Below are 57,671 nucleotides of genomic sequence, written 5' to 3'. Positions count from 1 at the left end.
TCAGCGCTTGATATCTCGATTGTACAACACGATCAGGTCTTTAACCTGGGTATACATAAATACCGGGGTAGTCATTATGATCCCAAAGGACATAGGTATCTTACCCGCCTTGAGGTGGACGATATCCCCAAAAGGTACTACAGGGTTGGCGGAGTTGTTCTTTCGACAGAGATGCTGCTTGCACAGGAGGAAGAGCAGCTTTTGTATAAAGTTACTCTGGAAGAAGCGCATTCTGAAACAATGATCAGATTCAAGCCGTTTCTTGCTTTCAGAAATGTTCATGAACTGACATACCGGAATATGATGGCGAATACCCGTTACAGGCAGGTTGAGAAAGGGATTGCCCTTCAGTTGTATGAAGGGTTTCCCGCCCTTTATCTTCAATCCAGTAAAGATATTGAGTTTATACCGGTTCCCGATTGGTACCTGGGCATTGAATATCTGAAGGAACAAAACAGGGGATTTCCTTATCAGGAAGATCTTTTTGTTCCCGGATATTTCGAAACCGGAATTAAGACCGGTGAAAGTATCGTGATGGCAGCAGGGACCTCTGAAGCCAAAACAGGCGGGCTCAAAGCGAAATTTACCCGTGAGAAGAAAAAACGCATACCCCGCGACAGCATGATCAATAACCTTCTTAATTCGGGACAGCAGTTTCTGATGAAAAGGGGTTCGGTAACCCGCCTGATAGCAGGTTATCATTGGTATGGAGAACGTCATCGCGACACTCTTCTGGCTTTACCCGGCCTGGCTGCCTATCAGGAAGACCGCTCTGCCTATAGAAGTATCCTTGACTATATTTCCGGCGAAATTGAAAAGAAATACCTGTCATCGAACAAGAGTCTTCTGAACCGTGATATTGATGTGCCGCTCTGGTTTTTCTGGACAGTGAAGGAGTTTGCTTCTATTTGCAACGATCTTGATGTATGGAAGAAATACGGCCAGGTGATGAAAGCAATCCTTGATCATTATCGTAGCCTTAATGAACCAACCATGCGAATGGATGATTCGGGCCTGTTGTATGCCAAAAAGGAAGGCGTGCCTTTGACATGGATGGAGGCCATGGCAGAGGGCAAACCTGTGACATGGCGTCCGGGATATACCGTGGAACTGAACGCTTTATGGTATAATGCCCTTATGTATTTTGCTACATTGGCAGCGGATTCAGGGCAGGAAAAAATTGCTGAACCTTATTTGCAGCTGGCCCAAAATGTTAAGGAAGCTTTCGGACATGTTTTCTGGAACGCCGGGGATGAGTGTCTTTATGATTATGTTGACGGGGATGAAAAAGATGCCTCTATCCGGCCTAATCAGATATTTGCCGCTGCTTTTCCTTTTTCTCCGCTCAGCATTGAAGAACGAAAAGCCATCGTTGATGTTGTAAAAAAAGAATTGTTGACACCCCGGGGTCTTCGAACACTGTCACCCCAGGATCCAAAATACAAAGGTGTTTTCGAAGGAGATCAGACCCAACGTGATAAAGCGCTACATCAGGGAACAGTATTTCCCTGGCTGGCTGCCTTTTTTGCCGATGCCTACCTCGACATCCATAAACAGGGTGGGCTGTCGTTCGTGAAAAGTATGCTGGATGGATTTGAAGAAGAGATGGGGAACCATTGTATCGGGACCATTTCCGAATGTTTCAACGGGAATCCGCCTCATGAGGGGAAAGGAGCTGTTTCAATGGCCTGGAACGTGGCTGGTGTGCTTCATATTATTAAACTAATCGAAAAATACAGTAACGTATGAGGGTATTAATGTTCGGGTGGGAATTTCCGCCACATATATCCGGAGGCCTTGGTACCGCCTGTTTTGGCCTTACCAAGGGGTTGTCATGTATTTCTGATCTTCAGGTATTGTTTGTCGTCCCCAAAGCTTTCGGAGATGAAGAGCAGCATGGTATAAGTCTGGTCGGTGCCAATAATATTCCGGTACGACATCGTAAGCTTAACCTGAAATATTTTAATGACAAACTCGATTATATCGAAGTAGGTGCCAAATTGATGCCCTATACCGATCCGGATGAATATTTTTACCATAAAAAAACGCGAACAGAGAAGCGTCCCTTTCAATACATCCAAACCGATGAGTATGGGCGAATTCCATTTTCCGGAGTTTACGGTGAAGACCTTCTTCGGGAGATTCACAATTATGCTCTGGTGGCCAATGTGATTGCCCAGGATTATTCGTTTGATCTGATTCATGCTCACGACTGGCTGACCTATCCTGCCGGTATTGCAGCAAAAGAAGCTACCGGAAAGCCATTGATAGTGCATGTGCATGCTACTGATTTCGACCGGAGCGGGGGAAGTGTCAATCCTGTGGTTTTTGATATTGAAAAACGGGGAATGGAAGCTGCCGATAAGGTGATTACGGTGAGTAACTTTACCCGGCATACCGTTATTGAAAAATATGGTATCCCTGAAGAAAAGGTAATTACAGTATACAATGCCGTAGAGCCCCTCGAAAACAGAGAGAAACCGGTTTTCAAAAAGGGTACCAATGAAAAGCTGGTGACTTTTCTCGGAAGGATTACCATGCAAAAGGGCCCTGAGTATTTTGTTGAAGCAGCACACCGGGTATTACAAAAAATCGATAACGTACGATTCGTCATGGCAGGCAGTGGCGATATGATGCATCGGATGATACGGCGTGCTGCCCAGCTGAAAATTATGGATAAATTTCATTTCACAGGTTTTCTCAGGGGGGAAGAGGTCTTTTCCATGCTGGCAATGAGTGATCTTTACGTGATGCCTTCGGTATCCGAACCTTTTGGCATTTCACCATTAGAAGCCATGCAGAGCAATGTCCCTGTGTTGATATCTCATCAGTCGGGTGTTGCCGAAATACTTACCTACGCCATTAAGACCAATTTCTGGGATGTGGATGCCATGGCCGATGCAATCTATGGCGTTCTGAAATATCCCGCTCTTTCTAAAATGTTTGTAAAATACGGGAAAAAGGAAGTTGATTCTCTTAAGTGGGAGAAATCAGCCCTTGACGTTAAAAAAGTATACGATAGCGTTTTGAAGGAGTTCTATCGCTAATAGGCTTAATCCTGATAAAAAAGCAAGATATGAAGACAATATGTTTCTACTTCCAGGTTCATCAACCTTTCCGATTTCGAAGATATCGGTTTTTCGATATTGGTAACGATCATTATTATTTCGATGATTATACCAATGAATCTGTTCTCAACAAAATAGCGGCTAACTGTTACCTGCCAACCAATAATTTGCTGCTAAAACTTATCAGCAAATATAAAGGAAAGTTCAAGGTTACCTTTAGCATAACAGGGGTGGCCATTGAACAGTTTAAACTATATGCTCCCGAAGTGCTGGAAAGTTTTCGCGCGTTAGCTTCCACGGGGCAGGTGGAGTTCCTGGCAGAAACTTATCCTCATTCACTTGTTTCGTTAAAGAATGAAGAAGCTTTTGTCAGCCAGGTGAAAGCGCATTCCGATCTGATGGAAGAACTGTTTGGACAGCGTCCTTCTGTTTTCAGGAACACCGAATTGGTCTATTCCGATCAAATTGGAGATATGGTTGGGCGTATGGGATTCAAAGCCATGTTAACCGAAGGGGCTAAACACGTGCTTGGATGGAAGAGTCCGAATTTTTTGTATTGTAATGCTTTAAATCCCAGGCTGAAAGTGCTTCTTAAAAATTTTAAATTAAGTGATGATATAGCTTTTAGGTTTGGCGACAAAGGGTGGAGCGAATGGCCGCTCACAAGTAATAAATTTGCCGGATGGCTAAACCAGCTCGATAAAAAGGAAGAAATTGTAAACCTGTTTATGGATTATGAGACCTTTGGTGAGCATCAACCTAAAGAAACAGGTATTTTCGAGTTTCTTGAACACCTGCCGGGTGATATTCTTAAACACAAGTCGCTCCGGTTTGGTACACCATCCGAAATAGTAGCCGAACATCAGGTGGTGGCACCCGTTCATGTACCCAATCCGATATCATGGGCCGATGAAGAGCGTGACCTGACGGCATGGCTTGGCAATGAAATGCAACAGGAAGCCTTTGATAAATTGTATTCATTGTTGCCCAAGATGAACAAATGCACCGATTCCAGGTTACAGAAAGACTGGAATTATTTGCAGTGTAGCGATCATCTGTATTATATGTGCACAAAATTCTTTTCCGACGGGGATGTGCATGCTTATTTCAATCCGTATGAAACCCCGTATGATGCTTTTATTAATTATATGAATATTCTGAGTGATTTTTCCATCCGGCTGAATGCCGCTGTACCATATAGTTCAGAGGAGAAAGAATTGGCAAATCTGACCAGTATCCTGGAAGACAAGGATACTAAGATCAAAAAGCTGGAAGAAGAATTACGTAAGCTCAGAAGCCGGCGACGAAACAGCAGCCTGAAAAAGGAACCGGCGAAAAAGACAGTTACTGCAGCTACTACAGACGGGTCTGAAATCAAATCAGGTACAAAAACCAAATCTGCAACAAAAACATCGACAGGGAAGAAAAAAGCTGCAGCCAAGAAAAGTTCAGTAAAGAAGAGCAAAGATTCAAAGTAGTTAAAGTTGAATAATAAAACCAAAACATAATAATGGATAGTTATCTAAAGCCGGACATTGTTTTTGAAACAAGTTGGGAAGTTTGCAATAAAACAGGCGGAATACATACAGTGCTGGCCTCTAAAGCCACTACACTAATTGAGCAATTCAAGGACAATTTAATCTTTATTGGTCCGGATGTTTGGAGAGGTCCCCGGGAAAACCCTGAGTTTATTCCTGATCCCAATCTTTTTGGCGAATGGCAGGAAATGTTGCATCGCGATGGACTGAGAGTAAAAATCGGACGCTGGAGCATTCCGGGGCAGCCCGTGGCTTTCCTGGTTGATTTCAGTCCCTTGGTGGTTAAGAAGAATGAAATCTTTGCCAAACTATGGGAGCGTTTTAAGCTCGACAGCCTTTCTGGTCAATGGGACTACGTGGAACCTGCCCTGTTTGGTTATGCCGCCGGGATGGTGATTGAAAGTTTTTATCAGTTTTACATTTCGGAAACGGAAAAGGTGGTGGCTCATTTTAATGAGTGGATGACTGGTAGTGGGGCCCTTTATTTAAGAGAGCATTTGCTTCAGGTAGGTACCATCTTTACTGCGCATGCTACTGTGGTTGGAAGAGCTTTGGGCTGGCATAACGAGCCTCTTTATCAGCGTCTTGATGAGTATGATGCCGATGCCAAAGCCGTCGATTTCAATGTGGTATCAAAGCATTCAATGGAAAAGACCACCGCATGTAATGTGGATTGTTTTACTACCGTTTCCGAACTTTCTGCCAGGGAGTGCGCCAGGTTCCTCTCTCGCGAAGTGGACGTTGTAACACCTAACGGCTTTGACAACAGTATAGTTCCAACCGGTCAGGATTACCTCAGCAAAAGAGAGCAGGCAAGGCAGAAACTTACTTCAGTGGCCTCCGCTTTGCTTGGTGGAAGTATTAGTGATGATGCGCTCTTTGTTGTTAACAGCGGCCGTTATGAATACAGAAACAAAGGCACGGATGTGTTTCTCGATGTTTTAAAACATCTCAACGAACATGGCAGCAATAAAAGAGAGATTCTTGCCTTTGTCCTGATCCCGGCTAATACTTACGGCCCGCGGAAAGACCTTGTTGCCCGGCTGAAAAAAGGGGAGAGCGACGGCCCACTTCCCAATCCCTTTCTTACTCACGGATTAAACGATATTGGATACGATCCCATTATCAATAAGATACAGGAAATCCATCTTAGCAATGAATTGTCCGAAAGAGTCAAACTGATATTTGTGCCTTGTTATCTGAATGGGGATGATGGCATTTTTAATATTCCATATCATGATCTGCTGATAGGAATGGATATCGGCGTGTTTCCTTCCTATTATGAACCTTGGGGATATACCCTTCATGAAAGTGTAGCTTATGGCATTCCTTCTGTTACGACTACTCTTTCCGGATTCGGACTTTGGGCTTCACGTCACTCAAAAGGTATCGACGAAGGCGTGGCTGTGATTCCGCGTGATGACGAAAACTATTTTCAGGTCGTAGAGACTATTGCAAAGCAGGTGGAGGATTTTGCAGAAAAGTCCCCCGGACAGGTCGATGCGATTCGGCAGAATGCCAGGGAGCTTGCTGGATTGCTCGAGTGGGATAATCTGATTAAAAATTACTACAAGGCTTATGATATTGCACTGAAAGAAGTCAACAATCGTCGGGATAAATTTACAGCAGTAAAAAGAGAAGCACGTATTAAACTGGTACCTCAAACCAGTCCGGTTCCGGGATGGAAAAAACTGGTGGTAAAATCAAGGTTACCCGGGCGGATTAAAGTACTTCATGAACTCACCCGAAATCTTTGGTGGACATGGAACTACAAACTGATGGATTTGTTTGAGACCGTGAGTCCGGAAATTTGGGAAAAGGTTGGAAAAAATCCGGTGCAGCTTCTCGATAAAGTATCTTATGAGCGCCTCAGCGAACTGGCTGCCGATGATGATTTTGTTGCCAGACTGGATGCTGTTTACGGGGAATTCAGAGCTTATATGGACAGAGATTTTTCTGACGATGTCCGCGTAGCATATTTCAGCATGGAATATGGGTTAAGTAACATACTTAAAATTTATTCGGGGGGTCTTGGAATCCTTGCTGGCGACTATCTGAAGGAAGCCAGCGACAGAGGCGTGAAAATGGTTGCTGTCGGGCTGCTTTACCGCTTCGGTTATTTTAGCCAGACGCTTTCGGTCAATGGCGAACAGACAGCTAATTATGAAGCTCAGGATTTTTCACTCCTTCCGCTAAAAGAGATTCGTGACCAGGATGGCCATCCGCTTTATATTTCCATTGAACTACCGGGGCGCAGTCTGTACGCGAAGGTTTGGAAGACTCAGGTGGGAAGAGTTTCTTTGTATCTGCTTGATGCCGATGTGGAACGTAATGTGCCGGCCGACCGTCAGATTACGCACCAGTTATATGGAGGTGACTGGGAAAACAGACTGAAGCAGGAGATATTACTCGGAATTGGAGGAATCAGACTTTTAGAGGAATTGAATGCCCAGGTGGACATATTTCATATCAATGAAGGACACGCGGCTCTGATTAATGTAGAACGTCTGGTGGACCTGGTTGAAAAAAAGTACAGCTATGCTGAGGCACTTGAAATTGTCAGGGCCTCTTCTCTGTTTACTACCCATACACCGGTTCCTGCAGGGCATGATAAATTCGATGAGGATATGTTCCGTATTTATCTGCGCCATATCCCCGAAAAACTTAAAATCTCATGGGATGAGTTTATGGACCTTGGTCGCGAACATGCGGGGGCCGATGAAATGTTCTCAATGAGTGTTCTGGCTGCTAAAACGTCGCAGGAAATGAATGGCGTGAGTGAACTTCACGGTAGTGTTACACGAAGAATGTTCCGTAACCTGTGGAGTGGCTATTTTCCCGACGAACTTCATATCGGGCATGTAACCAACGGTGTCCATTATGGGACATGGACAGTTTCGGAGTGGCAGGAATTTTATAAAGAGATGTTTGGTACTGAGTTTCTGTCAGATGTTTCCAATACCGAATACTGGAAACGAATTTATGATGTTCCTGACAGGAAAATATGGGAAGTAAGGCATGTGTTGAGGAAGAAGCTGATGGATTTTGTGCGTCAGCGCCTCGAAAGCAGCATGTCCAGGCGTCACGATTCACCTGGTCATATAGTGGAGGTGTTAGATATGCTTAATGAGGACGCACTGACCATTGGATTTGCCCGGCGATTTGCTACCTATAAGCGCGCTTACCTGCTTTTCAGGGACCTTGAACGGTTGTCCGAAATTGTGAACGATTCTGAGCGCCCCGTTCAGTTCATTTTTGCCGGCAAAGCACATCCGGCCGATGAGGAAGGGAAAGCCCTTATCAAACACATTATTGATATTTCCAAACAACCCGAATTTATAGGTAAAATCATTTTCCTGGAAAACTATGACATGGAACTGGCCAAGCGGCTGGTGAGTGGCGTTGATGTGTGGCTAAACACACCTACCCGGCCGCTCGAGGCGTCTGGAACGAGTGGTCAGAAGGCTGAACTTAACGGGGTTCTCAATTTTAGTGTTCTCGACGGATGGTGGTACGAGGGGTTTGAAGAGGAAGCCGGCTGGAGTCTTACCGAGAAAAAATCATTCGATAATCAGGATTTTCAGGACGATTTGGATGCTGCAACCATTTACAGTATTCTCGAGAATGAAATTGTACCTCTTTTCTATGATGTGAATGAAGATGAGGTTCCGGTTGGATGGGTCCGTTACATCAAAAACTCAATCGCACATATAGCACCTCGTTTTACAACCCGACGGATGATTGATGATTATCTGTCCCGGTTTTATCAGCCTATGCACAACCGGTTGAAGACATTGTGCGCCGACGATTGCCAACTGGTTCATAACATTGCTTCATGGAAACGAAGAGTGATGTCGGGATGGAATGATATCGAGCTTCTTGAGGTTAATATGCCCGATATAGCCCGACAGGAGTTAGGGATTGGTGATGATTATATTATCGGGGTTAAGCTTGATCTTAAACAACTGGAGGATATTGATGTTGGCCTCGAAATGCTTATTGTGGAATCAACAGAGGATGACTTTCCGCCAATTCTGCATAAAGAGCCGTTTAAAGTGATTAAGAAAGAAGGTTCGGTGGTTTATTACGAGATGAAGTACAAACTTAATCTGCCGGGTTCCTTCAAGTTTGGCATCAGGATGTTCCCAAAAAACGAATATCTGCCTCATCAGCAGGACTTCGCCCTGGTAAGATGGTTCTAAACTGATTTACTTAGTGTCTGTTCATAAAGTACCATTTGCTGCGTTACAGCTTGCCGCCAAAATACTTATCCCAGGGTAGCTTTTGTAAGGTTTTTTCAAAAAAACCAATGAAACGAGCATGACAAAGATTGTCACAAAAGAACATGTATATAATCAATCATGTGAGTTCCATCAGACCAGTAACTTAGACTAATTTTATACTGATGAATAAAAAGCATACTCGGGACTCGGTTTTGGCGGCTTTGCAAGCCTTGAGCCCAGTCTAAAAAGCATCTTTGTTGCCAAACTCGTTGTTGTTTTAAATTTTTGCATCCTCATTAACAGCAAGTTAACTCCGGTACAAAAATTTAAAGCGCCTTGATTTTGACAAAAATATGCTTTTTATACTGCTCTCAAGCCTTGTAAATGACACTTTCTGAACAGACACAATTTTTTCCGACTTTGTTGACGGGCACTATTTAGTGTACGCTGGGCGTTGGAATTTTTTTCAACACCAGTCCTGTCCGGTTGGGCAGATAAAGTTTAAGCTGATAGCCGTTGCGCGGATTCTCTCCAACCGGTTGGGCAAAATAGAGTTGCTGCTGGTCAATCCGGTCGAAGCCCCCGAATTCAGGCCTGTCGGAGTTAAGAATGATCTTGTATTTTCCGGGTGCAACCGGTATTCCATAATCGGGGAACGACCGTGTGGGATGGAAATTGAAGACCATCAGAAAGTTGCCCCTGTTGAAAACGAGTATTTTGTCACTTTCGTTCGCCAGGTTTAGATAAACCGGCAGAGGGCTTAGAATATTTTCTTCGTTAACAGTCCTGACCATGGCCTGATCGAAAGCTCCAAGCCACTCATATTTCAGGGTTTTATCATCGGCAAGGTGCCATTGGCGACGGGCATATTTGTACGACCAATTGTTTCCTGCACGTGGAAAGTCTATCCACTCGGGATGACCGAATTCGTTGCCCATGAAATTGAGATATCCTCCGTTGGCTGTAGTGATGGTAACCAGCCGTATTATTTTATGCAAAGCTATGGCCCTGTCGATGATCAGGCTTGGCTTGTCTTTGCTCATGAAATCATACATCTCTTTGTCGGCCAGCCGGAAAATAATGGTTTTATCGCCAACAAGCGCCTGGTCGTGCGATTCTGCATAGGAAATGGTACGTTCTTCAGGACGGTGTTGGGTTAACTCGTGAAATATTGTTCCCATGTTCCAGTCTTCATCCGGAAACTCTTTGATAAGTTTTATCCAAAAATCAGGCACGCCCATCGATAAGCGAAAGTTGAATCCCAGTCCTCCATCTTCGGGAGGAGCTCCCGTACCGGGATAGCCACTCATTTCTTCGGCAATGGTGATGGCACCGGGCTTGATTTTATGGATGAGATGATTGGCCAGCATCAGATAGACCAGAGCATTTTGGTCGCGGCTGCCGTCAAAATAATCATGGTAGCTGGTAAATGCTTTTTCGAGACCGTGATGTGTATATAGCATACTGGTTACTCCGTCGAACCGGAAACCGTCGAAATGATATTCGTCGATCCAGTATCTGCAGTTGGACAGCAAAAACATCATTACCTCTTTTTTCCCGTAGTCGAAGCACCTCGAATCCCAGGCTGGATGAAAGCCCCGTTCGCCCGGGTAAAAATATTGATCCAGGGTACCGTCAAAGCGACTCAATCCTTCCTCTTCATTCTTTACGGCGTGCGAATGTACGATATCCATGATTACAGCCATTCCCATTTCGTGGGCGCGGTTGATCAGTGATTTTAATTCCTCTGGTGTTCCGAATCGACTGCTGGGTGCAAAAAAGTTGGAAACATGATAGCCAAAACTTCCGTAATATGGATGTTCCTGAATGGCCATGAGTTGTACGACGTTGTATCCTGCCTTTTGAATCCGGGGCAAAATGTCTTCTGTAAATTCTTTGAATGTCCCGACTCTTTCTTCTTCATGGGCCATGCCAACATGCGCTTCATAAATGAGCGGGTGCTTGAAATCGGGATGAAAGTTATGGTCGTTCCATTGAAATGCTCTATCGGGACACCAAACCTGGGCACTAAAGAGCAATGTGGAGGGATCCTGAATGACACGGTTGGCATAGGCGGGAATTCGAAATCCCGAACCGGTATCCCACTCCACGAATAGTTTAAAATAATCCTGATGTTTTAAAGTGGAGCCGGAAAGATATATTTCCCATATCCCATGGTCCTTTTTCTGTAGCCGGAAAGATTCTTGCGGTTTCCAGTTTGAAAAATCTCCGACTATGTATATTTTTTCGGCGTTGGGAGCCCATTCGCGAAATACCCATCCGTCGTTGTAGGGATGCAGTCCAAAGAACAGATGATTGCCGGCAAAATTTACAATCCCGTCACTGGTATCGTTGATTTCGTCCAAAAGGTCAGCGTATTCAGTATATGTAGATTCAAGGGCAGGCGCAAAGGGTTCCAGCCAGCCGTCCTTTTCTATAAGTGGAAGTTTTTTCATCGAATTCGTTTTTTATATACCAGTAATTGTCAAAGTTTTTTAATATCACGAAGCCATTTGGTTATTCGTATTGAAATGCACGTTTGCAATCAATGAGTAGGGTATAAAAAGCATCTTTGTTGTCAAACTCATTGTACACAATATAAGAAAAATAAAGGGAAAGAAACAGAATCGGGACAATATTATTGCCTCCGAATGAAACGAGCATGACAAAAATTGTCACATAAGAACATGTATAAATCTCATTCATGCGAGTTCCATCAGGCCAATAACTTAGACTTGTTTTATACTGATGAAAGTAAGTAAATAGTTGTTTATAGTCAACATTCAGTAGTCGGGTGAAGTGCACAAACAACCTGAAATAGATCATTCGTTTCAAATTTCAGAATAGGAAAAATTAACTCACCTGCCCGGTTCAATGGCAGAACCATCTTCGGTACGGCAGATTACGTTCGGCTTTCTTTGCAGTGCAAAGCGGCATAGCCGGGTGACTGCTTTGCACTGCAAAGAATCCGCCGCCTGCATATAGGGTTTTGTCAACGCACTAATCAGAAATAAAATTAAAGAATTCTTCAGTATCTTTTATGTCATTTAATCCCAATATCCAACAAACTTCGGAGAGATCAGAGAAGTCCAAACCACCGGCTGAGATGGTTTTGTTATTGTAGCGTCCGTCTTTCCCATTGTATTTGTTCGCTATTTCAATGGCAAGCTGCCATATTTCCACCAATCGGGGGTCAGTAACTTTATCTTGCCAGTGTGTATAATCAGGAGAACGAAATCCCGGTGAACCATTTCCAACGGCGTTTCCGTCAGGTATTTTATGATAACAGGTATTATCTTTTACATATCTCAGACGCAGGGGGGAAGTCACTTCTTCATTCCAGTTTGCATGTTGCACTACATGAATGCGTTGTGAAGTGTTTATTTCCGGGATATCAGCTTTGACTGCTTTAACTACTTCAGCGGTAAAATCCGACTGCCCGGCATCTGCAATCCATACATTACCTTGATTTTTAAGGGTTGTTTTAACTATTTCTTTTACTTTATTAACAGCCGATTCAAAACTTTTATGTGCATCTGTCCAGTTATCACGAAAAGCAAGTTGGAGTAAGTCATTTGGAGGAACGTAAAGCCCCTCTTGAATGCCATAAGCACCGGTAACAACATGGTAATTTACTTCTGAAAAATTTTCTTCTGACATCAGCGTGGCCAGGGCTGCCATAGTGTGGATGTCATCGACATCGGTCTTACAATCAAATTGTATCAGCAGCAGGTCTTTCTCTGTGTTAAAAGTTCCGCTTTTTGTTGAGACCTCTTCCGAATTGGTGTTGAATGTTATGAAGAAAATGGCTGTGACAATTAGTATTATGACTTTAGTCTTCATAGATGTTAAGTATTTGGTTTCCAGTATTTATACAATACTTCGTTAAATTTATACAAATCATGTTGGTCAATTGTTTATGAAATTTGGGAAAACGATCATAACTCTGTCATAATAAAAACTTCGCGTTATTACGTCTCTGCTTCTGATGGGTGAAGTTTTAAAATATTCCTTTACTCTTGAGTTCATCAATGTCCATAGGGCTGTCTATGGACCAGCTTTCAAATTCAGTTTTGCGGGTAGTAATTGCATATCCGTTTTCGAGCCACCTCAGTTGTTCCAGTGACTCGGCTATTTCCAGGGGAGCGGGCTTGAGGAGGGTTATTTCCCTAAGCACATCGGTACGATACGCGTAGAGTCCGATATGTATATAATAATTGTGGTGCTGATGCCATTCCTCTTTAGGGAAATTTCGCAGATGGGGGATGGGCGAACGACTGAAATATAATGCCTGTGAGCTGCTGTTCAAAACAACTTTGGGTTTGTTCGGATCGAATAGATCATTATTGTTTTTCAGTGGCTTTACCAGTGTTGCAATTTCGGTTTCGGCATTGTAGAAACACATAACAAGTTTTTCAATTTGCCGTGGATCGATGAATGGTTCATCTCCCTGAATGTTCACAACCACCTGATATTGACGATTGTTTAATGCCTCGGTTTTGTCAAGCGCTTCAGTGCAGCGGTCAGTTCCGCTGCGGTGCTTGTCGGAAGTCATTACACACACGCCACCGAAATTTTTAACAGCTTCCATAATTCTGGTGTCATCGGTTGCTACGACAAGCTGCGTTAACGCTTTCGAGGCTTGTTCATATACACGCTGTATCATCGGTTTTCCACCAATATCGGCAAGCGGCTTTCCTGGAAATCTGGTTGATGCGTACCTTGCAGGTATAATTCCGAGTATATCTTCTGTTTTCATATGATTGCCATAAAATGTTGATAAAAATTTTAAAAGGATTTCGGTATCGTATTATACAAAAAGTATGGATTAGAAATCTTTTGCCACTTTACGTGTACAATTACTAAGCGATTTTGACCCACCACCACTGATTTTTTCAGCAATCATGCATCTAAAATATGATTTTGTTCTCGGATTTTGGGTAAATAATTGAGTGTAGTATAAAAAGCCTTCAAACTGCTGATTTTTACATTTTTACCCCTGACCTCTAAAGGGGAACTGCTAAAAATCAGCAGTTTGAAAAAGTCCCCTTTAGGGGATTTAGGGGTCAAAAGGCTTTTTAGACTGCACTCAATATTATTTTGAGGTGCTGGTAAAATTTTCCACGCAAAAGCCGCAAAATATTAGCACGCAAAAGTCACAAAAGACGATAAAGTCTTTTCTTCGCGATTTTAGCGTTCCTTAATTTTTGGGTTCTCAGCGTGGAATAAAAATAGACAAAACTTATAGCACCTCAAAATAATATTTTGCCCGGATTTTTATATTTTATCGATGCGTAAAATGGAAAAACAGACAAAGAATAGTAACTTTGTCAGTCAGTACTGAAAAAATAGCAGTTGGTTTATGGTCAATATACAGCAAATCAAGCAACGTTATGGTATTATAGGAAATTCTGAGGCACTTAACAGGGCTATTGATGTCGCTGTTCAGGTGGCTCCTACCGATTTATCGGTTCTAATAACAGGCGAAAGCGGGACGGGTAAGGAGGTGTTTCCTCAGATTATTCATCAGCATAGTATTCGTAAACATGGTTCGTATGTAGCTGTTAACTGTGGCGCTATTCCCGAAGGCACCATCGACTCCGAATTGTTTGGTCACGAAAAGGGTGCTTTTACCGGGGCCTATTCCGACCGTAAAGGATATTTTGAGGAAGCCAATGAAGGTACCATTTTTCTGGACGAAATAGGAGAACTTCCTCTTGCCACGCAGGTTCGACTGCTTAGGGTACTCGAGTCCGGCGAATTTATGCGCGTGGGTTCGTCAAGGATATTGAAAACCAATGTCCGGGTAGTGGCAGCAACCAATGTCAACCTCGAAAAAGCTATTAAAGAAGGGAAATTTCGTGAAGACCTGTTCTATCGTTTGAACAGTGTTCCCATCAATATTCCGCCCCTTCGTGAACGTGTTGAGGATATTTATCTGTTGTTCAGAAAATTTGCTGCCGATTTTGCCGACCGCTACCGGATGCCGGCGGTTAAGCTCGACCAGAGCGCCCGTGAAATGCTGGAACGGTACCGGTGGCCGGGGAACATCAGGCAATTGAAAAATATTACCGAACAAATTTCTATTATTGAAAAAGAAAGAGTACTGACAGCCAGTGATCTGCAAAAATATCTGCCTTATCACGAAGGAGATAGTCTGCCTGCTTTGATTGGCGACCGGGAACATCAATTTGGTGGCACTGATTTCTCTAACGAGCGCGAAATCCTTTACAAGGTGCTTTTTGATATGAAAAGGGACATGAACGACCTGAAAAAGCTTGTGCTGGAAATTTTGCAACACGGGAATGACGTCAGCCTAAAAGGTGATAATGCCGAAATTATCCAAAACCTTTATCAGGATACCGCGCAGGATTTGACCAATCCCCAGCTACTCAAAGATGGAACCATTGTTCCTTTCAGTCAGAGCAGACAGAACAATACTGCTACCGAAGAACACCATAATATCGAAGATACCGAAGAGTTTGTTGAAGAGTCGCTCTCCCTCGAAGAAAAAGAGGTGGAACTCATAAAGAAAGCCCTTGAGAAGCATAGTGGAAAACGGAAACAGGCAGCCAAAGAGTTGGGAATTTCGGAGCGTACTTTGTATCGTAAAATTAAGGAACACAATATTGAAGGCTAAAAGTGGTTGACAGGCAGAAGTATGGGGCCAAGGATATGGAGTAAAGGTAGAAAGGTGAGAAGGTAGAAGGATTGAAGGATTGAAGGGGTGAAAAGTTGAAAGGATAGAGACGGGAGGTACAACGAAGAATCTTTCCCAATGGACGTGTAGATTCTTCGCTTCGCTCAGAATGACAGATAATCAGAATGACAGATAAATGTTATTCTGAAGAGGCACGACGAAGAATCTGTTCAATAGGCAATGAAGCCTTAAGACTAAGGCTAAGGTTGAGCAACCAGAACCCGACTCAAAACCTAAGAATCCAGAATTCAGTTCCGCGGCGATATTGAGAACCTGACGAAATACTGGAACGAGATTTATGCATTAAGATATAGATTATATGATTGAGCCCGGTCTAAAAAGCATCTTTGTTGCCAAACTCATTGTTGTTTTAAATTTTTGAAACGAACATGAATTTCGGAGGGCTAATTTTTCAAGAAGGCATGAACAAAATGGCTAACGCCGATCTTACGATTCACCGTGAGTTGTATCCGACCAACAACATATACTAATTTTATACGGATGAAACGAGCATGACAAAGATTGCCTTAATAGGTAATTAGGTAATTAGGTAATTAGGTCATTAGATTGTTAGATTGTTAGATTGTTAGCTAATGTGATAAAACTTATAACATTCTAACAACTAACACATCAACAACTTTAACAATTCTAACAGCCGTAACAATTTATTAAATGTAAGATGAAACGGGCATGACAAAGATTGTCACAAAAGTTGATGTATATAATCAATCATGCGAGTTCCATTCGACCAATAACTTAAATAAATTTTATACGGATGAATAAACATCAGATAAAGAATATCATAACAAAAGGTGCGTGTGTTTTAGTTGTGGCCTTTCTGATGCAGGGATGTGCCATTCAGATGACATTCGACGGGGCATCCATTCCCGAAAATGTGAGAACTGCATCTGTTCAGACGTTCGACAACAGAGCACCATATATAAATCCTGTTTTAAGCCAGACCCTTACCGAAGCCCTGAAAGACAGGGTTATTAACGGTTCGAGGCTTATACTTGCTGAAGAAACGGGAGATGTTGACTTTTCAGGAGAAATAACGGGTTACGAAACAGAACCACTTGCCATTCAGGCAGATGCTGTTTCGGCCGAAACACGTTTGACCGTAAGAATTAATGTTCGATACGAAAACTTTAAAGACCCCGAAAAAAGTTGGGAATCTTCGTTTTCGGCATATCGCGATTTTCCGAGTGAGCAAAACATTACAGCCATCGAGGATCAGTTGGTTAGTGAGATTGTGGAAGAGCTCACCGAGAATATTTTTAACAAAGCGTTTGCCGATTGGTAAAATTGTATGTTATGGGCCGTATGCGACTAATTGATCTGGTATCAGCCCCTGAAATGCTGGATGAACAAACTCTTGAGACGCTTAAGGAAGTTCTTGATACCTATCCGTTTTTTCAGGCAGGGAGGATGCTGTGGATCAAAAATCTTCACAAGCTTGACCACATACGGTTTAATAGTGAACTCAAACTGGCTGCTGCTTATATTCCCGATCGGTCGAAGTTGTTTTTCCTGATAAACGATGTGTTTTCTTCAATGGCATCTACAGAGAAGTCCCGCATTGACGGCACATCTTCTGATAAGGATGAAACAGCCGATCAGAATCTTTCAGCGGCTGAAAGAGTAAGCGGAGATCAGAGAGAGACTCCATCTGTTGAAATTCTTTCCCATGAGCAGGGCAGGGAAGAAGCTGACCACCGGTCCTCGAGTCTGGAGTTGATAGTGGGCGATGATGCCAATTATTTTGAGGTTGATGATACCATTACATCTGCAAATGGCGAACAGATAAACTTCTCAGGTATTGATGAGGAAAGCGGCGATGAAAAGGCAGATGCCGAAGAAGAAGCCTCCGGCAGGAAAGAGCACAATCCCGATCTTGTGTTACCTGCTGCCGACTTGCTTGATTATGAGAAAGAAGCTTATTCATCTGCCTATTCTCTCGAGTCTGAAGTATCCAAGCCTCCCGTTGATTTTAATGAAAATCATTCGTTTTCGGAGTGGCTTTATCTGTTAAGACATCAGCCCGTGGATAAAGGCACAAATGCTGAGAAAGAGCAAACTTCAAAATCAAAACAAGGTGGCAAAATGGAGCTTATAGACAACTTTCTCAATAATGCAGGCAGTCAAACGCGAATTGTGCCATCAAACAATAATTCGGTCTCTGACAAAGATTTTTCCGTGAAAAGTTTTGAGGAGAATGATGATCTGATGACCGAAACGCTGGCAAACATTCATATCAAACAGGGCCGTTATCAAAAGGCGATAGAGATATTCGAACGTTTGCGCTTGAAATATCCCGAAAAAAGTGTTTACTTTGCAGGTCGTATTGAAGAAATGGAAGAGCTTATTAATAAACAGTAATTTAGAAAGATATGTATCAATTTGTTTCGGTTTTGGTCATTCTGGTCAGTATTTTACTGATACTGATAGTTCTGGTTCAGAATTCCAAAGGTGGCGGACTGGCCTCAAATTTTTCAGCCTCCAACCAGGTGATGGGTGTTCGAAAAACTGCCGATTTTCTGGAAAAAGCAACATGGACGCTTGCCGGCGCTCTATTGGTTCTGTCATTCGTATCTGTTATGGTATTACCAAAAGGGCAGATGCAGTCAGGTTCTGCGATTGATGAAGAGATTCAAAATATGACCGCACCTACACAGGAGCTTCCTGATTTTGGCGTTGGTGAAGGAGAAGCAACACCCTCGGGGGGAACTGTAGGTGACAGCCTCTGAGAAAATATTACTGACAAGAAAAATGACAGAGTGTCAGCAACCGCTGACACTTTTTTTTTGCCTGCTTTCAAAGGGCTTCTGCTTTTAAAAGGCTGATATATAATATGTCTGGAGTTTTATCGGAGTATCGAAACCAGGGCTTTATAAAAGTTTTGTGGATTTTGATTTTTACGACAATTTTTGGCTATGCTGTAAAAATGTCCTCCTTTCCTTCTTTTTTAGTGCTTCCCTGGCTTTGGCATAGTTTGTGAATGAATGGTGGGCGGAATAATTAATTTTGTTTAACGTCTAAATAAAATAGAAATGTCAACATTGAAAGGAAAAATTCTTGCCGGCAAGGTTTTGGTAAAACCACAGGCAGCCGAAGAAAAGACTTCAAGTGGAATAATCATCCCTGATTCAGCTAAGGAGAAACCGCAAAAAGGAGAAGTGGTTTTAGTTGGTGCTGACAAAAAAGATGAACCTATGCAGGTAAAACCCGGGGATGTGGTATTGTATGGAAAATACGCCGGAACCGAACTGAACATCGACGGTGAGGATTATTTGCTCATCTCGCAGAATGACATTCTTTACATTGCGTAATTTTAACTTAAAAACATTACTAAATTTCAAAGAATATGGCTAAAGAGATTAAATTTGATATTGATGCCCGTGAAAGGCTTCAGAGAGGTATTGATCAGCTTGCAAATGCTGTAAAAGTAACACTGGGCCCCAATGGGCGTAACGTTGTTATCGACAAAAAATATGGTGCACCGCAGATTACTAAAGATGGTGTAACCGTTGCCAAAGAGATTGAACTGAAAGAGCCTTATGCCAACCTGGGCGCTCAAATGGTGAAAGAGGTGGCATCAAAAACCGGCGATGATGCCGGGGATGGTACGACTACAGCCACAGTTTTGGCTCAGGCTATTGTAAATGTCGGCCTCAAAAACGTTACTGCCGGTGCGAACCCAATGGAACTCAAAAGGGGTATCGATCTGGCTGTAGCCAAAGTCGTTGAAAATATTCGCAAACAGGCTCAGGTTGTTGGTGAAGACAACAGCAAGATTGAACAGGTTGCCCGTATTTCTGCCAATAATGATGATGAAATCGGCCGGCTTATTGCCGAGGCCATGGACAAGGTAGGGCACGAAGGTGTGATTACCGTCGAGGAAGCCAAAGGCATCGAAACCACTGTTGAAGTGGTTGAAGGTATGCAATTCGACCGTGGCTATATTTCTCCTTATTTTGTTACCAATACCGAGAAGATGCAGGCTGAACTGGAGAATGCTTACATCCTGATTCACGATAAGAAGATCAGCACCATGAAGGATTTGCTGCCTGTTCTTGAACAAACTGCCCAATCAGGTCGTCCGTTGCTTATCGTCGCCGAAGATGTTGACGGTGAAGCGCTGGCTACTCTGGTCGTTAACCGCCTGAGAGGTTCGTTGAAAGTAGCTGCTGTTAAAGCTCCTGGCTTTGGCGATCGCCGTAAGGAGATGCTTCAGGACCTGGCTGTACTGACCGGAGGTACCGTAATTTCTGAAGAAACCGGACTGAAGCTCGAAAATGCCAACATAGACATGCTTGGACAAGCTGAGAAAGTAACCATTGACAAAGAAAATACAACAGTGGTTAACGGTTTAGGCGATAAGGATGCTATTCAACAGCGTACCCAGCAGATTAAAGCTCAAATTGCCAACACCACTTCAGATTACGATAAGGAAAAACTTCAGGAACGTCTGGCCAAACTGGCCGGTGGTGTAGCTGTACTATACGTTGGTGCTGCTTCCGAAGTAGAAATGAAGGAAAAGAAAGACCGTGTGGAAGATGCGCTGAGTGCTACACGTGCTGCTGTTGAAGAAGGTATTGTTCCCGGTGGTGGTGTTGCCTATATACGTGCTATTGCAGAACTTGAAAAACTTAAAGGTGAAAACGACGACCAGACTACCGGAATTGAAATCGTGAAGCGGGCTATCGAAGAGCCATTGAGGCAAATTGTGGCCAACGCAGGTAAAGAAGGTGCCGTTATCGTTCAGAAAGTAAAAGATGGCAAAGACGACTTCGGATATAATGCCAGAATTGACGAGTATCAGAACTTCTATAAATCTGGTGTTATCGACCCGGCCAAAGTGACCCGTATTGCGCTTGAAAATGCTGCTTCTATAGCCGGTATGTTCCTTACTACCGAATGCGTACTGGTAGAAGAGAAAGAGGAAGAGCCCGCTCCGGCAGGCAATCCCGGAATGGGAGGCGGTATGCCTGGAATGATGTAATCAGTAAAACATAAACTGAGCATAACATTAGGAAAGGCTGTCTTTAAAGGGCAGCCTTTTTCTTTTTGAACCATTCCACGAAATTTGTCAGGCCGTCTTCAAGCTTTACCTGAGGCTGATAACCAATCATCCGTTTGGCTTTCCTGATATCGGCATAAGTGATATCGACATCACCGGGCTGTACAGGTAACCTTTCAATTTTGGGGTCTATGCCCGTGACCTGGCTTATCTTTTGAACGAGCTCTTTTAAAGTTACCGGATGATTGTTGCCCAGATTTACTATCTCGAATACAGAATTGTGCGACATCAGGTAACTGATAACCCCAAGTATTCCGCTCACGGTATCCGAAACGTAGGTGTAATCTCTGGCTGAACTGCCATCGCCGAACAAGGTAAGCGGAACATTTTCGAACATCATACGAGTAAATTTATGAATGGCCAGGTCGGGACGCTGACGGGGCCCGTATACCGTAAAGAACCGCATATTAATGATGTCGAATTTGTATAAATGATGCCAGGTGTAATTTAAAAGTTCGCACGATTTTTTTGAGAATGCGTAAGGCGAGACGGGGTTGTCAACATTTATGTCCTCGTGCCACGGCGTTTGCGGATTGTTACCATATACCGACGAAGAGCTTGCAAAAGCCAGTTTAGTAATGTTGTTTTTTTTCATAGCATCGAGCACAACTCTTGTCGATGTAATGTTATGGTCGATATAACTTTGCGGGGCTTCAATACTTGGACGTACACCGGCTTTCCCTGCAAGATGAACGACGATATCAGCGCCTTCGGAGAAGATTTTGTGAACAGAAGCTTCATCTCTTAAATCTTTCTCAAAAAACAGAAAATTTTTGTCAGACAAACAATTCTTCAGATTGTCTCTTTTTATGGCAGGACTGTAATAGGAGTCGAAATTATCGATGCCAATAACTTTATGCCCTTCTTTTAGTAATGTTTCTGATAAATGGGAACCGATAAATCCGGCACAGCCGGTTACAATTATTTTATTCATCCGTATAAAATTTATTTATTAAGGTCGGATGGAACTCGCATGAAAGATTTATCCATATTCTTATTGTGGAAAACCTATCTATGTTCATTTCATCTTAAATCTTATATCTAAAAATCTGATAATCTATTAAGGCAAACTTTTCATGCTCGTTTCATCCGTATGATTTTTAAGGGTGCTATTTTACGCGATTTTTAGACCAATTTCAAGGCAAAACCGGATTATTTTTTAATTATCTGCAATTTCCCTTTGGGTTATTTTTCTTTTTTCCAAATCATAATCATCCTGTATTCCGGGCCAAAACTTTTCAGATTTCTCAAAATAAGAACTCTACGTAGAGGCTGCTGAAAAAGTCAGCAGCCTGTTTCAAATTTATTTTCCATTGTTCTTTTTGGCATTGACCAAAAAAGAACCCCTATCTGTGTTCATTTCATCTTAGAGCCCAGTCTAAAAAGCATCTTTGTTGCCAAACTCGGTGTTGTTTTAAATTTTTGCATCCTCATTAACAACAAGTTAACTCCGGTACAAAAATTTAAAACGCCTTGATTTTGACAAAAATATGCTTTTTATACTGCACTCATCTTACATTTAATAAATTGTTACGGCTGTTAGAATTGTTAGAATTGTTAATGTGTTAGTTATTAGAATGTTATAAGTTTTATTACATTAGCTAACAATCCTAACAATCTAACAATTTAACAGTCCTAACAATCTAACAGTCCTAACAATTTTATAACAATTTTTGCCCATGCTCATTTTATCCGTATAAAATATATTTAAGTTATTGAAATGATGCAACTTATCATATTTTAATTGACAGTAGATTCTTCGCTTCGCTCAGAATGACAGAGCGGTCAGTGTCATTCTGAGGAGGCACGACGAAGAATCTTTCTCTTGTTACAACACGTTCCTTTCGTCGTTTTTTATCATTCAAAGAATCTTTGCCACTTATGAGATTTTTCGCTCCGCTCAGAATGACAGACTGTCTAATGTCATTCTGAGGAGGTAACGACGAAGAATCTGTTACCTGTTTTTGGTTTCTTTGATGATTAGAGGTTAATTATACATGTTTTTTTGAGACAAACTTTGTCATGCTCGTTTCACTATAAATATTTTTTCTTTATACGGACAAACTGTTGTGTTGCATGGGGTTGGAAAAAAAAAGCTTAAACGCAAAGACGTATGTTGTGTTTATAATTCACACTACTGGCTACTGACTAAAAACTACTGACTAAAAACTACTGACTAAAAACTACTGACTAAAAACTACTGACTAAAAACTACTGACTAAAAACTACTGACTAAAAACTAATGACTAAATTACTTATATCTAAAAATCTGATAATCTATTAAGGCAAACCTTGTCATGCTCGTTTCACCGGGATTTATGTTGTTTATCTTTTCCAATTTGCGCTTTTGTCATTAATATACGACACTTTCGGCGTCGGTTTTTGCTTATTCCTTAGCAAAGCGACAGAGCCGTTCGGACACATTGCTTGCAATAATTTGGGTAATGTTTAACCCTGTTACAGCAATAAGACTAAAGATATTGAAACAGCCAATGTAATAATCCATTATTTAAATATCTTTGCAAACGTGAATCCGGATCATGAGCATTTGGCAATACAACAGCAGATCACAGAAAACATATTTATACATGAAGAATATAAGGAACTTTTGCATCATTGCCCATATCGACCACGGTAAGAGTACTTTGGCTGACAGGTTACTGGAACGAACCAAAACAGTGACCGATCGCGAATTGCTCGAACAAACCCTGGACAGTATGGATCTGGAGCGGGAGCGGGGAATTACCATTAAGAGTCATGCCATACAGATGCAATATCCTAAAGGAGATGAAATTTTTACATTGAATTTGATAGATACTCCCGGACATGTTGATTTTTCTTATGAAGTATCGCGTTCAATCGCCTCTTGTGAAGGAGCGCTTTTGATTGTGGATGCCACACAGGGAATTCAGGCGCAAACCATAAGTAATTTGTATCTGGCTGTCGACCACAATCTTACCATAATTCCTGTACTTAACAAAATGGATATGGAGAGTGCAATGCCCGAAGAAGTGGAGGATCAGATTATTGACCTGATAGGCTGCGACAGGAGTGATATCATACGTGCAAGCGGTAAAACCGGGATGGGTGCCGAAGAGATACTCGATGCCATAGTGGAACGGATACCTCCACCGGTCGGCGATCCTAATGCACCTCTTCAGGCTCTTATCTTTGACTCGGTATTTAATAATTTCAGGGGAATTATTGCCTATTTTAAAGTGTTCAACGGCGAGATACGTAAAGGGGATAAAGTAAAATTTGTGAATACGGGCCGTCAATATGAAGCCGAAGAAATTGGCGTCCTGAAACTTGGAATGGTTCCTCGTGATGTGCTCAGCACCGGTGACGTTGGGTATATCATCTCAGGCATTAAAACGAGTAAGGAAGTTAAGGTCGGCGATACCATCACTCACGTTGCCCGTCCCTGCTCGAAAGCTATATCGGGCTTCGAGGAAGTTAAACCAATGGTCTTTGCGGGCGTTTATCCCATTGATACGGATGACTATGAAGATTTGCGCGCAGCCATCGAAAAACTCCAACTCAACGATGCATCCCTGACATTTCAACCGGAATCGTCTGTGGCACTCGGCTTTGGATTCCGGTGCGGGTTCCTCGGAATGCTTCACATGGAGATTGTTCAGGAACGACTCGACCGGGAATTCGATATGGATGTGATTACAACCGTACCCAACGTTCCGTATCAGGTTCATACGAGACAAGGGGAAGTGCTCGAAGTTCACAATCCCTCGGGGTTACCTGAGCCAACGGTTATCGATCATGTGGAAGAACCTTATATTCGTGCTCAGATTATTTCCAGATCCGATTTTATCGGCCCTATAATGACTTTGTGTTTAAGTAAAAGGGGAGAATTGGTCAACCAGCACTACCTTACTTCCAACAGAGTGGAGTTGAGTTTTGATATGCCACTGGCCGAAATTGTTTTTGATTTCTATGACAAATTGAAAAGTATCTCCAAAGGATATGCTTCGTTTGATTATTATACAACGGGTTATCGTGCATCAAAACTGGCACGTCTGGATGTGCTTCTGAACGGCGAGCCGGTTGATGCACTTTCGACACTGACGCATATCGACAATGCCTACCCTTTGGGACGCCGTATGTGCGAAAAGCTGAAAGAGTTAATACCACGACAGCAGTTTGATGTGGCCATTCAGGCGGCTATCGGATCAAAGATTATTGCACGCGAAACGGTTAAAGCACTCCGCAAAGATGTTACAGCCAAATGTTATGGCGGCGATATTACACGAAAACGGAAACTGTTGGAAAAACAGAAAAGAGGGAAAAAACGGATGAAACAGGTCGGGAATGTTGAAGTGCCTCAAAAGGCTTTTCTTGAAGTACTGAAACTCGATTAATAAAAATGCCGGAGGTTAACCATCTGATATCTGAAAATCCAATAATCTATATATGAGACAACTGCTTTTTTTTGTTTCTGCCTTTTTGCTGTTAAATGCCGGCATGTTTGCTCAAAGCGAATTCACCCCGTTTTTTGAAATGGGGGTTAAATCTTCGGCAAGTTTTGCCAAGGCATACATATCGGATGACGATGTGGGAAGTAACTTTGCAGGCCCCGTGGTCGGCGTCCGGTACCTTCACATGCAGACAAAAAATATGGGTTTTTTGATGGAGGTGAATTATAACCGGTTGTCGTTCAGCTCGGAAGGAACAGATTATTCGTACAGCTTTATTCACACTCCTTTTATGACGCGGGTAAGATTTCCGTTGGGAAGAAAGCATGATATTGGATTGAATGTCGGCTCCTATTTACAGATGGTGCTTGACCATCAGGATGATGTTGTTTTTGACAGAAGGACGCTTTTCGGACTGGCAGGAGGGATTGATTACGGTTTTCTGTTAGGAAACATGAGACTATCTCTCGAAGGAAGATATCATTATAATCTGCATTCGAACAGTGAAGATGCCGAGGATATGAGATCGGGCTGGTTGGAAATCGGTCTGGCCGTTAGTTTTCGTAGCTCCCGGAAGAAGTAATCATATAAAAATGGGACAAAAAATAATATCCCGGCCCGGTATAATTTTCCTTATCGGGCCGGCAGATATTATTGATTCTGCTTTTCCTGACCGCGGATAAATCAGAGAACCAGCTTGTAACCTTTACCATGCACGTTGATAATCTCAACGGAAGGTTCATCCTTCAGGTGCTTCCTGAGCTTGGTGATGTACACGTCCATGCTTCGGGCATTGAAGTAATTGTCGTCCACCCAGATTGTTTTGAGGGCGAAATTACGTTCCAATACCTTGTTGGCATTGTTACAAAGCAATTTCAGTAATTCGGATTCCTTGGTAGTTAGTTTAACCACCTTGTCACCATCGATCAGTTGTTGCTTTTGGGTGTCGAATTTGTACTTCCCAAGCTGGAAGACTTCCTGATTGGCAAGCCCGCCTTTTGTACGACGCAAAATAGCTTCAATACGGAAAAGCAGCTCTTCCATACTGAATGGCTTGGCGATGTAATCGTCAGCGCCGATCTTGAACCCCTGAAAAATATCTTCCTTCATTGATTTGGCAGTGAGGAAAATAATGGGTACATCAGTATTTACCATTCGGATCTCTTTGGCGAGAGTAAATCCGTCTTTTTTAGGCATCATGACATCAAAAATACATACATCGTATTTTTTGTTCATGAATGCATCATAACCTTGTTCGCCATCCGGTACAAGATCGGTTTCATAACCTTTGGCTTCAAGATATTCGCGAAGCAGCATGCCTAAGTTCTCGTCGTCTTCGGTCAGGAGAATTTTATATTCTTTTTCCATTCCTTGGTATTTTTAAAGGGTAAAAAAATTTCAAATTTCGTACCTGTATTTAATTCACTTTCAACAGTAATAGTCCCGCCATGGTCTTCTACAATCTTTTTGACATAAGCAAGCCCAAGACCAAATCCTTTTACGTTGTGTATGTTGCCGGTGGGTACCCGGTAAAACTTTTCAAAGATACGCTTTATATTTTCTTTTGAAATACCCATGCCGTTATCTTCTATGGATATTACAACACCATTTTTCGGACGGTTCCATGTTTTTACATAAAAAACCGGCTTTCCACGGCGGTATTTCAGTGCATTGTCGAGCAGGTTATGAATAACGTTTGTAAAATGTACTTCGTCCACGTAAACCGTCGGATTCTTGGCTTCCAGTTTTTCAATGATCTGCCCGTCTTTGTTTTCTACCTTCAGCTTAAAGTTATTGGTGACTTTGGCAATAAGCTCGTTAATATTCACCTTTTTGATCTTTAAACCGGCACTTCCTTTTTCAAAGATAGCCATTTGCAGGACTTTTTCAACCTGAAAACTCAATCTTTTGCTTTCGTCCTGTATCACACTTGATATATGTTTCAGACTATCAGGACTTTTCGCTATCGAGCCATCTTTTAACATTTGTGATGCCAACGATATTGTGGAAATTGGTGTCTTAAATTCATGGGTCATGTTGTTGATGAAATCGTTTTTTATCTCATCAAGCCTTTTTTGCCGGACAATGATTATCAGTGTCAGGATAGAGGCCAGTACCATAATTAATGTAAAAACAGCGCTTGGTATTACCATTCCCATCGAATCCATGATGTAGTTAGGCCGTTCGGGAAAATAGAGCTGTATGTGGTTGGCTTTAGGGTGCAAATCGTTTGGGAACAGGTATTTCTGGTGAATTTTATTGGCCTTACTTTCATCGAAACCAACTGTTGACATTACACGTTTGCCGCGCGAATCCACAATCGAAAACTCGTAAGGCAGTTTTATGCCTTTTTCTTCAAATTCTTTTAGCAGAAAAGCATCAATCAGTTCACGATCCACTCGTTGCTCTATCGGCACATCATCAAAAAGGTCTTTAAGAAGTCTTTTCCGTTGTTCTTCCATCTTATTGCGAACCTGATGCTGGATGTTGTTGAAAGCAATTTCCAGCGGGTCCGTTACCTCCGATTTATTGAATATCATCGGAGTGGTTTCCCGATAGGAAAAAACCAATGAATCCTTTTTGTAGGTTGAAAACTCGGTATCCATTTTCGAACCCTGGATAAAGAAATCAAAGGTAATGTCGAGTTGCGGGTCTTCTTCACTCCGGGGTTGGTGGCTTTGGCCTGAGAAATATTTGTTTTCTTTGCGAAGATTTTCGGGCAGATTGTTGATGGGGTTTAATTTAAGCTGAGCACCTAATCTCGATGTTTCATTCATTTCAAGACGGGTAATAACCTGATCCATCACTTGCCGTACCGTCTGATCGAAATGGTCCTCCTTTATTTTCGTAGCATTTTTTATCCACAGGGTCTGGATATAGATCAGTCCCGCCAGAGTAAAAGCTATAATAATGGTCAATACCCAAATGAATTTCCTGCTCATACTACAAAAATAATGGGTTGATTTCGAAAATCACTGCGATTAACAATAATTAACTTTAAACCTTGATATTCAGTTAATAAAGCTTTATCAACTAAGGGAAGAAATCAACTGTTGAGTCTACTTCAGAAAGTTTCTTTTTGTCAATCTCATAGGTGTAGTAAATTTTTAAATTCTCATAAACATTTAGTTAATTTCGGTTCAAGAATTTCCTGTGCCTCGACTTTGACAAAAATAGCTCTTTTAGGATCAGACTCACTGTTTTTTATCGAAATCAGCGTCACAAGACTTTGCCTGATGATTTATGAAGGTGTATCTGTCTGGACATTTTCTAAGGCTTCATTCGCAGCTTTTTGTTCTGCCTCCTTTTTTGAATTGCCTGTCCCCATTCCGGATATTTTTTCATTAACAATAGCTCTGGCTATAAAAACAGGACCGTTATCTTCAGTTACCGGGTATTCTTCGGTGATGAAATGAACCGGGTGCTTATTTTTTTGTCCCCACTCGATTAATATCGACTTGTAATTGGTATCATTTTCAACGATTTGTTTTAAATCAAGGTATTTGGTGAGAATGCGGTTTCGGATGAATTTTCGTGAACTTCCGTAACCCTTATCAAGAAAGATAGCGCCTATAATGGCTTCGAGTGCATCGCCAAGGATGTGTGTTTGTGATATGTCTCCGGGAGGATGGAATTGTATCCATTCCTGAAGGCCCATGTCCAGGGCGATTTGATTAAGATTGGCCCGGCTCACAATCCGGGAGCGGGTTTTTGTAAGAAATCCTTCGTCTTCGTTTGGGTAGAGAAGATATAATTCCTGAGCAACTACGGCTCCGAGAATGGCATCTCCCAGATATTCGAGTCGTTCGTTGTTAAAAGGTTTTCTTCTGTTTCGTCTGATAACAGATTTATGCACCACTGCCTGGTGATACAGGTCAATATTGCCGGGTCGAATCCCGGTTATTGAATTTATAAATTTATAAAACTTTCTTCCCTTACGGGAAAAAAGTTTTATAGATTTGAAAAGCGGTATAAACACAACTTACTCTACTGCTTTAAATACCACACAAGCATTGTGGCCCCCAAAACCGAAATTATTCGACATTACCACTTTTATTTTTCTTTCCTGAGCGTTTCCGGCTGTTAAATTGAGTCTTGAATCAATTTCTGGATCGAGCTCAAAAAGATTAATGGTAGGAGGAACAATGCTGTTTTTCATTGCCAAAATCGATGCAATGCTCTCTACAGCCCCGGCAGCACCCAGCAGGTGTCCGGTCATTGATTTTGTGGAGCTGATGCTCAGCTTATACGCGTGGTCTCCAAATACCTTTTGAATGGCACGTGGTTCAGTGATGTCTCCCAGCGGGGTGGAAGTGCCGTGAACGTTGATGTAATCCACTTCATCGGGACGGATATTTCCATCTTTCAGGGCATTGATCATTACTTTTTCAGCACCTTTCCCTTCCGGGTCGGGAGCTGTCATGTGATAGGCATCGGCGGTCATACCTGACCCTGCCAGTTCGCAATAGATTTTTTGCACCACGTTTCACAGCGTGTTCATATTCTTCAAGAACCAGGGCACCCGCACCTTCTCCTATTACAAAGCCATCTCTGTCCTTGTCGAAAGGTCGTGAGGCTGTGGCAGGGTCGTCGTTGCGGGTAGAAATTGCCTGCATAGCGTTAAATCCGCCTACTCCTGCTTCATTAATTGCAGCTTCCGAACCTCCTGTAATAAACATTTCAGCCTTCCCGAGTCTGATGAGGTCTAAAGCGCTTGCAATTGCATGAGTTGAAGACGCACAAGCCGATACCGTTCCAAAATTGGGTCCCCTGAATCCGTACTTCATGGATATATGACCTGCTGCCATATCAGAGATCATTTTTGGAATGAAGAATGGATTAAAACGGGGTACTTCATTGTTCTTTACAAAAGAACGCGTTTCGTCGAGGAAAGTGATGATACCACCGATGCCCGTACCCCAGATGACGCCTGCCATATCCTGGTCTATGGCCTGGGGATCAATTTGAGCATCCCGGAATGCTTGCTCAGCCGCGATCATGGCAAACTGAGCAAACATGTCCATTTTTCTTGCCTCTTTGCGATCGAAGTAATCGGTAGGATTGTAGTCTTTTACCTCGCAAGCAAATTTTGTTTTAAAATGGGTGGCGTCAAATCGAGTAATGGGTGCAGCACCACTTACTCCTTTTTTCAGGTTGTCCCAATACTCTTCGATGGTTTTACCTATCGGATTAATGGTACCCAACCCTGTAACTACTACTCTTTTTAACTCCATAACTGCTTTTAAAGTATAACTCTACTTTTTTTTACTGATTACTTTGCATTTTCTTCGATGTAAGCAATAGCGTCACCCACTGTGCCGATGTTTTCTGCCTGATCATCCGGAATTGCAATGTTGAATTCTTTTTCGAATTCCATGATCAGCTCTACAGTGTCAAGAGAGTCAGCACCCAAATCGTTGGTGAAGCTGGCTTCGTTGGTTACTTCTGTTTCGTCAACGCCCAACTTGTCTACAATAATTGCCTTAACTCTTGATGCAATGTCTGACATAGCTTTAAATTTTAAGTTAATAATAGATAATTTGGTTTTAAAACAACTGTGCAAAGAAAAAGATTTGCCCAAAATAAATCAAATATTCCTCAAAAGAAATTAGTTTTCAGGCCTCTTTTTTCTAATTTTAACGGGGCAAAAGTACTAAAATTTTGTAAGATAAAAATTTGGGAATGAAGAATATTGTTTTGTTTGCTTCCGGAGCCGGCTCCAACGCCGAAAATATTGCTCTTTTTTTTAAAAACCGCCCCGGGGTTAAAGTTTCGTATATTTTGTCCAATCGTTCGGATGCCGGGGTTCTTCAACGGGCAAAAAAACTGAATATCAAAACAAAAGTGTTTGACAAAGAGATGTTTTTTCATTCGGATAAGGTGCTTTATTTTTTGAAGGAATTATCTCCCGATTTGATTGTACTGGCAGGTTTTCTCTGGCTTGTACCCCAAAAAATTGTTGAAGCTTTTCCCGGCCGGATCATTAATATTCATCCGGCCTTACTGCCTAAATACGGGGGTAAAGGCATGTACGGGCGGCACGTGCACAGGGCGGTAATTGAAAACGGCGAAAAAGAATCCGGTATCACCATTCATTATGTGAACGACAAATACGATGATGGTGATATCATCTTTCAGGCACGTTGTCCGGTACTGGAAGGGGATACTCCTGAGACTCTGGCAGAGCGGGTTCACCGGCTGGAGTATGAACACTATCCGCGGGTGATTGCCCGGATTCTTGAGAAGCGGCAGAGTCCCGGTTGAAAAAGTGTGCTCTGGTAAGGCTGTCGAGCTTTTGTTTCCAGGGTTTAATGTATTCCAGATATTCAGGCAGTTGTTCTTCTTTAACAGGATCTACCGGTGGTGCTTCAATGGTGAGGGGGTCAATGGCTTTTCCGTTTTTGTAAACCCTGAAATCGAGGTGCGGGCCAGTTGCAAGACCTGTTGAACCGACATAGCCGATAAGCTGCCCCTGAGTTACCATCATGTTTTTCCTGACCCCTTTGGCAAACCCCGAAAGGTGCATGTAAACAGTGGTGTAAACACTGTTGTGACGAATTTTTATGTAATTTCCGCCTCCTTTGGTATCCCAGCCTTTATGGGTGATGCGACCATCACCCAGAGCATAGACGGGTGTGCCTGCTGCAGCGGCATAATCAACCCCGTGATGAGGACGTCTGATTTTTAGCACGGGATGCAAACGACTGTGGCTAAATCTGCTGCTGATGCGCGAAAATTTAAGTGGTGCTTTCAGAAACGCTTTTCTCAGGCTTTCGCCTTTTTCATCAAAGAAACTCATCACACTATCCTGCTCATAACGAAAGGCGTAAAAAGGATTACCCCTGTGGTGAAAGTAGGCGGCATGTATGGGGCCAATACCTATGGAGATACTGTCAACATATTGTTCGTCATAGATTACCGTAAAATGGTCGCCCTTTTCCAGCCCGAAGAAGTCAACTGTCCAGGCAAAAATATCGGAAAGATCGAGTGCGAGATTTGGATTTAGGGCGTTGTCAGAAATGGTATTCCATAAAGAGGTTTCGATAACACCTACCGTCGTTTTCCTTTTATACGTCACCTCTTTACGGTCGCGATAAATAATTGTGTCTCCGCGAAGTGACATGACCATATATTCAATGGGATCGATTTCGTAAACAAACCATACCGGTATTTTCAGAGAGTCTTTTTCGTCGAAAAAAAATGGTGTAAGGGTTGCCTGCTTTCATCTTCCTCACATCGAAAACAGTCTTCGATGCCTGTGCCAGGTTATGTATCACGGAATAATCGACGTTGTGTTCAGACAGTATTGTGGCAAGGTTTTGTGCATAACGAACTACTCCGTTTTCGATAATGAAAGAATCTTTTTCTATTCCGTATAATTTTTCGGGAGGCGGGGGAGGAATAACTTCAAGGTTGATGGTATCCATAAGTAATGCAGTGTCAGGCGTTGTGATACCACTGAAATGGCGATAACACCAAAATGTTGAGAAGCCCAGAATGGATAATACGATAAGGCCGATTATGTACTTTTTCTTCATGCTTTTTTCCCTGGTTCAATTTCGGTCGGTTAATTCTGCTTCAATTTGGGTCAGGGGCTTACGTTTCTTCTCACGTATTTTTAAACGGTCGTACCCTTCTCCGAAAATGCCCATTACATTACCCATTGTAATGAATGCCTCAGGATCGACACTTTTTATAATTCGGAATATTATGGATGACTCTTTTTTTCGTGCATAAACCATAAGTACTTTAATTTCTTCTCCCGTATAACCGCCAATAGCCGGAATAATAGTGAGTCCTTTTTTCCCGGTATAGACAATTTGTTCGGCAAGTTCTTTATGTTTTCTGGAAAAAATAAAGAACTGTACGGTTTGTTTGTTACCCGAAATTACCAGGTCGATGGCATAAGCAATAACAGCCATGGTCATAAAGCCATAAACCATGGTTTCTATGGAACGGAAGATAGGGTAGGCCGACACTATTATGATGGCATCCATTGCCAGCAGAAGTCGGCCCATGCTGATGTTGTAATATTTGTTGATGATACTGGCAATAATGTCGGTACCGCCGGCACTTCCACCGTAGGAAAAGACAAGTCCTCCGCCAATTCCGCTTAAAATGCCGCCGGTTAAGGCTGCCATCATCTTTTCGCCTACGAGGGGTTCGCTGGTGAATATGTTGCTAAAGAAAGAGAGAAAGCCTGAAAATACAACGACACTATAAATGGTTTTTATTCCAAACGAGGCGCCAATAGATTTTATGGCAATGAGAATAAGGGCAGCATTGATCAAAAGGCTGCTTAAACCCACATCTATGTCGAAAAGGAAAAAGAGAATACTGGAAATACCGGTGAGACCGCCACCTACAATCTCACTGGGGATAATGAACCCGGTCCAGCCTATGGAACCCATTGCTAAACCGGTCGTGATGATTATATAAGATCGAATCTCTTTCCAGAGGTATTCTCTATTCATTAGCATGAAATTAGTTTAAGTTGTTGGTCTAATTGAACTTGCGTGATTCATTTTTACGACACAACAATGTTTATGATCTTGCCTGGAACAATAATCACTTTTCGGATGGTTTTTCCTTCTATCCATTTGGCGGCCCCCTCATGTTCCAGGGCGGCTTTTTCTATTTCAGCATGGTCTGCTCCGGCAGGCATTTCCAGTTTAAACCGCATTTTGCCGTTGAAAGAAACAGGGTAGATCACGGTGTCATCTTTCAGATAGTTTTCTTCTGCTTCAGGCCAGGTAGCATCAACAATTGAATCGTTGTGTCCCGATAAGTGCCAGAGTTCTTCCGTCATGTGTGGAGCAAATGGCGAAAGAAGAACCAGCAGCGGCTCCAGGATGGCCCGTTTATGGCATTTCAGGTCGCTGAGTTCGTTAACACATATCATGAAAGCGCTGACACAGGTATTAAAGGAAAAGCGCTCGATATCGTCAGTGACTTTTGAAATGGTTCGGTGCAATACTTTAAGCTCTGCTTTTGAAGGTGTCTCGTCGGTTACGAGTACGTTATCATCCCGGTCGGTAAAGAGTCTCCAGGTTTTGCGAAGGAATTTATGTACACCGTCAATGCCGTTGGTATCCCAGGGTTTGGATTGCTCCAGGGGGCCAAGGAACATTTCATAGAGGCGAAGGGTGTCAGCACCGTATTGCTCAATGATGTCGTCGGGATTAACCACGTTGAACATTGATTTAGACATTTTTTCAACCGCCCATCCGCATACATATTTATCGCCTTCCTCGAGGATGAATTCGGCATCTTTGTACTCGGGATTCCATTTTTTGAAGGCATCGATATCGAGGATATCGTTATGTACGATATTTACATCCACGTGAATGGGAGTAACATCATAATCATTTTTAAGGTTGTAAGACACAAAGGTATTGGTCCCTTTGATTCTGTAAACAAAATTGGATCGCCCCTGTATCATTCCCTGGTTGATGAGCTTCCGGAAAGGTTCCGGTTTGCAAACCAACCCAAGGTCGTAAAGGAACTTGTTCCAGAAACGGGAGTAGATGAGATGTCCTGTTGCATGTTCGGTACCACCGATATAGAGGTCAACATTCTGCCAGTACTGGTTGGCTTCGGGGCTGACCAGCATCTGATCATTATGGGGGTCCATGTAGCGCAGGTAATAGGCTGATGATCCGGCAAAGCCGGGCATGGTGTTTAATTCAAGGGGATATCCTTCTTTGGTTTTCCAGTTTTTGGCGCGCCCCAGCGGCGGCTCACCTTTGTCGGTGGGCAGATATTTGTCAACATCCGGAAGTTCAAGGGGAAGTTCCGACTCATCAAGCGTGTAGGGCATTCCGTCCTTGTAATAAATGGGGAATGGTTCGCCCCAATAACGTTGACGGCTGAAAATAGCATCGCGGAGGCGGTAATTTACTTTTACTTCACCAAGGCCTTTTTCGCGGATGTATTCGTTGATCTTTACGATGGCTTCGGGAACATTCAGATCATTCAGGAATCCTGAATTGATCATGTAGCCTTCTTTGGAATCTTTTGCATCGTCCCATTTGTTTATATCGCCGGGCTCTTCTCCCCGGGGAACGACAACCTGAACGATGGGCAGATCAAAGGTGCGGGCAAAAGCAAAATCGCGACTGTCGTGTGCCGGAACCGCCATAATGGCTCCTGTTCCGTAACCGGCCAGGACATAGTCACTCACCCATACGGGAACTTCTTCATTGTTCAGCGGATTAATGGCATAAGCTCCTGTAAAAACGCCGGTCATTTTTTTTACTTCCGACATTCTTTCCCTTTCGGTGCGTTTCCTGGCATCCTTAATATATTGGTCAACTTCGGCTTTTTTGTCGGACGTAACTATTTTATCAACCAATTCACTTTCAGGGGCCAGTACCATAAAAGTGACCCCGAATACTGTGTCGGGCCGGGTGGTGAAAATTTTCATTTCCACATCTGAATTTTTTACGGGGAAAACCATTTCAGCACCTTCGGAGCGGCCTATCCAGTTCTTCTGGATTTCTTTGAGCGATTCTGTCCAGTCAATAGTGTCCAGGCCTTTGAGCAATCGTTCTGCATAAGCAGAAACTCTGAGTGACCACTGGCGCATCACTTTTTGTTCGACCGGGTGGCCTCCACGAAGAGACACTCCATCCTTTACTTCATCGTTGGCCAATACAGTTCCGAGTGCCGGGCACCAGTTTACCATCGTATCTGCCAGGTAGGCAATGCGATAATTAAGCAGTACTTCCTGTTGTTCTTTCTCGCTCATTTTTTTCCACTCTTCGGCAGAAAAACTGAGCGATTGAGAACATGCAGCATCTACATCCTTTGTACCGGAAGTATTAAATTTATTAATCAGTTCTTCAATTGGCAGTGCTTTATCGGCTTTTTTGTCGTAATAGTGATGGAACATTTTAATAAAAGCCCACTGGGTCCAGTGATAGTATTTGGGATCACAGGTTTTTACTTCACGGTCCCAGTCATAAGAGAAACCTATTTTGTCGAGCTGTTCACGGTATCTTTTAATATTGTTTTCGGTGGTTATCGCCGGATGTTGTCCGGTTTGAATAGCATACTGTTCGGCCGGGAGGCCATAAGCATCGTATCCCATGGGGTGAAGTACATTAAATCCGGAAGATCTTTTGTACCGGCTGAAAATATCGGATGCTATATATCCCAGCGGATGTCCCACGTGTAACCCTGCTCCCGAAGGGTAGGGAAACATGTCAAGAACATAGTATTTTGGCCGGTTTTTGTCAATATCAACCTTATAGGTTTTCTGGTCTTTCCAGTATTTTTGCCACTTTTTTTCGATCTCTTTAAAATTGTACTCCATGGTGTTATCTATATAGTATTTAGTGTCTGTCCATAAAATACCATTGAGCCCGGTCTAAAAAGCATCTTTGTTGCCAAACTCAGTGTTGTTTTAAATTTTTGCATCCTCATTAACAATGAGTTAACTCCGGTACAAAAATTTAAAACGCCTTGATTTTGACAAAAATATGCTTTTTATACCGCACTCACCATTTCAAAAATTCTTGTGCTTCGACCTTGTCGAAAACAGCTCCTTCAGGGACAGACTCAATTCGCTTATTATGCCATTATTAAAGCTGCGAAAATACAAAAACTTTGAGACATGCGGGCAACCGCTTTCAAATTCAAAAGCAGGCTAAGTGGTATCAGTCCATAAAGTACCATTTGCTGTGTTAAATATTTATTCCCGAAGTGCCGGATGATTATTCACTCTCAGCTCTTCTGGATATCCACATTTCAAGGCCTGCCTCTTTGTTGCAGACGGTAGCCAGTATGATTTCAATTTTATATTGCTGCGCCTGCTCATCTGTCAGACGATGCATCCAGGTAATTCTGTTGCTTAGTTTGGAGCCAGGGCCGGTATTTCCGTATTCAGAAAAGTTGGCGGTCCGGTCACGGTCTGTGCCTTTCCAGTTTGCCCAGCCCTGAGGATGAATGTGATTGCCCATATAACAATTCAGGAATGCTACTTTGGCATAATCGCGCCATGGCCTGCCCAGATATACCTCCTTAACCGCTTCACCGGCAGTAAGATTGCAATCCAGGAAAACAAAGCCGAAATCTTTCCATGCAGGTGTGCTGGCGGCTGTAATGTATGAATTGGCCAGGCTGTGGATTTCACAATCTTCGAACAATACGGTGGCATCTCCAAAAATAAAGTCGGTTGTTCCTTCAAAATAGCACTGGCTAAAGTATTGGCGGCTGCTTTCCCCCGCACCATAAAAGGTATCCTGGTGTCCGAGTATGCGGCAATTTCGGAATACAACCCTGTCGCCTGTTAAGTGAAGGGCCACGGCTTGCCCCACATCTCCTGCCGTGTTTTGAATGGTCAGATTCTCTGCATAGAAATCGTTGGCTTCCACTTTCATCGTGTAAGTGTAAAATGTGCTGTTGCGCCCCTTGTCAATCTTTTTAAAATGATCGTCCCAGGTAATGATGGTTTTTTCCGGGTCCTCTCCAATGATTGAAAGGTGAGTGTTGAAAGCCGGGATATTCACTTTTTCTTTGTAGGTCCCTTTCTTCACGTAAATGGTGATGCGTTTGTCGGGAAACGCTTTCGTGTCATAAATCGCCTCCTGAAGCGAAGTGTAGTCGCCACTTCCGTCTTTGGCAACGGTGATTTTAGTCCTATAGGAAGCATCGGCTTCCGAAACAAAAACGAGCATCAGTGGAAGTACTGACAATAATTTGAAAAGTTTCATATCGAATAAGTGTGAGTTATTGAGCCTTTGTAATCTGTTTATGTTAGTTGTGTGATTACAAATATGGGAAAAAAGAGACTTTTAGGAATGAAACGAGCATGACAAAGATTGCCGTAATAGATTATCAGATTTTTAGATATAAGTAATTTAGTCATTAGTTTTTAGTCAGTAGTGTGAATTATAAACGGATGAATACATCGATTTTAGTTTTGGAAAACAGTTAATCTTTTTCTAACATTGTTGTGAGCATTCAAAGAAATGAACAGGTGCATAAAATGAGCATTGAAGCTTTGTTTTTTCAAATTTACCAAGACTTGTCAAATAGCTCCTTTTAGGGACAGGCTCAAAATTTGAGTGTTTCGAAAATATATTTAAGTTTGGCAACATATAGCGGGCTCATATTTTTAAACAATTCAATCATGGACTTAAGCGACATACAAAAACAATTGGACAAAATAATGTTTGAGAGAAACAACAGTCCGATTCCTGAATTTGAAGGTTATTCTCCTAATGAAATGCATCAGATATTGCATTTTACATTTGGCCCGAAAAGTCCCATTCAATTGCAAAAATTATCAGACGATGAATATAGGAAGATACCTATACTTAATCAAATCAAATATTTGGCGGATGTTATTTCCAGAAAGGGAGAACTTAAGCTTACTACGAAGGGTTTTCTGCCTGTAAAAGTTGTATCAGACTTATATGGACAGGGATATCTTACCGATTATCCCATAGAAAAAGGAATTGTGAAGTTGTATAAGGAAAAGGATTCTATGACCGTTCATCTGACAAGATTATTGGTGGAACTTTCAGGAATTGTGAAGAAAAGAAACGGGAAAATGAGTCTGACAAAGAATGGTGAAAAATTAGTATCAGACAATGATAAATTGCTGAGAACCCTTTTTGAAGTATTCGGAACCAAATTAAACTGGGCATACTTTGATGGATATGGCGATAATAGCATAGGACAACTTGGTTACGGATTTACATTGATTCTTTTGTCGAAGTACGGAAACAAAGAACACCGGGATTTTTTTTATGCCGGGAAATACTTTGAAGCATTTCCCAGATTAATGGATGTTATTGAGTCATCGTATGGCTCATTGGATGAATATGCAGCAAAATGTTATTCATTAAGAACGTTTAATCGGTTTTTAGATTATTTCGGGTTGATAGAAATAAAAACGGAAGGTATTTGGATTGATTCCATTCAATATATTACCAAATCGGATTTGTTTGATAAATTTGTGAAATGTTTACCGCACAAAGTCTCAAAAAATGAAGTGACCATTAAACATGAAAATACAAGGAATTAAACAAATCGTTCCTTCAAAAGAGCAGCAAAAGATGGCTCGTTACGCTAAAGCACTCGGGCATCCGGTAAGAGTTTATATTATGCAGTTGCTGTCCAGCCAATCGTGTTGTTACAGTGGCGATCTTTCGCAGGAGCTTCCCATTGCAAAATCAACTTTATCTCAACACCTTAAAGAACTGAAAGAGAGCGGACTGATTCAGGGGCAGATTGAAGCGCCCCGGATTAAGTATTGTGTTAACAGCGAGAATTGGGAAGAAGCCAAAAAATTGTTTAAAGATTTTTGGTCGCTTTGATTTTTTATATATTTGTTCGTGATTTTACGAACTACGAACTATTAGCGTTTATGTAAAACAAAAAACTATGGATATAAAAGTATTGGGCACAGGGTGCCCAAAGTGCAGAACCCTTGAAAAACTGACCCGTGACGCGGTAGAAGAACTGGGAATTGATGCCAATATTTCAAAGGTGGAGGACATCATGGAAATTATGCAATATAATGTTGCGAAGACTCCGGCACTGATTGTAGACGGCAGAATTGTCGTCAAAGGAAATGTGCCTTCTTATGATGCGTTGAAGAAGATGCTGAGCTGAGTACATAATGTTATTGAAAAACATAATCTTGAATTTTAAATAACAACGATTATGAAGAAAGCACTAAGTACACTTACCTTTTTTATGTTGCTTGCAGTGGTTTCGGTGACAGCACAATGCTGCAATTCATCTGCCCAAAAAAGCGACAGCAGCCAAAGTCAACAAGAAGAAGTAACCAAAGCATCGGACGTTAAAGTTTATTATTTCCATGCTACACGGCGATGTGCCACCTGTCAGGCCGTTGAAAAAGTTACAAAAGAAGCTCTGGCTGAAAAGTATGGCGATGCCGTTTCTTTTGAATCCATCAACCTCGAAGAGAAAAAGAATCATCCGTTGATAGAAAAACACAATGTTAGTGGTCAGACTTTGCTCATTATAAAAGGTGATAAGGCGGAAAATCTCACCAATTATGCCTTTATGAATGCACGGACTAATCCGGACAAACTGAAAAGCAAAATCGAAGAAACCATCGAATCGTTGTAAAAAAGTTCTTTCATGGAATTCTTACAAAATCTGCTTGAAAATACCGAGGTTCCGTTTCTGACCGCCTTTTTGCTCGGGCTGATGACTGCCATCAGCCCTTGTCCTTTGGCTACGAACATTACTGCCATCGGGTTTATCAGTAAAGATATGGAGAGCCAGAAGCAGGTTTTTATTAATGGATTGATTTATACACTTGGTCGAAGTGTTTCATATACCGCAATCGGATTGCTGTTTTTTTTCGGAGCCAGTCAGTTTAAGGTTGCCGGTTTTATTCAGGAATGGGGCGAAAAAATAATTGGCCCGTTGCTTATTATTATAGGTCTTCTGATGCTCGGTGTTATTAATATTAAGATTCCCGGTATTGGTTCTATTTCTGATAAAATGCAGGATCAGTCGGGAAAAGGTTTCCTTGGTGTTTTGCTGCTGGGAATTGTATTTGCACTGGCATTTTGTCCTTACAGCGGCGTACTCTATTTTGGTATGCTTATTCCCATGACTGTTTCAAGTGTGAGCGGACTTTATTTACCAATCATTTTTGCTCTCGGAACCGGTATTCCTGTCATCATTTTTGCCTGGCTTATTGCATTTTCGGTGGGATCGATAGGCAGTGCATACAACAAACTGAAGACTTTTGAATTTTGGTTTCGCGGGGTAGTCGCTGTTTTGTTTATCGGTGTGGGGGTTTATTATACGGTTTTGTTATTGCTGTAAGACGGGGCATCCCTTTTTTTAATTTATATTGTTCGTATTTTTACGAATGACTGGGAGTTATAGGTTGAGGTTGAGGTTGAGGTTGAGGTTGAGGTTGAGGGGCACCACAGATTTTACATATTCTTAGCAAGCAATGAGAAACAGGGAACCAATTAACAAAGCCCGGAACCCGGAAACCCAGACTCAGAACCCAAAACCCAGAACCCAAAACCCAAAACTCAGAACCCAAAACCCAAAACTCAGAACTCAGAACCCAGAACTCAATACAATAATGGAACTAAAAAAAGAATTAAAAATATTAGGCTGGATAATCGCAATATTCCTTTTTGCCTTTTTCATGCCATTGGAAAGTGCGCGTTTTCAGGAAGCCATTATGGCCACCTTCGATCTGACCAGGTGGTATGCACGGGAGCATGTTATTCTATGTTTGTTGCCTGCCTTTTTTATTGCCGGAGTTATAGCCGTATTCGTCAGTCAGGGTGCGGTGATGAAGTATTTTGGTGCCAGGGCAAAAAAGTGGGTGGCCTACTCGGTGGCATCCGTTTCCGGAACCATTCTGGCGGTTTGCAGTTGCACCATTCTGCCGCTTTTTTCCAGTATCCATAGGCGGGGTGCTGGTCTGGGGCCTGCCATTGCTTTTTTGTACAGCGGTCCTGCCATAAATATTCTGGCCATTATTCTTACCGCCCGAATTTTAGGGATTGAGATGGGCATTGCCCGAATCATTGGAGCTGTTGTTTTTGCAGTGGTTATTGGTTCAGCTATGTCGCTCATTTATCGTAAAGAGGAAAAAGCCAAACGCGAAGAGCAGTTGAACTTTCCGGATGTGCCTGAAGCGCGACCCATGTGGCAAACCGCTATTCACTTTTTTACTCTGGTGCTGATATTGGTTTTTGCCAATTGGGGAAAACCGGGTGACGACGTGACCAGTGGCGGATTTTACTGGTTGTGGGTCAATAAGTGGTACCTTACTTCTTTGTTTTCTGTCTTATTGGTTTTCTCACTCATTTTTATTTTAAAACTGAAATGGCAGTATGTGGTTCTTGGGGCAATTGTTACCGCAGCGTCAGCATTTTTCGCAGCTTCTCCGCTTGTGCCAATGGTTGTTGGTATCGCAGCTTTGAGTATTATTACCCTTACTGATAAAAAACATGATGAAAACCGGGAGTGGACATTGTCGGCCTGGGATTTTACCAAACAAATTATGCCGCTTTTGGCAATTGGGGTTATGGCGGCCGGATTTTTACTTGGCTCTACACATGGCGACACTGCAATGGCCGGGATTATTCCCGAAAACCTGATTACGTCGCTCGTTGGCGGTAATTCTGTATTTTCTAACTTTTTTGCTTCAATTGTAGGCGCATTCATGTATTTTGCCACCCTGACTGAAGTTCCCATTCTTCAGGGACTGATGGCTGCCGGAATGGGAAAAGGTCCGGCATTGGCATTGCTGTTGGCCGGCCCGTCTTTGTCATTGCCAAATATGCTGGTTATTCGCGGAGTGATGGGAACGCAAAAAACTTTGGTATATATCTCACTGGTTGTGGTAATGGCTACTGCTTCAGGACTTATTTTCGGTAGTTTCTATTAGAACAAAAGTCTGTTAGAGCAATAGATGAGTGCAGTCTAAAAAGCCTTTTGACCCCTAAATCCCCTAAAGGGGACTTTTTCAAACTGCTGATTTTTAGCAGTTCTCTTTTAGGGGTCAGAGGTAAAAATGGTAAAAATCAGCAGTTTGAAGGCTTTTATACTGCAATCATAGATGGTTAAAAAGGCATAAAAACAGACGCAATGTTTTTAATATGAGAATTTGTTTTTATTATGTCGTTGACTATATATAATTACCAGATATTGTAAAATTTTAGCAGAATATTGAATCATATAATGAACCTGAATTTAACTGATCATCTAAAAGCAAATTACTAAAAACTAAAAACTAAAAACTAACTACTGAAAACCAATGCCATGAAAATACTCATTTTATGCACCGGCAACAGTTGTCGCAGCCAAATGGCGCATGGTTTCATGCAATCGTTCAACAAAGATCTTTATGTGCGTTCGGCCGGAACCGAAGCATCAGGGAAACTCAACCCCCATGCTGTAAAAGCCATGAAAGAGATCGGGATTGATATCAGTCACCATACTTCTGATCCGGTGGATCAATATCTGGGCGATGAGTGGGATTACGTTATCACCGTTTGTGGTGGGGCTAACGAAAACTGCCCTGTATTTATGGGCAAAGTAAAGCATCGTTTACACATGGGATTTGATGACCCTTCAGATGCCACCGGCAGTGATGAGTTTATATGGAGCGAATACATACGTGTACGTGACGAGATAAAAGATGCTTTTTCTAAATTTTACAAAGAAGAAATTGAACCCGAATTATAATTTGAACATTATCAGGACTTAAGCGGTAGTTTGAGGTATTTTCAAATCGAATTATGAGCCCGGTCTAAAAAGCATCTTTGTTGCCAAACTCGTTGTTGTTTTAAATTTTTGCATCCTCATTAACAACGAGTTAACTCCGGTACAAAAATTTAAAACGCCTTGATTTTGACAAAAATATGCTTTTTATACCGCACTCATTTATTTTAAAATTAATTTTATGAAACGCATGACAAAGTTTGTCTTAATAGATTATCAGATTTTTAGATTTAAGATGAAATGAACATGACAAAAGTGTCACTACAGAATATGTATAAGTCCTTGCATGCGAGTTCTATTCGACCTTAATAAATAAATTTTATACGGATTAAAATAATCGGAAGTTAACGGTGGATTAGAAATCCACTATTAAGGAGGTGCGGATTAAAAATCCGCACCAGCAGGATGAGTTCTATTCCACCAATAACTTAAATAAATTATATACCAATGAAACCAAAACCACAAGATTTAAAACTGATTGTTCAGGACAAATACGGGCAGATAGCTAAAGGACAGAAGTCATGCTGTGGGGGTGACACCTGTTGCTCTTCGGTGGATTATAGCATTTTCAGTGACGATTACTCCGGGCAGCAAGGTTACAACAAAGACGCTGACCTTGGTTTGGGCTGTGGACTGCCCACAGAGTTTGCAGGAATAAAAGAAGGCGACCATGTGTTAGACCTGGGAAGTGGTGCCGGTAATGACTGCTTTGTAGCCAGAACTCAAACCGGTGATGCAGGAAAAGTGACAGGCCTGGACTTTACCGAAGCGATGATCAAAAAGGCCAACAAGAATCTGGAGAAGACAGGTTTTAAGAACATAGAATTTATACAAGGTGATATTGAAGAGATGCCACTGCCTGATGCATCATTTGATGTGGTCATCAGCAACTGTGTGTTAAACCTGGTACCTGACAAGCAAAAGGCCTTTTCGGAGATTTTCAGGGTGCTGAAACCTGGTGGTCATTTTTCAATTTCTGATGTGGTGATTGTTGGGAACCTGCCCGAAGGACTGAAGAAAGATGCTGAGATGTATGCCGGCTGTGTCTCAGGAGCTATCGACAAGAATGAATACATTTCCATTGTTGAACAGCAAGGTTTTTCTAATATAGCAGTTCAGAAGGAAAAAGAAATCGTCCTGTCGGATGAAACACTGTTGAATCATATCAGTCCTGAGGAGCTGGAAGAGTTTAAGCAATCGGGAAACGGAATTTTCAGCATTACGTTATTTGCTGAGAAGATGGGATAGTTATTAATATTACCAAAATAGTCCGTTATAGTTTTACAAACACTTTAAATTCAACTGGTTATATGTAACAGGTTGTTTTGATGAGTGCAGTCTAAAAAGCCTTTTGACCCCTAAATCCCCTAAAGGTGACTTTTTCAAACTGCTGATTTTTAGCAGTTCCACTTTAGGGGTCAGGGGTAAAAATGGTAAAAATCAGAAGTTTGAAGGCTTTTTATACTACACTCTTTGGGAAATGCATATTTTCAATAAAACATGAATCATCTTATATCTTATATCTAAAAATCTGACAATCTATATATTAATAAATATCAAATTAACTCTGCTTAGCGTCTTTGCGTTTAAATATCATTTTATGAACACGGAAAAAAGAAAGATAGGTTTCTTCGAAAAATACCTCACCCTCTGGGTAGCCCTTGGCATTCTCGGAGGAATCGGCATCGGTCATCTGGCCGGCGATTCCATTGAAGTTATCAGCAGTCTGGAAATAGCCAAAGTCAACATTCCGGTTGCCATTCTCATCTGGTTGATGATCTACCCTATGATGTTGCAGGTCGATTTCTCGAGTATCAAAAAAATCGGGAAACGCCCCAAAGGCGTGATATTAACATTGATTGTCAACTGGCTTATAAAACCTTTTACCATGGCCTTTTTTGCCTGGTTATTTTTTTCACAACTTTACCAGGCGTGGATTGATCCCGGGATGGCCGGGGAATACATTGCCGGCGCCATTATTCTGGGAGCTGCCCCTTGTACGGCCATGGTATTTGTGTGGTCGTATCTGACCAACGGCGATCCCAACTATACGTTGGTACAGGTTTCCATAAACGATCTGATTATTTTGGTGGCTTTTGTGCCCATTGTTGGGCTGCTGCTGGGAATTACCAATATTTCCATCCCTTACAACACGCTAATTGCAAGCATTGTAACATTTGTCGTTATTCCTCTTGTGGCTGGTGTAATCACCCAAAAAATTCTGTTAAAACGACGTGGTGAAGAATGGTTTAAGAATGTTTTTTTGCCAAAACTCAAGCCTGTTAGCATTATTGCGCTTCTGGTAACGCTGGTTTTGCTTTTTGCTTTTCAGGGACAAAATATTGTGAATAATCCGCTTATTATTTTATTGGCAGCTGTTCCGCTTATTATTCAGACTTATTTCATCTTTTTCATCACCTGGTTTGCCGGGAAAAAGTTGAAGTTGCCACATTCGATATGTTCCCCGGCTGCCATGATCGGGGCCAGCAATTTTTTTGAATTGGCTGTGGCAGTGGCTATTTCATTGTTTGGCCTGCAATCGCCTGCGGCACTTGTAACCGTGGTGGGGGTACTGGTTGAAGTTCCGGTGATGCTGTCGCTTGTAGCGTTGGCCAATAGGTGGAAATATTAATAAAACAGGAGTGTTAAAAAGACCGCACGGGCTGGCATTAAACTTGCCGACGAGCGATAACGAACACCGCTTTCCCTGGTCAGTGTGGTGAGGATTAATATTTGAGTTTCTTAGGATTTTGGCGGTTGTCCCAAAATGTCAAAATCCATCCACAAGATATTCTTTCAATTGAGGACTTTGCGGATTTTTTATTACGGTTTCCGGTGCTCCCTGTTCAATAATTTTTCCATAGTGCATAAAAACCACATTGTCGGCCAGGCGCTGAGCTTGCCGGAGAATATGAGTAACAATCACAATGGTATAATGCTTTTTCAGTTCCCTGAAGCGGTCTTCAATAATTTTGCTCGACACAGGGTCTAAAGCAGAAGTAGGTTCATCAGCCAGGATAATTTGTGGCTTAACGGCAAGTCCCCGGGCCAGGCAAAGGCGTTGTTGCTGACCGATGGATAAACTGTCGGCAGATGAATGAAGGCGGTCTTTTACTTCGTTCCATAAGCCCACTTCTTTCAACTTTTGCTCAACATTCCATGCGATGAGTTTTTTATCTTTCACGCCTTTCAGTTTTATACCGTAAGCAACATTTTTAAAAATGGAAACAGGCAGGGGATAGGGTTTTTGAGAGAGCAGTCCCATTTTTTGTCTAATTGCCGGCACGTTGTGATTGGAATTAAGAATATCGTCCTGTCCGATAAAAACACTTCCCGACACCTTCAATTCTCTGTAAAGATCGGTTAGCTTGTTCAGTGATTTGAGCAAGGTGGTTTTTCCGCAACCCGACGGCCCCAATAAAACAGTAACTTTGTTTTTGGGAATTTCAAGATTGATGTTGTTCAGGATATGGTGATTTCCCGCGTATACATTCAGGTTTTTTATGGAAATGGCTGATTCGGTTTCTGTTTTTCGGACAGCATTTGATTCCATAAATGTGTCGGGATTTTCTTTTATAAGTGTGTGCATTTTCCCTTTATTTTAAGTTTTCTTTTGAATATTGTTTGGCAAAATACCGGGCAGACAGACTGATAATTAAAATGATTATGGTAAGGATAGCTGCTGCGGCATAAGCGCGTTCCCGTACCGCCGGAATGGGGGAGCTAAGCTGGAAAAAAATGGATAATGGCAGGGTAGCTGCCGGTTCATCCAGGTTGGTGGGTATCAAATCGGTATATCCTGCTGTAAATAGAACCGATGCTGCATCCCCAATGCCTCTTCCGAACGCCAGAAGAATGGCTGTAACTAATCCTGAAAATCCCTGCTTCAGGAGTACTTTAAAAGCCGTTTGTGACTTGGTGGAACCCAACGAAAGGGCGGCTTCCTGCAGACCTATAGGGATTGTGCTGAGGACCTCGTCGAAAGACCGGATTACAATCGGGGTAATCAAAAGGGCCACGGTTATGATTCCGGCAAGTAATGAAGCACTCATTCCAAGCCAGATCATTAACGTGAAGCCAAAAGCACCGTAAACGATAGAGGGGACTCCCCACAGGGAATCCAGAATGTATCTGACGGTATTTTGAGTCCGTTTGTAACGGATGAGGTGTGAATTGATATAAAGGGCTGCAGGAACGCCAAGAATAATGGCTATCACTGTGGCCCCTCCTGCAATATAAAGCGAACCGACAATGGCATTTAACACACCTCCTTCGCCGCCGTAGTAATAGCCTCCTGAGGGTAATTGCGTTATCATCTCCAGGGTAAGAGAGCCGAACCCTTTGTTGAAGATGATGAAAATGATGTAGCCGAGTATGCCTATCAGAGAGTAGCAAGCCACTCCGGTCAGTATTTTGAATACTCTTTCTTCTACATTTTTTCTTTTCTGCATGACAGGATTTTTTTGACTGGTTTTATCCTTTTTCCGGATTGCTGGCTATAATAAGGTACCGGAAGACAATGTTGATCAATAACACCACAACAAAAAGAACCAGTGCAGCGAACATAAGGGCCGAGTCGTATAGCGGAATGGAAAGCATTTCACCGTAATTATTGGCTATCAGGGCCGGAAGCGGATATCCCGCCTCGAATGGATTAGCGGTAATACGGGCAATATTTCCTACCACCATCATCACTGCAAGTGTTTCCCCGAAAGCTTTAGCCATACCCAGTCCGAAAGCTGAGATGATGCCCGGCCTGCTTTTCCTGATAACAATGTGCTTTATGGTTTCCCAGTGTGTAGCTCCCAGTGAAAAACCGGCCTCTTTGAGGCCGTACGGAACCGACTTGAAGGTTTCTATCAGCATATTCAGCATATATGGAATGCACATGATGGCTAAAACAATTCCTCCCGCCAGAATGGAATACCCTGACGAGTTTTTCCCAAACATAGGGGCCAGATAGTCTCCCACGAGAGGGACAATGACCAGAATTCCCCACATGCCGTAAATCACTGAAGGAATGCCTGCCAGTATGTCAATGACCGGATGCATTATCCTGATAAGTCGTTCGGATGCAAATTCGGTGAGATAAATGGCTGCCAGTAAGCATAAAGGGGCCGAGAAAATAAATGACAAAACCGTTACATATAATGAGCTGAAAATAAATGGCCAGAAACCAAACTTTCCGCTACTGGGTGCCCAGTTAGCCGAAAACAAAAGGTTGGTTAATGAGTCGACATTAAGCAGAGGAATGGATTTGATAAGCAGCGCCACTCCAATCAGGAGTGGAAAAAGGAGGATGAGTGCCAGGGTCGAAAGCATCCAGTTGCCGGTTATTTTTGATCGTAACTCTCTGCTTGTCATTGGTGAATTGATGTTAATATGTAAAGTGACAGAATTTTCCCTGCCTCCAGGTTGTTTCGAGGAATTTTTTAATTCACTTTTTTCAGGTAATCTTTAAGCTTTTCATCTGAAATAGGCACATATCCGGCTGATTTCACGTAATCCTGTCCTGATGTCAAGGTCCACTTGATAAAATCCAGAGTGGTTTGTTTTTCCGGTTTCCCTTTGGCGACGAAGTACAATTCGCGGGCAGGAGGCGAGGGATAAACTTTGTCGGCAATGGCTTTTAGCGCATTGTCGAATTCCTCATAAAAATTTTCTTCCGGATCAATCCGGCCATTTTCATTCAGGTCAATGGGAACAACTTCAATACCCGGATGTTTCCTGCCAGTGTTGATATCATAAATAAAAGCTGTGTTGTTATATCCGATGGCTGTGGGGTCTTTGCTAACAGCTTCGGCAAGGCCGGGATCCCCGTGAATTCCCACACCTTTCAGGTCTTCCTGCTTTCCGTCCAGGTATTTTGCCCAGGTTCCGGCAGCACCACAGGCATCGGACCTGGTGTAAACCTGTATCTGCAAGGGTTCTGTATTTTCCAAAAGCGCATTCCAGTTGGTAATGGTTCCATCAATAAATATGGACTTAAATTCCTTCCTGGTCAATCCGCGTTTTTTTAGTTGTTCAAGATATGGATGATCGGCGCTGATGGTGGGAAATACTGCATCTTTGCATAGTCCGACCCACCATACACCTTTGTCTTTTTCGGCCTGGGTGATTTCCCGTGAGAACATTCCTAAATCTACTGTTCCTGCGAGAGCGTCGGCCATCCCTTTGCCAGCCCCACCGGCAGATATGTTGAAACGGACTTCAGGGTTTTCCTCTTTATATACTTCTGCCCATTTTATAACCAAAGGGTAGAGTGCGAAAGCTCCTGAAAAGCTAAGGGTGTTTTCTTTCTCTTTTTTTGAAACACAGGCTGAAAGTAGAATCAGTAGTGTGATACAATACAATGCCGTTTTTTTCATGATTTCTGCAATTATTGTTGTTACAAAACTATTTGCTTGAGGGAAGATATACGTCAGTATTTTTACTTAAAATGAGGTAGGTAAAAAGACGTATTATTCAAAAAGACTGGTATCGACAGTAAGACTCACATACAAAAATTGGGGAAAGGCCGGACTGCTTACTCTCTGTAACTGCTCAAAGGCATCGGTGGTCAGGTAAAATAACCATGCCGATTTTATAGAGCCCCATTCGTTGAAATTGTATTTGAATTCCAACTCATTCTCGTACCCGAGGTATTTGTCTGTCGGCGTATTTTGGTTGGTTTGTGCCAGGGAAAAGAAGTGCCCGGTATTTTTCAGATTTATTTTGGGAGAAATTTTCAGGTTGAGATATCCGTAGATGTCTGTCAGTCCACCTTCTTTGGTATGTGAAGGGATGTTTCTGAAGTAATCCATGTGACCAAAAAAACGGTGACGTGCTCCATACAAAACATCAAACAAATGGTCGGTGCTTCCGCTGGCATCGTCATTGCCCGACAAATAGCTGATGCCAAGTCCCGGGGAAAGACGGCCAGTTTTAAAAGCTACATCGGCATCCAAAAGAAAAGCACGGACATTCTGTCCTTCATCATTATTCCCATATTGAAAGTAAGCATTTGATTTTGCGTTTAATGCATTGGAGGTATAATTGAGGTAAGCACCTGAGGTTTGGCGGAAATTCAGGGTATTGGTGGTATCGGTTTCGGTTACCCCTGAAGCAATGTGCAAAAATGAGACATCAAGCTTGTCGGAAAATTGATGTTCCAGCCACAAAAAATTGAGGGATTTAATTTTGTCGGGCGGATAAAGATTATTGGATGTTGTTTCCTTTAGCGAGTTCCACGAGGTTCCTGCATGCAGGTTCCATTGGTTAAGTTTCCATTTCAATACAACGGCATCGTAGGCCAGGCCGTTTTGGTTCCAGTTGCGTTCGGCCAGTAATCTCTGGTTATCATAAACCAAAGTCTGGCGACCCACAGAAAGACTTAAATTGCCAGTGGGTTTGAGTTCCACATATCCTTCAAATAAATCCAGCGATGCATCATTGCCGTAAACTCCCGTTGAACTGGTAAGGTTTTCATCACCCCATACGCGCACATCCTGCGGGGAAAATTTGAGTTTCAGTTTTTCCGTTTCATAAACCAGTGACAGTCTCATGCGTTGAGAGGCAATAATTGAAGGGTCGGCGTCTTTAGGAATCAATTCACGATACCCGTTGCGCACTTCGAAGCGCGGACGATAGTGCGCATCTACTTTTAGTTGAGAAAATGCTTTATTAAAAGGAAAAGCAAAGCATATCAGAAAAAAAGAAAACCGGATTGCTGAAGATAATTTACTCATAGTTCAAATTTTTTTCAGCAAAAGTGGGTTTGTCTGATGTTATATAAAACAGGCTTTTTACCTATCTTTTTTAGGTGAAAATACTTATTTAGTGTCTATCCATAAAGTACCATCTGAACCGACACATAATTTGGGACAATTTTTTTCGGTTTTATAGACAGGGGGCACTAATTAATATGTTACGTAAGTGGTGGTATTTACTTCCGGCATTCCCCATACTTTCAGGTCGATAATTTCAATTCTTACGTTTTCTTTTTCAAGTTGAACAACGACACCACTATGAATTTTTTGCATCATGCAATGATGTGGAAGGAAACGTATCGTTTCGCCGACTTTTAGTATTTTACCTTCGTATCTGCCCTGAAATGCAAGTACCATACAAATACCAACATCTGTAATTGCGTTGTTTTCGATATTTCGATCATTATCCGGGCCTGTAATTACCACGGTAATGAGGGAGTGTTGGCGCTCAACTATTTTGGCGATGTGTGTTATCGGGCAACCTAATGGGCGATATTTTATAACATCTCCTGTTTTCAGGTCGATTGAACATAAGGGTAAAAGGGTTTCCCGGCAGCTTTTTTCGTTTTTCAGGGGTTTGAGGACAATATCGGCCCTGTAATTATCAATAACCCCGGTAATAGTAATATTATTATGGGTGGTAACTCGATTTCGCTTCTGAATAAGCTTCTCAATAGAAGTTTTATTGGCTGCAAACGCCGGGCGCTTTAGTACGGGGCAGGCATCTGGTTCTTCTTTTCCGTTGATTAAAGATACGGCAAAATCTTCACAATGGCTGTATCCGCAATTTCCGCAATTAAAATCCGGCAGTAGGGTTGTTATTTTTTTCAGCATAAATTTTTGTCTGACTTTTGGGTTAGCTATTCACCGATATATTCCTGGAAACCATTCATGTTTCTAAGTAATCCACGATGGTATTTTTTGCTTACACGTTGTTCACCGACACATAGTGTACAAACAGAGAAAGGCGCATTGTGTCTGAGTTTTTCTTCGTTTGTAACTTTTTTACCCGATGCCATGATGTGCTTTGCCAGTTCAGCGGCTCCCTGGCCATTAAGACCATTGACATCCAGAATTGTGCAGCCGGGATTAGCTTCAAGTATTTTTTCTCTGAATATTTCGCGTTCGGCTTGCGAAATCATGTCGCCTTTGGTGACAACTACAATATCGGCACAACTCAGGAAGGGACCTGTTTTTCCGGGATTGTTAGGTCCACTTGTAGAATCAATGACACAAATGCCAAGGCAATTATCTGTATAGGGAGCGCATCGGTGACAAAGACCGGCTGTTTCCATGATAAGTGTATCGGCATTGTTTGTGTCAGCAAATTTTTTCATTTCATCCAGATTATAGATTGAAAAATGATCTGGACACATATCACGGGACAGCCCGGTAAGAACTGGTATTCCTAAAGTGGCAAATCGTTTATCATCGTCCGTGGCAAGACAATCTACTTTCACAACGGCGGGTTTTGTGTTTGTACCTTTCAATATTTTTATCGTGTTGATTAATATAGATGTTTTACCTGCTCCTGGTGTTCCGGCAATAATTACAAGCTTCATATATCAGTTTTAATAATTGTTCAATGTTGTTATTTCCTTATTGACAGATGACCCGGGAAATATCTGATTGATGTCTTTTTCTTTGATATGTTGTCCATTCCGGATTATTTCTCTTAATTTAAGCATGGTTTGATCAACCTGGCTTAGTTGCGAAGAAATTGTTTTTTCTTCCGGAGAACTATCAATAATGTCTGTCATTCCCCCGTTTTTCATTATTATTCTTTTCTGTGCACTAAGAGCCATTACCGGGTCATGCGTAACAATGAGTATGAGTTTGTTATATCCGGAAAGCAGTTCAAGAGCTTCGTGTTTTTTGATCCCTGCATTTTCGATTTCATCAATCAATACAATGGGTGATTCACTAATTACTGCCACATCGGCTACCATCAGGGCACGTGTTTGACCCCCGCTTAAAATGGTAAGATTATCATTGGGCTTTATTGGCTCACCGGTTAGCTGGTTCGCCATGTAGATAATTTTATCGATGTTTTTCATGCTTTTTCCCCGACATTGTGCATGCAGTAAAAGAAAATCCTTGACATTCATGTCGGCCAGGAAGTTCATGTTCTGAGACAGCTGAGCTACCATTTTTTGTCGGGGGTTGTTACGCAGTTCAGACGTAGGGATTTCACCGTTAATTAATATCTGGCGATGTGTAGAACTGTCTTTTTGAGATAACTGTTCTATGTCAGAAATCAGCTGACTTTTCCCGCTTCCGGTAGGGCCTACAATGCCTATAATTTCACCTTGTGCGATATCGAAGCATTTGATATTTTCATGCTTCCCCGATTTATCAATGCCGCCAATAATCGTAATGTTCCTGATTTGCTCCATGGTTTGTTGTTATTGATTATATGGCAAAATTGGAACATATCTGTTTTAAAGAAAACAGTTCTAAATCGTAATTTTGGATTACGTTTTAACACTTATGGAAGGGAAAGAACATGTGCTACTGACTATTGACTGAAGGTTCATCTCAAAACGTGTTCTTAATTTTAAAAATTTGTTCATTTAAAACATGAGTACGGTATAAAAAGCATCTTTGTTGCCAAACTCGTTGTTGTTTTAAATTTTTGCATCCTTATTAACAACAAGTTAACTCCGGAACAAAAATTTAAAACGCCTTGATTTTGACAAAAATATGCTTTTTATACTGCACTCAAGTATCAAATAGGTAAGCATTATTGTATGAAGAACCTGACCGAAAATTGCTGACTGAATTTGAATTATTTACAATCACTGCTGTCCGACAAAAAAGCATTTAATTTTTTGCGCTCAAGCCGCGCGGGCTTTTACTTTTTTTGTTCACGAGATAAAAATTATAAGGCGTTCACGATTTACGCTTCGCTCCAATTCTACAGCAAAAAAAAGTAAACAAATTTTGCGTTAAGTGAGAGCAGTGACCAAACTTGTTTGTGTCAATGCCGAACGCAGCAAAATTCAGCTATGCTAAAAAATGCCGTCGCGCAAAGAAATTCCTAAAAATCAGATTGTTTTTCTAAAATCCGAAAACTCGCTTCGCTCAAACAATTCGGATTTACCTCATTATCGTGTTTGCTTTCAAAGGCATTCGGTGAACTCGCAAGCTCGTTTCTTTACGAAAAACAAGCTGATTTTCTTAACGGAATTTCTTTGATGCGAACCTAATTCTGAACTGTGTAAAAGTATTCAGAACGCACATAAATACAGGACTTCATTAGATCCATTTTATTTTACTCGGTCAGTAGTGATTTACATCTTAAAATCTAACGATCTTTTGATTCAGGTAAGTTGTTTTGATTCAGAAGGTTATATATTGATTAGTCCCCAGCTGTCAGCGCCCCATGTCAGTAACAGAGAAACCAGAAAAGCAATAAGGGGTGCAATGATCCACATAATGAAAAAGCGGTTCACTTCGGTTTTGAAAAAAATATTTTTGCCTCCGAGTTTGGCCACGCCTATACCAATTATGGCAGATACATTTAATTGTACCAACGAAGTGGGGATTCCTTTTATCAGCGATGCTAATAATAATAGTGATGCCGAAATAAATGCAATAATAACGGCTTCAACTTTGCCAAAAAGAACAATTTCCTTGCCCGTGTTTTGAAGTATCTTTTTTCCGAAAATGGAACTTCCTATACCAAAACTGGGAGCAACGATGAGCGTGGCCAGAATCAGTACCTGAAGGAAATACTCGTCACTGATATTTAGCTCGTTCACCGCCATCATGGCTATGGGGCCCGCCGCGTTGGCAACATTGTTTGTGCCGATTGCGAAAGCCACATACATCGACATAATCAATATGCCACCCTTAAACATGAAATGGTCATTTAACTTTTTCGATATGGTATAGCCTTTTTTTCTTATGGGTTTGTAGATGTATTTACCAATCAAAAATGCCAGGATAAAAGAGAATATCGGCATTACAAACCAGGTGGGCAGAACATCATAAAGAAGTTTGTGCGTATTGAGTGAGTTGAAATATACAGCCGGAGCAATGACCGCCATCACTGTTGCCTGACTGGTTGACTGGGGAATGCCGAACAGGTTGGCAATAAGAAGCGCGAAAGCTACAGATATCAAAATTATGGAAACGATGGTGAACGTCATTAGTTCCGGTTGAATAAGTCCTTTTCCTACAGTATAGGCTGTGTTTTTTCCACCGATTATAGCGCCCAGAAACACCATGATCCCAAACAAGCCCGGGATGGCACTTTGTTTTATCAAGTTTGTTCCATAGGCTGCCGAAAAAGAAGGTGCTGTGCCACTACCGCCCATGTTTATTGCAAGAAACATGGCAATGACAAATGGTATTAGAAAAGGAATCAGCATGGCTAAAATAATAGGATTTTGGTGACAAAAGTGTTTGAATCCCGGCTGCTTTAAAACCGTACAAAAGCGTATTCGGGGATATACGTTTAAAGACGTAGAAAACTTATGAGCCCAATCTAAAAAGCATCTTTGTTGCCAAACTCGTTGTTGTTTTAAATTTTTGAATCCTCATTAACAATAAGTTAACTCCGGTGCAAAAATTTAAAACGCCTTGATTTTGACAAAAATATGCTTTTTATACTGCACTCATTTATTCATCTAACCTGTCTGCAGACAGGCAGATATCTGCAAATCTAACGATCTATAATAAAAACTTTGCGCTTTTGCGTCTCTGCGTTTAGTCGTTTTTTATACTTCAAAAATTTTGTTCTTTATAGCATAAACTACCATCTGTGCCGTGTTGGACGAGTCGGTCTTCAGCAATATGTTCTCCCGGTGCTTATCAATGGTTCTTTTGCTTACATTGAGTGTTTCTGCAATTTCCTGGTTAGAAAGACCTTTGCAAATATTGAAAAGCACTTCAATTTCTCTTTCGGTGAGCTCGCTGTTTTTGGGGCCGTTTTTCTTTTTGTTGATGTTTTGAATAATTCCGGAAAGGATTTCGGGAGAAAAATAATTATTGCCATCGGCTACTTCCGAAATGGCCTTTTTAACATCTTCCAGTTTTGAATTTTTTAAAAGAAATCCACTGGCCCCCGCGTCAATCATGCCTGAATAGTAGTTTTCATTGCCATACATGGAGAGTGCAATGATTTTCCATTCGGGATGTTGTTGAAGACATTTTTCAGTTGTTTCAATACCATTAATACCCGAAAGTTCGATGTCCATAAGGACAATTGCCTGTTCTGTTTTGTCCATCATATTTAAGAATGCTTCTCCGCTTTCGGCTTCATGTATTTCTGAAATGAAATCCCATCCGGACAACAAAAACTTGAGTCCTTCACGGAATAGCTGATGATCATCAACAATATATAGTGTCATAGCGGGATATTTATTTTAATAAAAAAACCATTATTGCTTTTGCTGTGCATTTGAACTTTTCCATTTAATGATTTCACTCTGGAAGAGATGTTATCCAATCCGTTGCCCTGATGTTTTTTTTGCTTTAGGTCAAAGCCACAACCGTCGTCGCTGTAATTAAGTTCCAGGATTCCCGACTGCTCAAAAATAACAATGTTGATTTTTGATGCGTCTGCATGTTTCAGGGTATTGTTTATCAACTCGCACAGGATGCGATAAAGAATAACTTCAATGTTTTTAGGGAGTTTAGGCGGAATAAAGCAGTTTTCAACATCGAGTTCAGGTTTTTTAGTAATGGCAATAGCATTGTAAAACGAACGAATGGCTTTAAGTAATCCAAATGTGTCCAAAAGATGGGGGCTCAGATTGTTTGAAATTTCTCTGACGGCCATCACTGCATGGTCAACGGATTTTTCTGTCCTTTCCATGATCACCTTGTTCTTATCACCTATCTCTTCTTTGTTGATGGCCGAAAAGGCCATTTTCACCGATGATAAGATGGGGCCGAGTCCATCGTGTAATTCTCTGGCAAACAACTGGCGTTCTTTTTCTTCGGTATCGATAATTGCCGATAAAACCCGGGCTTCATTTTGTTTTCGCATCTTGTCAATTTCTTCCTGCAAATTAAAAATTCTTCGAATGTAAAACGAAGCAACAAACATCAACAGAGAGATAAATACAGCCACCCAGGTGTTGAATAAGTCAATCCTGCTCAGTTCTGCATTTTGGGTGAAGTCTAATAACTCGCTGACTCTGCGGATGGCCATCAGGAAAAAAGCAATTGATATTGTGATCCAGGATACATTGAAACGGGTTTTTCTTATCAGGCCTAATGTCTTGAAAAAAGCTCCAAGTTGCAGAATTACGGCTGTTAAAAGTGCTAATTGAATAATCATAAGGAAAATCTCTTTGGGTCATCACAAATCGTTGAAGCAAATCATAACCTTCTCATAACAAGAAGTTTGCGTTGTTGCGTTTCTGCGTTTATAATAACAAAAATAGATGAAAAAAATTAAAGCAACGGAGAAAACGGCAAATTTTAAAATTATTGAAACGAGCATGGCAAAGATTGCCTTAATAGATTATCAGATTTTTAGATATAAGTAATTTAGTCATTAGTTTTTAGTCATTAGCCAGTAGTGTGAATTATAAACACAACATACGTCTTTGCGTTTAAGCTTTTTTTTTCCAACCCCATGCAACGCAACAGTTTGTCCGTATAAAGAAAGAATATTTACAGTG

47 protein-coding genes and 1 pseudogene (1 of these 48 running past the window's edge) are annotated in these 57,671 nt (G+C 41.8%); 22 read left to right on the top strand and 26 right to left on the bottom strand.

Annotated elements, in window-relative coordinates; all coding sequences use genetic code 11:
* The 4 genes in view from ATH1_RS0111370 to glgP are tightly spaced (at most 32 nt apart) and all read left to right on the top strand, a layout consistent with a single transcriptional unit that may run on beyond the window.
* Positions 1-1,749, top strand: the 3' portion of a protein-coding gene (locus ATH1_RS0111370; RefSeq protein ID WP_010421707.1) for an amylo-alpha-1,6-glucosidase. It extends 189 nt beyond the left edge of the window; 1,749 of the gene's 1,938 nt are visible here — the last part of the coding sequence; its start codon lies beyond the left edge, outside the window; it ends in the stop codon at positions 1,747-1,749.
* Positions 1,746-3,047, top strand: coding sequence for a glycosyltransferase family 4 protein (locus tag ATH1_RS0111365; protein WP_010421705.1), 1,302 nt, complete (start codon positions 1,746-1,748; stop codon positions 3,045-3,047). The genes ATH1_RS0111370 and ATH1_RS0111365 overlap by 4 nt, the downstream gene beginning before the upstream one ends.
* A gap of 29 nt (positions 3,048-3,076) precedes the next feature.
* The gene (locus tag ATH1_RS19390) at positions 3,077-4,546 is read left to right on the top strand and encodes a glycoside hydrolase family 57 protein (protein WP_010421702.1); all 1,470 of its coding nucleotides are present in this window, start codon (positions 3,077-3,079) and stop codon (positions 4,544-4,546) included.
* Positions 4,547-4,578: 32 nt separating this feature from the next.
* A complete protein-coding gene (gene glgP, locus ATH1_RS0111355) occupies positions 4,579-8,808 on the top strand; it encodes an alpha-glucan family phosphorylase (protein WP_010421701.1) in 4,230 nt (1,409 codons plus the stop codon).
* 458 nt (positions 8,809-9,266) lie between these two features.
* On the opposite strand, the gene ATH1_RS0111350 is transcribed toward glgP, so the two are convergent.
* From ATH1_RS0111350 to kdsB, 3 genes are all read right to left on the bottom strand, one after another.
* The gene (locus ATH1_RS0111350; protein WP_010421699.1) at positions 9,267-11,285 is read right to left on the bottom strand and encodes an alpha amylase C-terminal domain-containing protein; all 2,019 of its coding nucleotides are present in this window, start codon (positions 11,283-11,285) and stop codon (positions 9,267-9,269) included.
* A 544-nt stretch (positions 11,286-11,829) separates the two neighbouring features.
* Positions 11,830-12,672: a hypothetical protein gene (locus ATH1_RS0111335; RefSeq protein WP_010421693.1), complete on the bottom strand. Its 843-nt coding sequence runs from the start codon at positions 12,670-12,672 to the stop codon at positions 11,830-11,832.
* Between the two features lie 157 nt (positions 12,673-12,829).
* Entirely contained in the window at positions 12,830-13,588 is a 759-nt protein-coding gene (kdsB, locus tag ATH1_RS0111330) for a 3-deoxy-manno-octulosonate cytidylyltransferase (RefSeq protein ID WP_010421691.1), read from the bottom strand.
* 603 nt (positions 13,589-14,191) lie between these two features.
* Here kdsB and ATH1_RS0111325 point away from each other — a divergent pair.
* The 6 genes from ATH1_RS0111325 (at position 14,192) to groL (ending at position 20,531) form a co-directional block, all read left to right on the top strand.
* The gene (locus ATH1_RS0111325) at positions 14,192-15,469 is read left to right on the top strand and encodes a sigma-54 interaction domain-containing protein (RefSeq protein ID WP_010421690.1); all 1,278 of its coding nucleotides are present in this window, start codon (positions 14,192-14,194) and stop codon (positions 15,467-15,469) included.
* A gap of 835 nt (positions 15,470-16,304) precedes the next feature.
* Positions 16,305-16,832, top strand: a complete 528-nt coding sequence (locus ATH1_RS0111320; RefSeq protein WP_010421687.1) for an LptE family protein — start codon at positions 16,305-16,307, stop codon at positions 16,830-16,832.
* Between the two features lie 11 nt (positions 16,833-16,843).
* On the top strand, positions 16,844-17,908 hold the full coding sequence (locus ATH1_RS0111315) for a tetratricopeptide repeat protein (RefSeq protein ID WP_029164095.1): 1,065 nt from the start codon (positions 16,844-16,846) through the stop codon (positions 17,906-17,908).
* Positions 17,909-17,919: 11 nt separating this feature from the next.
* Entirely contained in the window at positions 17,920-18,276 is a 357-nt protein-coding gene (secG, locus tag ATH1_RS0111310) for a preprotein translocase subunit SecG (protein WP_010421685.1), read from the top strand.
* A gap of 303 nt (positions 18,277-18,579) precedes the next feature.
* Complete coding sequence (locus ATH1_RS0111305; protein WP_010421684.1) at positions 18,580-18,858, top strand: co-chaperone GroES; 279 nt, start codon at positions 18,580-18,582, stop codon at positions 18,856-18,858.
* A 35-nt stretch (positions 18,859-18,893) separates the two neighbouring features.
* Positions 18,894-20,531, top strand: coding sequence for a chaperonin GroEL (groL, locus tag ATH1_RS0111300; RefSeq protein ID WP_010421683.1), 1,638 nt, complete (start codon positions 18,894-18,896; stop codon positions 20,529-20,531).
* Positions 20,532-20,574: 43 nt separating this feature from the next.
* On the opposite strand, the gene ATH1_RS0111295 is transcribed toward groL, so the two are convergent.
* A complete protein-coding gene (locus ATH1_RS0111295) occupies positions 20,575-21,543 on the bottom strand; it encodes a GDP-mannose 4,6-dehydratase (RefSeq protein WP_010421681.1) in 969 nt (322 codons plus the stop codon).
* Positions 21,544-23,197: 1,654 nt separating this feature from the next.
* Between ATH1_RS0111295 and lepA the strand changes: the two genes are divergently transcribed.
* Both lepA and ATH1_RS0111285 read left to right on the top strand, forming a co-directional pair.
* On the top strand, positions 23,198-24,985 hold the full coding sequence (lepA, locus tag ATH1_RS0111290; RefSeq protein ID WP_010421679.1) for a translation elongation factor 4: 1,788 nt from the start codon (positions 23,198-23,200) through the stop codon (positions 24,983-24,985).
* 52 nt (positions 24,986-25,037) lie between these two features.
* Entirely contained in the window at positions 25,038-25,622 is a 585-nt protein-coding gene (locus tag ATH1_RS0111285; RefSeq protein ID WP_010421677.1) for an outer membrane beta-barrel protein, read from the top strand.
* 101 nt (positions 25,623-25,723) lie between these two features.
* Here ATH1_RS0111285 and rprY read toward each other — a convergent pair whose 3' ends face one another.
* The 6 genes from rprY to ATH1_RS0111255 all read right to left on the bottom strand — a co-directional run bounded on the left by rprY (position 25,724) and on the right by ATH1_RS0111255 (position 30,548).
* On the bottom strand, positions 25,724-26,407 hold the full coding sequence (rprY, locus tag ATH1_RS0111275; RefSeq protein ID WP_016777323.1) for a response regulator transcription factor RprY: 684 nt from the start codon (positions 26,405-26,407) through the stop codon (positions 25,724-25,726).
* Entirely contained in the window at positions 26,380-27,981 is a 1,602-nt protein-coding gene (locus ATH1_RS0111270) for a sensor histidine kinase (RefSeq protein WP_010421670.1), read from the bottom strand. Before ATH1_RS0111270 ends, rprY begins: the two co-directional genes overlap by 28 nt.
* Positions 27,982-28,280: 299 nt before the next feature.
* A complete protein-coding gene (gene rnc / locus ATH1_RS0111265) occupies positions 28,281-29,018 on the bottom strand; it encodes a ribonuclease III (RefSeq protein ID WP_010421668.1) in 738 nt (245 codons plus the stop codon).
* A 3-nt stretch (positions 29,019-29,021) separates the two neighbouring features.
* Complete coding sequence (locus ATH1_RS22250; RefSeq protein WP_245531773.1) at positions 29,022-29,462, bottom strand: beta-ketoacyl-[acyl-carrier-protein] synthase family protein; 441 nt, start codon at positions 29,460-29,462, stop codon at positions 29,022-29,024.
* Positions 29,428-30,273, bottom strand: a complete 846-nt coding sequence (locus tag ATH1_RS19385; RefSeq protein ID WP_010421661.1) for a beta-ketoacyl synthase N-terminal-like domain-containing protein — start codon at positions 30,271-30,273, stop codon at positions 29,428-29,430. Before ATH1_RS19385 ends, ATH1_RS22250 begins: the two co-directional genes overlap by 35 nt.
* Positions 30,274-30,311: 38 nt before the next feature.
* Positions 30,312-30,548: an acyl carrier protein gene (locus ATH1_RS0111255; RefSeq protein WP_010421658.1), complete on the bottom strand. Its 237-nt coding sequence runs from the start codon at positions 30,546-30,548 to the stop codon at positions 30,312-30,314.
* 173 nt (positions 30,549-30,721) lie between these two features.
* On the opposite strand from ATH1_RS0111255, the gene purN reads away from it, so the two are divergent.
* Positions 30,722-31,303: a phosphoribosylglycinamide formyltransferase gene (gene purN / locus ATH1_RS20595; RefSeq protein WP_010421653.1), complete on the top strand. Its 582-nt coding sequence runs from the start codon at positions 30,722-30,724 to the stop codon at positions 31,301-31,303.
* Between the two features lie 175 nt (positions 31,304-31,478).
* On the opposite strand, the pseudogene ATH1_RS22245 reads toward purN, so the two are convergent.
* From ATH1_RS22245 to ATH1_RS19375, 5 genes and pseudogenes are all read right to left on the bottom strand, one after another.
* Positions 31,479-32,162: pseudogene (locus ATH1_RS22245) on the bottom strand (peptidoglycan DD-metalloendopeptidase family protein); the annotation flags it as partial.
* Between the two features lie 10 nt (positions 32,163-32,172).
* Positions 32,173-32,577: a hypothetical protein gene (locus ATH1_RS22240; protein WP_010421648.1), complete on the bottom strand. Its 405-nt coding sequence runs from the start codon at positions 32,575-32,577 to the stop codon at positions 32,173-32,175.
* A gap of 15 nt (positions 32,578-32,592) precedes the next feature.
* A complete protein-coding gene (locus ATH1_RS0111235) occupies positions 32,593-33,513 on the bottom strand; it encodes a YitT family protein (RefSeq protein WP_010421645.1) in 921 nt (306 codons plus the stop codon).
* 53 nt (positions 33,514-33,566) lie between these two features.
* Positions 33,567-36,356: a leucine--tRNA ligase gene (leuS, locus tag ATH1_RS0111230; RefSeq protein ID WP_010421643.1), complete on the bottom strand. Its 2,790-nt coding sequence runs from the start codon at positions 36,354-36,356 to the stop codon at positions 33,567-33,569.
* Between the two features lie 400 nt (positions 36,357-36,756).
* Entirely contained in the window at positions 36,757-37,755 is a 999-nt protein-coding gene (locus ATH1_RS19375; RefSeq protein ID WP_010421640.1) for a pectinesterase family protein, read from the bottom strand.
* A gap of 419 nt (positions 37,756-38,174) precedes the next feature.
* Between ATH1_RS19375 and ATH1_RS19370 the strand changes: the two genes are divergently transcribed.
* From ATH1_RS19370 to arsB, 9 genes are all read left to right on the top strand, one after another.
* On the top strand, positions 38,175-39,074 hold the full coding sequence (locus tag ATH1_RS19370; RefSeq protein ID WP_044115194.1) for a hypothetical protein: 900 nt from the start codon (positions 38,175-38,177) through the stop codon (positions 39,072-39,074).
* Positions 39,055-39,366 (top strand): ArsR/SmtB family transcription factor, encoded by a 312-nt coding sequence (locus ATH1_RS0111215; protein ID WP_010421635.1) that lies wholly within the window; start codon positions 39,055-39,057, stop codon positions 39,364-39,366. The genes ATH1_RS19370 and ATH1_RS0111215 overlap by 20 nt, the downstream gene beginning before the upstream one ends.
* A 67-nt stretch (positions 39,367-39,433) precedes the next feature.
* Positions 39,434-39,664 carry a thioredoxin family protein gene (locus ATH1_RS0111210; RefSeq protein ID WP_010421632.1) on the top strand — a complete coding sequence of 77 codons (231 nt, stop codon included), beginning with the start codon at positions 39,434-39,436 and terminating at the stop codon, positions 39,662-39,664.
* 51 nt (positions 39,665-39,715) lie between these two features.
* Positions 39,716-40,147 carry a nitrophenyl compound nitroreductase subunit ArsF family protein gene (locus ATH1_RS0111205; protein WP_010421629.1) on the top strand — a complete coding sequence of 144 codons (432 nt, stop codon included), beginning with the start codon at positions 39,716-39,718 and terminating at the stop codon, positions 40,145-40,147.
* Positions 40,148-40,159: 12 nt separating this feature from the next.
* Positions 40,160-40,858, top strand: coding sequence for an aromatic aminobenezylarsenical efflux permease ArsG family transporter (locus ATH1_RS0111200; protein WP_010421625.1), 699 nt, complete (start codon positions 40,160-40,162; stop codon positions 40,856-40,858).
* Between the two features lie 271 nt (positions 40,859-41,129).
* Positions 41,130-42,449: a permease gene (locus tag ATH1_RS0111195; RefSeq protein WP_029164092.1), complete on the top strand. Its 1,320-nt coding sequence runs from the start codon at positions 41,130-41,132 to the stop codon at positions 42,447-42,449.
* Between the two features lie 374 nt (positions 42,450-42,823).
* Positions 42,824-43,249 carry an arsenate reductase ArsC gene (locus ATH1_RS0111190; RefSeq protein WP_010421621.1) on the top strand — a complete coding sequence of 142 codons (426 nt, stop codon included), beginning with the start codon at positions 42,824-42,826 and terminating at the stop codon, positions 43,247-43,249.
* 483 nt (positions 43,250-43,732) lie between these two features.
* Entirely contained in the window at positions 43,733-44,533 is an 801-nt protein-coding gene (locus tag ATH1_RS0111185; RefSeq protein WP_010421620.1) for an arsenite methyltransferase, read from the top strand.
* A gap of 352 nt (positions 44,534-44,885) precedes the next feature.
* Complete coding sequence (gene arsB / locus ATH1_RS0111180) at positions 44,886-45,917, top strand: ACR3 family arsenite efflux transporter (protein ID WP_010421618.1); 1,032 nt, start codon at positions 44,886-44,888, stop codon at positions 45,915-45,917.
* A 138-nt stretch (positions 45,918-46,055) separates the two neighbouring features.
* Here the strand turns inward: arsB and ATH1_RS0111175 are convergent, their stop codons facing one another.
* From ATH1_RS0111175 to ATH1_RS0111125, 11 genes are all read right to left on the bottom strand, one after another.
* Positions 46,056-46,874: a phosphate ABC transporter ATP-binding protein gene (locus ATH1_RS0111175; RefSeq protein WP_010421615.1), complete on the bottom strand. Its 819-nt coding sequence runs from the start codon at positions 46,872-46,874 to the stop codon at positions 46,056-46,058.
* A 7-nt stretch (positions 46,875-46,881) separates the two neighbouring features.
* Entirely contained in the window at positions 46,882-47,736 is an 855-nt protein-coding gene (pstA, locus tag ATH1_RS0111170; protein ID WP_010421612.1) for a phosphate ABC transporter permease PstA, read from the bottom strand.
* 22 nt (positions 47,737-47,758) lie between these two features.
* Positions 47,759-48,649, bottom strand: a complete 891-nt coding sequence (gene pstC, locus ATH1_RS0111165) for a phosphate ABC transporter permease subunit PstC (RefSeq protein ID WP_029164091.1) — start codon at positions 48,647-48,649, stop codon at positions 47,759-47,761.
* A gap of 68 nt (positions 48,650-48,717) precedes the next feature.
* On the bottom strand, positions 48,718-49,653 hold the full coding sequence (locus tag ATH1_RS0111160) for a PstS family phosphate ABC transporter substrate-binding protein (protein WP_010421608.1): 936 nt from the start codon (positions 49,651-49,653) through the stop codon (positions 48,718-48,720).
* Positions 49,654-49,746: 93 nt separating this feature from the next.
* The gene (locus tag ATH1_RS0111155; RefSeq protein WP_010421606.1) at positions 49,747-51,012 is read right to left on the bottom strand and encodes an alginate export family protein; all 1,266 of its coding nucleotides are present in this window, start codon (positions 51,010-51,012) and stop codon (positions 49,747-49,749) included.
* A gap of 171 nt (positions 51,013-51,183) precedes the next feature.
* Positions 51,184-51,867, bottom strand: coding sequence for a (Fe-S)-binding protein (locus ATH1_RS0111150; RefSeq protein ID WP_010421604.1), 684 nt, complete (start codon positions 51,865-51,867; stop codon positions 51,184-51,186).
* Between the two features lie 26 nt (positions 51,868-51,893).
* On the bottom strand, positions 51,894-52,595 hold the full coding sequence (locus tag ATH1_RS0111145; RefSeq protein WP_010421602.1) for a GTP-binding protein: 702 nt from the start codon (positions 52,593-52,595) through the stop codon (positions 51,894-51,896).
* 9 nt (positions 52,596-52,604) lie between these two features.
* Positions 52,605-53,429, bottom strand: coding sequence for an ATP-binding cassette domain-containing protein (locus ATH1_RS0111140; protein ID WP_010421601.1), 825 nt, complete (start codon positions 53,427-53,429; stop codon positions 52,605-52,607).
* A gap of 954 nt (positions 53,430-54,383) precedes the next feature.
* A complete protein-coding gene (locus tag ATH1_RS0111135) occupies positions 54,384-55,409 on the bottom strand; it encodes an inorganic phosphate transporter (RefSeq protein WP_010421598.1) in 1,026 nt (341 codons plus the stop codon).
* A 348-nt stretch (positions 55,410-55,757) separates the two neighbouring features.
* Positions 55,758-56,390: a response regulator gene (locus ATH1_RS0111130; RefSeq protein ID WP_010421596.1), complete on the bottom strand. Its 633-nt coding sequence runs from the start codon at positions 56,388-56,390 to the stop codon at positions 55,758-55,760.
* Complete coding sequence (locus ATH1_RS0111125; RefSeq protein WP_010421595.1) at positions 56,387-57,325, bottom strand: sensor histidine kinase; 939 nt, start codon at positions 57,323-57,325, stop codon at positions 56,387-56,389. The genes ATH1_RS0111130 and ATH1_RS0111125 overlap by 4 nt, the downstream gene beginning before the upstream one ends.
* Positions 57,326-57,671: the final 346 nt, after the last annotated feature.

The organism is Anaerophaga thermohalophila DSM 12881 (assembly GCF_000191885.1).
Lineage (GTDB): Bacteria > Bacteroidota > Bacteroidia > Bacteroidales > Marinilabiliaceae > Anaerophaga > Anaerophaga thermohalophila.
This window is presented reverse-complemented; position numbering and strand designations above follow the sequence as displayed.

Coding starts and splice junctions, on each gene's coding strand:
- ATH1_RS19370 (WP_044115194.1), top strand. CDS start 38,175: ATGGACTTAAGCGACATACAAAAACAATTGGACAAAATAATGTTTGAG.
- ATH1_RS0111135 (WP_010421598.1), bottom strand. CDS start 55,409: ATGCTGATTCCTTTTCTAATACCATTTGTCATTGCCATGTTTCTTGCA.
- ATH1_RS19385 (WP_010421661.1), bottom strand. CDS start 30,273: ATGGAGTTAAAAAGAGTAGTAGTTACAGGGTTGGGTACCATTAATCCG.
- ATH1_RS0111185 (WP_010421620.1), top strand. CDS start 43,733: ATGAAACCAAAACCACAAGATTTAAAACTGATTGTTCAGGACAAATAC.
- ATH1_RS22250 (WP_245531773.1), bottom strand. CDS start 29,462: ATGACAGCTCCCGACCCGGAAGGGAAAGGTGCTGAAAAAGTAATGATC.
- ATH1_RS0111130 (WP_010421596.1), bottom strand. CDS start 56,390: ATGACACTATATATTGTTGATGATCATCAGCTATTCCGTGAAGGACTC.
- ATH1_RS0111325 (WP_010421690.1), top strand. CDS start 14,192: ATGGTCAATATACAGCAAATCAAGCAACGTTATGGTATTATAGGAAAT.
- groL (WP_010421683.1), top strand. CDS start 18,894: ATGGCTAAAGAGATTAAATTTGATATTGATGCCCGTGAAAGGCTTCAG.
- ATH1_RS0111200 (WP_010421625.1), top strand. CDS start 40,160: ATGGAATTCTTACAAAATCTGCTTGAAAATACCGAGGTTCCGTTTCTG.
- pstA (WP_010421612.1), bottom strand. CDS start 47,736: ATGCAGAAAAGAAAAAATGTAGAAGAAAGAGTATTCAAAATACTGACC.
- ATH1_RS0111365 (WP_010421705.1), top strand. CDS start 1,746: ATGAGGGTATTAATGTTCGGGTGGGAATTTCCGCCACATATATCCGGA.
- ATH1_RS19390 (WP_010421702.1), top strand. CDS start 3,077: ATGAAGACAATATGTTTCTACTTCCAGGTTCATCAACCTTTCCGATTT.
- ATH1_RS22240 (WP_010421648.1), bottom strand. CDS start 32,577: ATGAAGAAAAAGTACATAATCGGCCTTATCGTATTATCCATTCTGGGC.
- leuS (WP_010421643.1), bottom strand. CDS start 36,356: ATGGAGTACAATTTTAAAGAGATCGAAAAAAAGTGGCAAAAATACTGG.
- arsB (WP_010421618.1), top strand. CDS start 44,886: ATGAACACGGAAAAAAGAAAGATAGGTTTCTTCGAAAAATACCTCACC.
- secG (WP_010421685.1), top strand. CDS start 17,920: ATGTATCAATTTGTTTCGGTTTTGGTCATTCTGGTCAGTATTTTACTG.
- ATH1_RS0111270 (WP_010421670.1), bottom strand. CDS start 27,981: ATGAGCAGGAAATTCATTTGGGTATTGACCATTATTATAGCTTTTACT.
- ATH1_RS0111320 (WP_010421687.1), top strand. CDS start 16,305: ATGAATAAACATCAGATAAAGAATATCATAACAAAAGGTGCGTGTGTT.
- kdsB (WP_010421691.1), bottom strand. CDS start 13,588: ATGAAAACAGAAGATATACTCGGAATTATACCTGCAAGGTACGCATCA.
- ATH1_RS0111175 (WP_010421615.1), bottom strand. CDS start 46,874: ATGCACACACTTATAAAAGAAAATCCCGACACATTTATGGAATCAAAT.
- ATH1_RS19375 (WP_010421640.1), bottom strand. CDS start 37,755: ATGAAACTTTTCAAATTATTGTCAGTACTTCCACTGATGCTCGTTTTT.
- glgP (WP_010421701.1), top strand. CDS start 4,579: ATGGATAGTTATCTAAAGCCGGACATTGTTTTTGAAACAAGTTGGGAA.
- rprY (WP_016777323.1), bottom strand. CDS start 26,407: ATGGAAAAAGAATATAAAATTCTCCTGACCGAAGACGACGAGAACTTA.
- ATH1_RS0111210 (WP_010421632.1), top strand. CDS start 39,434: ATGGATATAAAAGTATTGGGCACAGGGTGCCCAAAGTGCAGAACCCTT.
- ATH1_RS0111335 (WP_010421693.1), bottom strand. CDS start 12,672: ATGAAGACTAAAGTCATAATACTAATTGTCACAGCCATTTTCTTCATA.
- ATH1_RS0111150 (WP_010421604.1), bottom strand. CDS start 51,867: ATGCTGAAAAAAATAACAACCCTACTGCCGGATTTTAATTGCGGAAAT.
- purN (WP_010421653.1), top strand. CDS start 30,722: ATGAAGAATATTGTTTTGTTTGCTTCCGGAGCCGGCTCCAACGCCGAA.
- ATH1_RS0111235 (WP_010421645.1), bottom strand. CDS start 33,513: ATGAATAGAGAATACCTCTGGAAAGAGATTCGATCTTATATAATCATC.
- lepA (WP_010421679.1), top strand. CDS start 23,198: ATGAAGAATATAAGGAACTTTTGCATCATTGCCCATATCGACCACGGT.
- ATH1_RS0111285 (WP_010421677.1), top strand. CDS start 25,038: ATGAGACAACTGCTTTTTTTTGTTTCTGCCTTTTTGCTGTTAAATGCC.
- ATH1_RS0111255 (WP_010421658.1), bottom strand. CDS start 30,548: ATGTCAGACATTGCATCAAGAGTTAAGGCAATTATTGTAGACAAGTTG.
- ATH1_RS0111215 (WP_010421635.1), top strand. CDS start 39,055: ATGAAAATACAAGGAATTAAACAAATCGTTCCTTCAAAAGAGCAGCAA.
- ATH1_RS0111295 (WP_010421681.1), bottom strand. CDS start 21,543: ATGAATAAAATAATTGTAACCGGCTGTGCCGGATTTATCGGTTCCCAT.
- ATH1_RS0111315 (WP_029164095.1), top strand. CDS start 16,844: ATGGGCCGTATGCGACTAATTGATCTGGTATCAGCCCCTGAAATGCTG.
- ATH1_RS0111125 (WP_010421595.1), bottom strand. CDS start 57,325: ATGATTATTCAATTAGCACTTTTAACAGCCGTAATTCTGCAACTTGGA.
- ATH1_RS0111350 (WP_010421699.1), bottom strand. CDS start 11,285: ATGAAAAAACTTCCACTTATAGAAAAGGACGGCTGGCTGGAACCCTTT.
- ATH1_RS0111190 (WP_010421621.1), top strand. CDS start 42,824: ATGAAAATACTCATTTTATGCACCGGCAACAGTTGTCGCAGCCAAATG.
- ATH1_RS0111155 (WP_010421606.1), bottom strand. CDS start 51,012: ATGAGTAAATTATCTTCAGCAATCCGGTTTTCTTTTTTTCTGATATGC.
- ATH1_RS0111160 (WP_010421608.1), bottom strand. CDS start 49,653: ATGAAAAAAACGGCATTGTATTGTATCACACTACTGATTCTACTTTCA.
- ATH1_RS0111140 (WP_010421601.1), bottom strand. CDS start 53,429: ATGGAGCAAATCAGGAACATTACGATTATTGGCGGCATTGATAAATCG.
- ATH1_RS0111195 (WP_029164092.1), top strand. CDS start 41,130: ATGGAACTAAAAAAAGAATTAAAAATATTAGGCTGGATAATCGCAATA.
- ATH1_RS0111205 (WP_010421629.1), top strand. CDS start 39,716: ATGAAGAAAGCACTAAGTACACTTACCTTTTTTATGTTGCTTGCAGTG.
- pstC (WP_029164091.1), bottom strand. CDS start 48,649: ATGACAAGCAGAGAGTTACGATCAAAAATAACCGGCAACTGGATGCTT.
- ATH1_RS0111145 (WP_010421602.1), bottom strand. CDS start 52,595: ATGAAGCTTGTAATTATTGCCGGAACACCAGGAGCAGGTAAAACATCT.
- ATH1_RS0111305 (WP_010421684.1), top strand. CDS start 18,580: ATGTCAACATTGAAAGGAAAAATTCTTGCCGGCAAGGTTTTGGTAAAA.